General features: G+C 52.2%; 56 protein-coding genes and 2 tRNA genes (1 of these 58 cut by a window edge). 19 read left to right on the forward strand and 39 right to left on the reverse strand.

From position 1 onward, the window contains the following. Positions 1-128 precede the first annotated feature (128 nt). The 7 genes from AC8GFP_RS12820 to AC8GFP_RS12850 form a co-directional block, all read right to left on the reverse strand. Positions 129-2,195, reverse strand: a complete 2,067-nt coding sequence (locus AC8GFP_RS12820) for an AAA family ATPase (protein WP_506613799.1) — start codon at positions 2,193-2,195, stop codon at positions 129-131. Positions 2,196-2,275: 80 nt separating this feature from the next. Further along, entirely contained in the window at positions 2,276-2,758 is a 483-nt protein-coding gene (locus AC8GFP_RS12825) for a molybdenum cofactor biosynthesis protein MoaE (RefSeq protein WP_506613801.1), read from the reverse strand. Positions 2,759-2,760: 2 nt separating this feature from the next. Continuing rightward, positions 2,761-3,012 (reverse strand): molybdopterin converting factor subunit 1, encoded by a 252-nt coding sequence (gene moaD / locus AC8GFP_RS12830; protein WP_506613802.1) that lies wholly within the window; start codon positions 3,010-3,012, stop codon positions 2,761-2,763. Continuing rightward, entirely contained in the window at positions 3,009-4,247 is a 1,239-nt protein-coding gene (locus AC8GFP_RS12835) for a molybdopterin molybdotransferase MoeA (RefSeq protein ID WP_506613804.1), read from the reverse strand. The genes moaD and AC8GFP_RS12835 overlap by 4 nt, the downstream gene beginning before the upstream one ends. Further along, a complete protein-coding gene (gene thrC / locus AC8GFP_RS12840) occupies positions 4,244-5,677 on the reverse strand; it encodes a threonine synthase (protein WP_506613806.1) in 1,434 nt (477 codons plus the stop codon). Before thrC ends, AC8GFP_RS12835 begins: the two co-directional genes overlap by 4 nt. Further along, positions 5,677-6,987, reverse strand: coding sequence for a homoserine dehydrogenase (locus tag AC8GFP_RS12845; protein ID WP_506613808.1), 1,311 nt, complete (start codon positions 6,985-6,987; stop codon positions 5,677-5,679). Before AC8GFP_RS12845 ends, thrC begins: the two co-directional genes overlap by 1 nt. Then, the gene (locus AC8GFP_RS12850) at positions 6,984-8,210 is read right to left on the reverse strand and encodes a pyridoxal phosphate-dependent aminotransferase (protein ID WP_506613810.1); all 1,227 of its coding nucleotides are present in this window, start codon (positions 8,208-8,210) and stop codon (positions 6,984-6,986) included. Before AC8GFP_RS12850 ends, AC8GFP_RS12845 begins: the two co-directional genes overlap by 4 nt. An 87-nt stretch (positions 8,211-8,297) precedes the next feature. Between AC8GFP_RS12850 and AC8GFP_RS12855 the strand changes: the two genes are divergently transcribed. From AC8GFP_RS12855 to AC8GFP_RS12865, 3 genes are all read left to right on the forward strand, one after another. Next, positions 8,298-8,675, forward strand: a complete 378-nt coding sequence (locus tag AC8GFP_RS12855; RefSeq protein ID WP_506613812.1) for an Mth938-like domain-containing protein — start codon at positions 8,298-8,300, stop codon at positions 8,673-8,675. A gap of 125 nt (positions 8,676-8,800) precedes the next feature. Beyond that, on the forward strand, positions 8,801-9,289 hold the full coding sequence (locus AC8GFP_RS12860; protein ID WP_506613814.1) for a peroxiredoxin: 489 nt from the start codon (positions 8,801-8,803) through the stop codon (positions 9,287-9,289). Positions 9,290-9,294: 5 nt separating this feature from the next. Continuing rightward, positions 9,295-10,947: a PhoH family protein gene (locus AC8GFP_RS12865; protein WP_506613816.1), complete on the forward strand. Its 1,653-nt coding sequence runs from the start codon at positions 9,295-9,297 to the stop codon at positions 10,945-10,947. Between the two features lie 4 nt (positions 10,948-10,951). Here AC8GFP_RS12865 and dnaB read toward each other — a convergent pair whose 3' ends face one another. From dnaB to ppsA, 6 genes are all read right to left on the reverse strand, one after another. Then, positions 10,952-12,355, reverse strand: coding sequence for a replicative DNA helicase (gene dnaB, locus AC8GFP_RS12870; RefSeq protein ID WP_506613818.1), 1,404 nt, complete (start codon positions 12,353-12,355; stop codon positions 10,952-10,954). 180 nt (positions 12,356-12,535) lie between these two features. Next, positions 12,536-12,988, reverse strand: coding sequence for a 50S ribosomal protein L9 (rplI, locus tag AC8GFP_RS12875; protein WP_506613820.1), 453 nt, complete (start codon positions 12,986-12,988; stop codon positions 12,536-12,538). 11 nt (positions 12,989-12,999) lie between these two features. Continuing rightward, complete coding sequence (gene rpsR / locus AC8GFP_RS12880) at positions 13,000-13,281, reverse strand: 30S ribosomal protein S18 (RefSeq protein ID WP_506613822.1); 282 nt, start codon at positions 13,279-13,281, stop codon at positions 13,000-13,002. 11 nt (positions 13,282-13,292) lie between these two features. Continuing rightward, positions 13,293-13,583: a primosomal replication protein N gene (gene priB / locus AC8GFP_RS12885; RefSeq protein WP_506613824.1), complete on the reverse strand. Its 291-nt coding sequence runs from the start codon at positions 13,581-13,583 to the stop codon at positions 13,293-13,295. A 24-nt stretch (positions 13,584-13,607) separates the two neighbouring features. Next, on the reverse strand, positions 13,608-13,973 hold the full coding sequence (gene rpsF, locus AC8GFP_RS12890) for a 30S ribosomal protein S6 (protein WP_506613826.1): 366 nt from the start codon (positions 13,971-13,973) through the stop codon (positions 13,608-13,610). Between the two features lie 92 nt (positions 13,974-14,065). Next, positions 14,066-16,459, reverse strand: coding sequence for a phosphoenolpyruvate synthase (gene ppsA / locus AC8GFP_RS12895; protein ID WP_506613828.1), 2,394 nt, complete (start codon positions 16,457-16,459; stop codon positions 14,066-14,068). Between the two features lie 183 nt (positions 16,460-16,642). On the opposite strand from ppsA, the gene ppsR reads away from it, so the two are divergent. Next, positions 16,643-17,464 (forward strand): posphoenolpyruvate synthetase regulatory kinase/phosphorylase PpsR, encoded by an 822-nt coding sequence (gene ppsR / locus AC8GFP_RS12900; protein ID WP_506613830.1) that lies wholly within the window; start codon positions 16,643-16,645, stop codon positions 17,462-17,464. 14 nt (positions 17,465-17,478) lie between these two features. On the opposite strand, the gene AC8GFP_RS12905 is transcribed toward ppsR, so the two are convergent. Beyond that, the gene (locus AC8GFP_RS12905; protein ID WP_506613832.1) at positions 17,479-17,886 is read right to left on the reverse strand and encodes a GlcG/HbpS family heme-binding protein; all 408 of its coding nucleotides are present in this window, start codon (positions 17,884-17,886) and stop codon (positions 17,479-17,481) included. 108 nt (positions 17,887-17,994) lie between these two features. On the opposite strand from AC8GFP_RS12905, the gene AC8GFP_RS12910 reads away from it, so the two are divergent. Continuing rightward, complete coding sequence (locus tag AC8GFP_RS12910; protein ID WP_506613834.1) at positions 17,995-18,687, forward strand: Bax inhibitor-1 family protein; 693 nt, start codon at positions 17,995-17,997, stop codon at positions 18,685-18,687. Between the two features lie 118 nt (positions 18,688-18,805). Here AC8GFP_RS12910 and rlmD read toward each other — a convergent pair whose 3' ends face one another. The 4 genes from rlmD to surE are packed head-to-tail and all read right to left on the reverse strand — an operon-like array spanning position 18,806 to position 22,656. Then, positions 18,806-20,194, reverse strand: a complete 1,389-nt coding sequence (rlmD, locus tag AC8GFP_RS12915) for a 23S rRNA (uracil(1939)-C(5))-methyltransferase RlmD (RefSeq protein WP_506613836.1) — start codon at positions 20,192-20,194, stop codon at positions 18,806-18,808. A gap of 24 nt (positions 20,195-20,218) precedes the next feature. Further along, positions 20,219-21,094, reverse strand: coding sequence for a peptidoglycan DD-metalloendopeptidase family protein (locus tag AC8GFP_RS12920; RefSeq protein ID WP_506613838.1), 876 nt, complete (start codon positions 21,092-21,094; stop codon positions 20,219-20,221). After that, positions 21,095-21,895, reverse strand: a complete 801-nt coding sequence (locus tag AC8GFP_RS12925; RefSeq protein WP_506613840.1) for a protein-L-isoaspartate(D-aspartate) O-methyltransferase — start codon at positions 21,893-21,895, stop codon at positions 21,095-21,097. Further along, positions 21,892-22,656 (reverse strand): 5'/3'-nucleotidase SurE, encoded by a 765-nt coding sequence (surE, locus tag AC8GFP_RS12930; protein WP_506613842.1) that lies wholly within the window; start codon positions 22,654-22,656, stop codon positions 21,892-21,894. Before surE ends, AC8GFP_RS12925 begins: the two co-directional genes overlap by 4 nt. A gap of 111 nt (positions 22,657-22,767) precedes the next feature. Between surE and AC8GFP_RS12935 the strand changes: the two genes are divergently transcribed. Both AC8GFP_RS12935 and AC8GFP_RS12940 read left to right on the forward strand, forming a co-directional pair. Next, positions 22,768-23,748 (forward strand): NADPH:quinone oxidoreductase family protein, encoded by a 981-nt coding sequence (locus AC8GFP_RS12935; protein ID WP_506613844.1) that lies wholly within the window; start codon positions 22,768-22,770, stop codon positions 23,746-23,748. 103 nt (positions 23,749-23,851) lie between these two features. Beyond that, positions 23,852-24,445 carry a hypothetical protein gene (locus AC8GFP_RS12940; protein ID WP_506613846.1) on the forward strand — a complete coding sequence of 198 codons (594 nt, stop codon included), beginning with the start codon at positions 23,852-23,854 and terminating at the stop codon, positions 24,443-24,445. Positions 24,446-24,510: 65 nt separating this feature from the next. On the opposite strand, the gene AC8GFP_RS12945 is transcribed toward AC8GFP_RS12940, so the two are convergent. From AC8GFP_RS12945 to dnaE, 8 genes are all read right to left on the reverse strand, one after another. Continuing rightward, entirely contained in the window at positions 24,511-25,056 is a 546-nt protein-coding gene (locus AC8GFP_RS12945; protein ID WP_506613848.1) for a YggT family protein, read from the reverse strand. Positions 25,057-25,058: 2 nt separating this feature from the next. Continuing rightward, positions 25,059-26,213, reverse strand: coding sequence for an aminotransferase class V-fold PLP-dependent enzyme (locus AC8GFP_RS12950; protein WP_506613850.1), 1,155 nt, complete (start codon positions 26,211-26,213; stop codon positions 25,059-25,061). Between the two features lie 33 nt (positions 26,214-26,246). Then, positions 26,247-26,322: transfer RNA gene (locus tag AC8GFP_RS12955), tRNA-His, on the reverse strand. A gap of 45 nt (positions 26,323-26,367) precedes the next feature. Further along, positions 26,368-28,281 (reverse strand): SurA N-terminal domain-containing protein, encoded by a 1,914-nt coding sequence (locus AC8GFP_RS12960; RefSeq protein ID WP_506613852.1) that lies wholly within the window; start codon positions 28,279-28,281, stop codon positions 26,368-26,370. 52 nt (positions 28,282-28,333) lie between these two features. Continuing rightward, positions 28,334-28,409 (reverse strand) — tRNA-Val (locus AC8GFP_RS12965). A 15-nt stretch (positions 28,410-28,424) separates the two neighbouring features. Continuing rightward, positions 28,425-28,697, reverse strand: coding sequence for an HU family DNA-binding protein (locus tag AC8GFP_RS12970; RefSeq protein WP_506614002.1), 273 nt, complete (start codon positions 28,695-28,697; stop codon positions 28,425-28,427). Between the two features lie 200 nt (positions 28,698-28,897). Next, positions 28,898-29,464, reverse strand: coding sequence for a CDP-diacylglycerol--glycerol-3-phosphate 3-phosphatidyltransferase (pgsA, locus tag AC8GFP_RS12975; protein WP_506613853.1), 567 nt, complete (start codon positions 29,462-29,464; stop codon positions 28,898-28,900). A 4-nt stretch (positions 29,465-29,468) separates the two neighbouring features. Then, positions 29,469-32,942 (reverse strand): DNA polymerase III subunit alpha, encoded by a 3,474-nt coding sequence (dnaE, locus tag AC8GFP_RS12980; protein WP_506613855.1) that lies wholly within the window; start codon positions 32,940-32,942, stop codon positions 29,469-29,471. Positions 32,943-33,032: 90 nt separating this feature from the next. Between dnaE and trxA the strand changes: the two genes are divergently transcribed. The 5 genes from trxA (at position 33,033) to AC8GFP_RS13005 (ending at position 38,228) form a co-directional block, all read left to right on the forward strand. Beyond that, positions 33,033-33,368: a thioredoxin TrxA gene (gene trxA, locus AC8GFP_RS12985; protein ID WP_506613857.1), complete on the forward strand. Its 336-nt coding sequence runs from the start codon at positions 33,033-33,035 to the stop codon at positions 33,366-33,368. A gap of 139 nt (positions 33,369-33,507) precedes the next feature. Further along, a complete protein-coding gene (gene rho, locus AC8GFP_RS12990; RefSeq protein ID WP_506613859.1) occupies positions 33,508-34,770 on the forward strand; it encodes a transcription termination factor Rho in 1,263 nt (420 codons plus the stop codon). An 83-nt stretch (positions 34,771-34,853) separates the two neighbouring features. Then, positions 34,854-35,111, forward strand: a complete 258-nt coding sequence (locus AC8GFP_RS12995) for a type B 50S ribosomal protein L31 (protein ID WP_506613861.1) — start codon at positions 34,854-34,856, stop codon at positions 35,109-35,111. 81 nt (positions 35,112-35,192) lie between these two features. Continuing rightward, positions 35,193-36,878: a hypothetical protein gene (locus AC8GFP_RS13000; RefSeq protein WP_506613863.1), complete on the forward strand. Its 1,686-nt coding sequence runs from the start codon at positions 35,193-35,195 to the stop codon at positions 36,876-36,878. Positions 36,879-36,881: 3 nt separating this feature from the next. Further along, positions 36,882-38,228 (forward strand): MATE family efflux transporter, encoded by a 1,347-nt coding sequence (locus AC8GFP_RS13005; RefSeq protein WP_506613865.1) that lies wholly within the window; start codon positions 36,882-36,884, stop codon positions 38,226-38,228. 5 nt (positions 38,229-38,233) lie between these two features. On the opposite strand, the gene phoR is transcribed toward AC8GFP_RS13005, so the two are convergent. The 7 genes from phoR to pstS form a co-directional block, all read right to left on the reverse strand. Next, the gene (phoR, locus tag AC8GFP_RS13010) at positions 38,234-39,586 is read right to left on the reverse strand and encodes a phosphate regulon sensor histidine kinase PhoR (RefSeq protein WP_506613867.1); all 1,353 of its coding nucleotides are present in this window, start codon (positions 39,584-39,586) and stop codon (positions 38,234-38,236) included. Next, a complete protein-coding gene (gene phoB, locus AC8GFP_RS13015) occupies positions 39,583-40,287 on the reverse strand; it encodes a phosphate regulon transcriptional regulator PhoB (protein ID WP_506613869.1) in 705 nt (234 codons plus the stop codon). Before phoB ends, phoR begins: the two co-directional genes overlap by 4 nt. 6 nt (positions 40,288-40,293) lie before the next feature. Further along, positions 40,294-40,995, reverse strand: coding sequence for a phosphate signaling complex protein PhoU (gene phoU / locus AC8GFP_RS13020; protein WP_506613871.1), 702 nt, complete (start codon positions 40,993-40,995; stop codon positions 40,294-40,296). Between the two features lie 26 nt (positions 40,996-41,021). Then, positions 41,022-41,792: a phosphate ABC transporter ATP-binding protein PstB gene (gene pstB / locus AC8GFP_RS13025; protein ID WP_506613873.1), complete on the reverse strand. Its 771-nt coding sequence runs from the start codon at positions 41,790-41,792 to the stop codon at positions 41,022-41,024. A gap of 48 nt (positions 41,793-41,840) precedes the next feature. After that, entirely contained in the window at positions 41,841-42,689 is an 849-nt protein-coding gene (gene pstA / locus AC8GFP_RS13030) for a phosphate ABC transporter permease PstA (protein ID WP_506613875.1), read from the reverse strand. 13 nt (positions 42,690-42,702) lie between these two features. Continuing rightward, entirely contained in the window at positions 42,703-43,668 is a 966-nt protein-coding gene (pstC, locus tag AC8GFP_RS13035; RefSeq protein WP_506613877.1) for a phosphate ABC transporter permease subunit PstC, read from the reverse strand. A 117-nt stretch (positions 43,669-43,785) separates the two neighbouring features. Further along, complete coding sequence (pstS, locus tag AC8GFP_RS13040; RefSeq protein ID WP_506613879.1) at positions 43,786-44,805, reverse strand: phosphate ABC transporter substrate-binding protein PstS; 1,020 nt, start codon at positions 44,803-44,805, stop codon at positions 43,786-43,788. A 242-nt stretch (positions 44,806-45,047) separates the two neighbouring features. Here pstS and AC8GFP_RS13045 point away from each other — a divergent pair, with 242 nt between their 5' ends. Then, positions 45,048-46,550 (forward strand): Ppx/GppA phosphatase family protein, encoded by a 1,503-nt coding sequence (locus AC8GFP_RS13045; RefSeq protein ID WP_506613881.1) that lies wholly within the window; start codon positions 45,048-45,050, stop codon positions 46,548-46,550. On the opposite strand, the gene AC8GFP_RS13050 is transcribed toward AC8GFP_RS13045, so the two are convergent. From AC8GFP_RS13050 to AC8GFP_RS13065, 4 genes are all read right to left on the reverse strand, one after another. Continuing rightward, the gene (locus AC8GFP_RS13050; RefSeq protein WP_506614004.1) at positions 46,547-47,659 is read right to left on the reverse strand and encodes a branched-chain amino acid ABC transporter substrate-binding protein; all 1,113 of its coding nucleotides are present in this window, start codon (positions 47,657-47,659) and stop codon (positions 46,547-46,549) included. The genes AC8GFP_RS13045 and AC8GFP_RS13050 overlap by 4 nt on opposite strands. A gap of 100 nt (positions 47,660-47,759) precedes the next feature. Next, positions 47,760-48,077, reverse strand: a complete 318-nt coding sequence (locus AC8GFP_RS13055) for a hypothetical protein (RefSeq protein WP_506613883.1) — start codon at positions 48,075-48,077, stop codon at positions 47,760-47,762. Between the two features lie 3 nt (positions 48,078-48,080). Beyond that, positions 48,081-48,518: a DNA polymerase III subunit chi gene (locus AC8GFP_RS13060; RefSeq protein ID WP_506613885.1), complete on the reverse strand. Its 438-nt coding sequence runs from the start codon at positions 48,516-48,518 to the stop codon at positions 48,081-48,083. Positions 48,519-48,536: 18 nt separating this feature from the next. Further along, positions 48,537-50,024, reverse strand: coding sequence for a leucyl aminopeptidase (locus AC8GFP_RS13065; protein WP_506613887.1), 1,488 nt, complete (start codon positions 50,022-50,024; stop codon positions 48,537-48,539). 24 nt (positions 50,025-50,048) lie between these two features. Here AC8GFP_RS13065 and lptF point away from each other — a divergent pair, with 24 nt between their 5' ends. The 4 genes from lptF (at position 50,049) to AC8GFP_RS13085 (ending at position 53,614) form a co-directional block, all read left to right on the forward strand. After that, on the forward strand, positions 50,049-51,155 hold the full coding sequence (gene lptF, locus AC8GFP_RS13070) for an LPS export ABC transporter permease LptF (protein ID WP_506613889.1): 1,107 nt from the start codon (positions 50,049-50,051) through the stop codon (positions 51,153-51,155). Next, the gene (gene lptG / locus AC8GFP_RS13075; RefSeq protein WP_506613891.1) at positions 51,152-52,264 is read left to right on the forward strand and encodes an LPS export ABC transporter permease LptG; all 1,113 of its coding nucleotides are present in this window, start codon (positions 51,152-51,154) and stop codon (positions 52,262-52,264) included. Before lptF ends, lptG begins: the two co-directional genes overlap by 4 nt. Before the next feature lie 2 nt (positions 52,265-52,266). After that, complete coding sequence (locus AC8GFP_RS13080; protein WP_506613893.1) at positions 52,267-52,632, forward strand: sirohydrochlorin chelatase; 366 nt, start codon at positions 52,267-52,269, stop codon at positions 52,630-52,632. Positions 52,633-52,693: 61 nt separating this feature from the next. After that, the gene (locus AC8GFP_RS13085; RefSeq protein WP_506613895.1) at positions 52,694-53,614 is read left to right on the forward strand and encodes a CysB family HTH-type transcriptional regulator; all 921 of its coding nucleotides are present in this window, start codon (positions 52,694-52,696) and stop codon (positions 53,612-53,614) included. Between the two features lie 34 nt (positions 53,615-53,648). Here the strand turns inward: AC8GFP_RS13085 and AC8GFP_RS13090 are convergent, their stop codons facing one another. Then, positions 53,649-53,819: a HigA family addiction module antitoxin gene (locus AC8GFP_RS13090; protein WP_506613897.1), complete on the reverse strand. Its 171-nt coding sequence runs from the start codon at positions 53,817-53,819 to the stop codon at positions 53,649-53,651. A gap of 103 nt (positions 53,820-53,922) precedes the next feature. Here AC8GFP_RS13090 and AC8GFP_RS13095 point away from each other — a divergent pair, with 103 nt between their 5' ends. After that, complete coding sequence (locus tag AC8GFP_RS13095) at positions 53,923-54,162, forward strand: FitA-like ribbon-helix-helix domain-containing protein (RefSeq protein WP_506613899.1); 240 nt, start codon at positions 53,923-53,925, stop codon at positions 54,160-54,162. Further along, positions 54,159-54,584 (forward strand): type II toxin-antitoxin system VapC family toxin, encoded by a 426-nt coding sequence (locus AC8GFP_RS13100; protein ID WP_506613901.1) that lies wholly within the window; start codon positions 54,159-54,161, stop codon positions 54,582-54,584. The genes AC8GFP_RS13095 and AC8GFP_RS13100 overlap by 4 nt, the downstream gene beginning before the upstream one ends. Positions 54,585-54,663: 79 nt before the next feature. On the opposite strand, the gene hrpA is transcribed toward AC8GFP_RS13100, so the two are convergent. Then, on the reverse strand, positions 54,664-56,614 hold the 3' portion of the coding sequence (gene hrpA / locus AC8GFP_RS13105; protein WP_506614006.1) for an ATP-dependent RNA helicase HrpA. It continues 2,348 nt past the right edge of the window; the window shows 1,951 of its 4,299 coding nt (coding positions 2,349-4,299); the start codon falls outside the window, past its right edge — the gene reads right to left on this strand; its stop codon occupies positions 54,664-54,666.

Here is a 56,614-nt window from a genome sequence, read left to right on the forward strand (position 1 = left end):
CCAAGCGCTCTGTAGCCGCCAATGCCTGTCAGGTATTCCTGAACTACTTGTTGCTTGAATCTCTCGTCATATCTCGCCATGAAAAACACCCCAAAGGTTGGACTGGTGTCCAGCTTTTGGGGTGCAGTTCAAGGGTGGGCTTTTTCAATCTCGTCCATCAAGATGACCGAATACGGTTTGCGCCGGACCAGTTCGGTGAGGTAGCCGCCCTCGTCATAGCCCACGTAACCCGGGGGGGCACCAATGAGTTTGCTGACCGAGTGCTTTTCCATGAACTCGCTCATGTCGATGCGAATCAGGTGGTCTTCGCTGTCAAATAAAAAGCCCGCCAAGGCTTTGCAGAGCTCGGTTTTGCCCACACCGGTGGGCCCCAGGAACAAGAACGATCCTGTGGGCCGTGAAGGGTCGCTCAAGCCCGCGCGTGAACGGCGGATGGCGTTGGACACCGCCACGATGGCTTCGTCTTGCCCCACCACCCGGGCGTGCAATCGCTCTTCCATCAGCAACAGTTTTTCACGCTCGCCTTGCATCAGTTTGGACACGGGAATGCCGGTGGCGCGGGCCACGACTTCGGCGATTTCTTCGGCACCCACTTGGGTGCGCAACAGGCGCGTGCCTTGTTTGGCCGTGTCCCAGTTGTCTTCGCTGGCATTGGCGTCTTTCAGGCGCTTTTCCAACTCGGGCAACTTGCCGTATTGCAACTCGGCCACCTTGTTGAAGTCGCCTTGGCGTTTGAACTCTTCCATTTGAATGCGGCAGCGTTCAATTTCTTCTTTGATTTGCGCCCCGCCTTGGGCCTGGGACTTTTCAGATTTCCAAATGTCTTCCAGATCGGCGTATTCTTTTTGCAGCTTGACGATTTCTTCTTCAATCAAGGCCATTCGTTTGATGGACGCATCGTCTTGCTCTTTGCGCACCGCTTCGCGTTCAATCTTCAATTGAATCAAGCGCCGATCGAGTTTGTCCATCACCTCGGGCTTGGAGTCGATTTCAATTTTGATTTTGGCGGCCGCTTCGTCAATCAAATCGATCGCCTTGTCGGGCAAGAATCGATCGGTGATGTAGCGGTAAGACAGTTCGGCCGCCGCCACGATGGCCGGGTCGGTGATTTCGACGCCGTGGTGCACTTCGTATTTTTCTTGCAAGCCGCGCAAAATAGCGATGGTGGCTTCCACTGACGGCTCATCGACCATGATTTTTTGAAAACGCCGCTCCAGGGCTGCGTCTTTTTCGATGTATTTGCGGTACTCATCCAAGGTGGTGGCGCCCACGCAATGCAACTCGCCACGTGCCAAAGCAGGCTTCAACATGTTGCCAGCATCCATCGAACCCTCTGTCTTACCGGCACCCACCATGGTGTGGATTTCATCGATGAACAAAATGGTTTGCCCTTGGTCTTTGGACAACTCGTTCAACACCGACTTCAACCGCTCTTCAAACTCACCGCGAAATTTCGCACCGGCCAGCAAAGACGCCATGTCCAGGGACAACACACGTTTGCCTTTGAGCGAATCGGGCACTTCACCGGCGACGATGCGTTGCGCCAAGCCTTCCACAATGGCGGTTTTGCCGACACCGGGCTCGCCAATCAAGACCGGGTTGTTTTTGCTACGGCGCTGCAGCACCTGGATGGCGCGGCGAATTTCATCATCTCGGCCAATCACCGGATCGAGCTTGCCGGAGCGGGCTCGCTCGGTCAAATCCATGCAGTATTTTTTCAAGGCTTCGCGCTGGCCTTCGGCATCTGCGGAATTCACTTTGTCGCCGCCGCGCAATGCCTCCACCGCAGAGGACAGGCTTTGGCGGGTCAGGCCGTGTTGTTTGGCTTTTTGCGCCAAGTCTGTTTTCGCGTCACTCAAGGCCAACAAAAACAATTCGCTGGCGATGAACTGGTCGCCGCGCTTCATAGCGTCTTTTTCAGCGGCCTGCATCAAGGAAATGAGGTCGCGCCCCACCTGCACCTGTTCTTGGCCTTGGACCTGGGGCAGCTTGTGCATGGCCTCTTCGGCGTCTTTGAGCAAACCCGCGATGTTCACGCCAGCACGCAACAAAAGCGCACGGGGTCCATCGTCTTGGCGCAACAAGGCCACCAACAAATGGCTGGGTTCGATGTAGGCATGGTCTGCACCCAAGGCCAATGTTTGGGCCTCGGACAGGGCTTCTTGAAACTTAGTGGTTAACTTGTCAACACGCATCTGGACCTCTTCTTGGAGACTACCCACAGCACGTGAGGCAATGCAGTGCGAATTCAAGCCCCGGCTGGCCGGGCCATTGGCTACGTGCTGCTGGCGTTGCTGGCCTGAATGCCCCAACGAGCCAAAGCTTTGTCGTCCGACACCCGGGCATCAACCCAGCGGTGGCCGCCGGGCGTGGCTTCTTTTTTCCAAAATGGCGCTTGGGTTTTCAAGTAGTCCATGAGGAATTCACAGGCTTGAAAACTCTCTCCTCGGTGGGCCGAGGTGACGGCGACCAAGACGATTTGATCAAGGGGTTGCATGAGGCCCACCCGATGGATGACCCGCGCACCCAAGATGTCAAAACGTTCGGCCGCCTCGGCCATCATGCCTTGGATGGACTGCTCGGTCATGCCGGGGTAGTGCTCGAGTTCCAGCGAGGACACCTGGTCGCCCTCGTTGCGGTCCCGCACCGTGCCAATGAAGGAACACACCGCGCCGACTGCGGGCTGACCGGCTCTGAGCTGCGCCACCTCGTGGCTGAGGTCAAAGTCTTGGGTTTGAATCTGAACCGTGAAAGCCATGCTCAACCGCCCGTCACAGGGGGGAAGAAGGCCACTTCAGCGTCCGGCAGCAAGGCGGCATCACCATCGCAGACCTTTTGGTTCATGGCCATGCGAATCGCTTTGCCCAAGCCCAGTGCCTGCGCATAGGGCTCACCACGGGCAATGAGCTCTTCACGCAAGCCGTCCAAGGTGGTGGCCGACGTGTCCACCTGCTCTTGGCTTTGCGCCAACTGTTCGCGCACCGAAGCGAAATAGCGGAGTGTGATTTTCATGACATCCAATGTGAAAAAGGAATGAAATCAACCATATCACCAACCGCAATCGTGCGACCGGGTGGGTTGTCGATCAAGCCATCGCCCCACACGGCCGAGGTGAGCACGCCCGAGCTTTGGTTATCGAACAGGTCGAGACCGCCTTGGGCATTGCGCCGAACCCGCAAAAACTCGCGGCGTTTGTCGGCACGTGGCCAAACGAAATCGGCCCGCATGGCAAACGGCTGAAGTGTTGTTGAACTGACGCCCTGCAAAGCGCTGACGAAGGGGCGTACCAGCAACATGAAAGTGACCAAGCTGGACACCGGATTGCCGGGCAAGCCAATGAAATGCGCGGTGCTGCCGTCGGTGCGGCGCAGTTGACCAAAGGCAAAGGGCTTGCCGGGCTTGATGGCCAAGGCCCACAAATGCAGTTCACCCAAGGCCTGCACCGCAGGTTTGACATGGTCTTCTTCGCCCACCGACACACCGCCGCTGGTGAGGATCAGGTCGTGCTGCTGGGCGGCTTGGGCCAACATGGCTTGGGTGGGTTCGAGTTTGTCGGGCAGGTTGCCCAAATCGGTGACCACGCAACCCAGGCGCTCGAGCAAAGCACGCAGGAAAAAGCGGTTGGAATTGAAGATGGCCCCAGGCGGCAACTGGTGGGGCGCAAGGTCGCCGGGCATGACCAATTCATCGCCAGTGGACAACAGACCCACGCGGGGTCGCACATGCACCGGCAACTGCGCCATGCCAATGCTGGCAGCCAGCCCCAGCGAGGCGGGTGTCAAGCGCAAGCCCTTGGGCAGCACCACCTGGCCCTGCGCGATGTCTTCGCCTTGTTGGCGGATGCATTGGCCTGCTTTGGGTGGGGTTTGGATATGCACCCGGCCATCCTCCAAGGCCACGCAGTCTTCTTGCATGACCACCGCATCGGCACCCTGCGGCACAGGTGCGCCGGTGAAGATGCGTGCTGCATGACCAGCTTGCAATTCAGACGGGGCGCTGCCTGCTGGAATGCGTTGGCCCAACTTCAGCACACCATCAGCGGCAGCCCAGTCTTGGCAATTGAAGGCATAGCCGTCCATCGCAGAATTATCGAAAGACGGCACGTTCAGTTCGGCCACGCAGTCTTGCGCCAACACGCGGCCATCGGCTTGCATGGTGGACACGTGGTCGACGGCACCCAGCGGCTGGGCATGGCCCAGCAGTTGCGCCAAGGCGTCGTCCAAGGGAAGCAGCGAGGGCTTGTTCATGGCGTGGCGCAGTGGGTTTCAATGAAGGTCTTGATCTGGTTCACATCGGTCGACATGACTTCCACGCGCTGCGGCAAACTTTCCAGATGCGCAAACTTCGGTGGCATGTCGGGGCTGCGGCCGAGGGCTTCCAAAATGGTACTTTCAAACTTGATAGGCAACGCGGTTTCCAGCACCACCATGGGGGTGTCAGGCAGTGCCCAGTCACGGGCCACCTTGATGCCATCAGCCGTGTGGGGGTCGAGGATTTGACCCTGCTGCGCGGCGGCGGCGCGGATGGTGTCCAAGCGGTTTTGATGCGTGCTTTTGCCGCTTTGAAAACCGTACTGCTGCGCGGTTTGGTTGAAAAATGGCTCATGCGCCAATGAAAACTGTCCCTTGCCCGCCAAATCGGGGCCGAACAACTGGGCCGTTTTCTTGGCATCTCGGCCGGTCAAATCGAAGATGAAGCGCTCGAAATTGCTGGCTTTTGAAATATCCATCGACGGGCTGGAGGTTTCAAACGTGTGGCTGCTGGTGCGCACTTTGTAAATACCGGTGCGGAAAAATTCGTCCAACACATCGTTCTCGTTGGTGGCGACCACCAAATGGTCGATGGGCAGACCCATCATGCGGGCCACGTGCCCGGCGCAAACATTGCCGAAGTTGCCGCTGGGCACGGTGAAACTGATGCGTTCTTGGTTGGACTTGGCCACCTGAAAGTAAGCGGCAAAGTAATAAACCACCTGCGCCAACAAACGCGCCCAATTGATGGAGTTGACCGTGCCAATTTTGTAGCGGCGCTTGAATTCAAGGTCGTTCGAGACGGCTTTGACCATGTCTTGGCAATCGTCAAACACGCCTTCCACAGCGATGTTGAAAATATTCGGATCTTGCAAGCTGAACATTTGTGCTTGCTGGAACTTGCTCATGCGGCCATGTGGGCTGGTCATGAACACGCGAACACCATTTTTGCCGCGCATCGCATATTCAGCGGCGCTGCCGGTGTCGCCCGAGGTGGCGCCCAAAATATTCAGCTCTGCCGAGCGGCGGTTCAATTCATATTCAAACAAGTTGCCCAACAACTGCATGGCCATGTCTTTGAAAGCCAACGTGGGGCCATTGGACAATTCCAAAATAAACACATTTTTTTCGAACGGCCGCACAGGGGCAATCAGGGGCGAGCCAAAAACGTCAGCGGTGTAGGTCTTTTTGCAAAGCGCCGACAAATCATCTGCCGGCATGTCGTCAATGTACAAACGCAGAATTTCAAATGCCAAGTGCGCATAGCCTTGGGTTTCGAAAACTTGGCGCAAAGCGCCTAACTGCTGGGCATCCAGGGCGGGGTAATGGGTTGGCAAATACAAGCCACCATCGGGGGCCAGACCCTCCAGCAAGATGTCACAAAAGCGTTGCTTGGACGCATGACCCCGGGTCGAGATATACAACATCAGCTCAAATCTTCCTTGCGAATGCGAACCACGGGATGCAACACCGTGGGCAATTGCTGAATTTTCTGAATAGCTGCGTTCATCACCGACTCTTGGGCTAAATGGGTGAGGATGATCAATTCGGTTTGGTCATGGCCTTGGGACGCGGGTTGCTGCAGCATGGCGTCGATGCTGATGCCAAATTCGGCCAGCACACCAGTCACATTGGCCAACACGCCCGCCTGATCGGCCACGCCCAAACGCAGGTAATGGCAGGTTTGAACATCGTCGATGGACAGCACGGGCAGGTCTTGGATGGCTGAAGGCTGGTAGGCCAAGTAAGGCACCCGGCAAGCGGCATCGGCCGTGCTCAAGCGAGCAATGTCGATCAAATCAGCGATGACTGCACTGGCAGTGGGTTCGCCACCAGCGCCTTTGCCGTAGTAAAGGGTCGTGCCCACAGCATCAGCCTTGACCATGACCGCGTTCATCGCACCTTCCACATTGGCGATCAGCGATTCCTTGGACACCAAGCTGGGATGTACTCGGAGTTCAATGCCATGGGCCGTCTTCTTGGCGATGCCCAACAACTTGATGCGGTAGCCCAGTTGTTTGGCAAACTCGATATCCACGGCTTGCAAATGGACGATGCCTTCAATATAGGCCTTGGCAAAAGGCATGGGAATCCCAAAAGCAATAGACGCCAAGATACTGCATTTGTGGGCGGCATCAATACCTTGAATGTCGAATGTAGGGTCGGCTTCGGCATAGCCAAGTGCTTGGGCCTGCTTGAGTGCAGCCTCAAAACTCAAGCTCTTTTCACGCATTTCGGTCAGGATGAAATTGGTGGTGCCGTTGATGATGCCCGCCAACCATTCGATGCGGTTGGCGCTCAAGCCCTCGCGCAAAGATTTGATGATGGGAATGCCACCAGCCACAGCCGCTTCAAAACCGATCATCACACCCTGGCGTTGGGCAGCGGCAAAAATCTCGTTGCCATGCACAGCCAGCAAGGCCTTGTTGGCGGTTACAACGTGTTTGCCTGCGTCAATGGCGCTCAGCACCAACTCGAGGGCGATGCCATAGCCGCCAATCAATTCGATGACGATGTCAATCTCGGGGTTGGCGATGACCAGCTTGGCGTCAGAGACCACTTGGCAATCGCTGCCAACCAACGCATGGGCTTTGGCAGTGTCCAGGTCGGCCACCATGCTGATGACCACGGGGCGGCCCAAGCGGCGCTGGATTTCAGCTTGGTTGCGCTTCAGGACTTCATAAGTGCCGCTGCCAACCGTTCCCAGTCCCAACAGGCCAACTTGAATGGGTTTCATGCGAGTGCATTCTTTCGGTAATGTTCTAGAAATTGAGCGATCCGACCGATGGCCACGCGCAGATCATCTTCATGCGGCAAAAACACAATCCGGAAGTGGTCAGGGCTGGGCCAATTGAAACCCGTGCCTTGCACCAACAACACCTTGGTTTCTTGCAACAAGTCGTTGATGAATTGCTGGTCGTCTTTGATGGGGTACATCTTCGGGTCGAGCTTGGGGAACATGTAGAGCGCTGCTTGGGGCTTGACGCAGGTGACACCTGGGATGGCGGTGATGAGCTCGTAGGCCAAATCACGCTGGCGGCACAAACGGCCACCGGGCTTGACCAAATCATTGATGCTTTGGTAGCCACCCAAAGCAGTTTGAATAGCGCTTTGGCCAGGCACGTTGGCGCACAAGCGCATGGAGGACAGCATGTTCAAGCCCTCGATGTAGTCCTTGGCGGGTTTTTTATCGCCTGACACCACCAACCAGCCGGCACGGTAGCCACAACTGCGGTAGCTTTTAGACAGCGAATTGAAGGTGAGCGTCAGCACATCTTTGGACAAACTGCCAATGGCAGTGTGGTGCACACCGTCATAGAGCACCTTGTCATAGACCTCGTCGGCAAAGATGATCAAGCCATGTTCGCGCGCCAAATTGACGATGCTTTTGAGCAAGGCGTCGGAGTACAGCGCACCCGTGGGGTTGTTGGGGTTGATCACCACGATGCCTTTGGTGTTGGGCGTGATCTTGGACTTGATGTCCTCAATGTTGGGCATCCAGCCATTGGCCTCGTCGCACATGTAGTGCACCGGTGTGCCGCCGGACAAACTAACGGCCGCGGTCCACAAGGGGTAGTCGGGCGCAGGAAGCAGCAACTCGTCGCCGTTGTTGAGCAGTGCATTGGTGGCCATGACAATCAACTCACTGGCGCCATTGCCCAGGTAAATATCGTCAAGCAGCACGCCTTCAATGCCTTGCTGTTGGGTGTAGTGCATCACCGCTTTGCGGGCGGCAAAAATGCCTTTGCTGTCGGAATAAGCGGCCGCACCGGGCAAGTTGCGAATGATGTCTTGTTGAATTTCTTCAGGGGCATCAAAACCAAACACCGCCAAATTGCCGATGTTCAACTTGATGATCTTTTGACCCTCTTCTTCCATTTGGCGTGCTTTGTCCAACACGGGCCCGCGAATGTCGTAGCAAACATTGGCCAACTTGTTCGATTTTTGGATGGTTTTCAAAAGACACTCCGGTGGTACTGACGGCGTAAAACCTATAATTTGACCATACTTCTTGGCACTTTTTGGCTTTCAACCTGGACCCGCGTTATGAAACTACAGCCCGATCGTGCAGACACACTTTCCGTCACCGCCCATGGACCGGGCTGGTTGGCCATCAACGGCGAACGCTTTGAACACAGCCTCCTGATCACCTCGGACGGACAAAATATCAAATGGCCCTGCGAACATTTTTCAGCACTTGCGCCTGCGCACTTTGAAATGCTGCTTGGATTGAGCGCAGAAATCATTCTGTTTGGCTCGGGCTCAAAGCATCAATTCCTTCATCCCTCTTTGTACCAATCGCTGATTGCCAAAGGCGTGGGCATTGAATGCATGGACACTGTGGCCGCTTGTCGAACCTTCAATATTTTGGCGGCGGAGCAGCGACAAGTGGCTGCCGTGTTGCTGACAACGGATCTGCTTTGAATCGTTTTTTCTGGGCGCATCTATCGGCTCAGAAACAGGCCAAAGTTCGTCGGCATTTTTTCGAGATAAAATGCGTTTCACCCGAAGATCTACTTTTGGCTCTCTAGGCATAACGGAATAAAACCATGGCGATTGTTGTCAATAAACACCTCCCCGAATTTGAAGCAAACGCTACCGGTGGGATCAAAGTGACCCATCAAACGCATGTGGGTCAAATCGTCATTCTGTATTTCTACCCCAAAGACAACACCCCAGGTTGCACCACCGAAGCCATGCAGTTTCGCGATAAATTCAAAGACTTCACCAAAGCGGGCGCCGTCATATTTGGTGTGTCCCGTGACAACATGCGCTCACACGACAGCTTCAAAGAAAAATTAGAGCTTCCCTTTGAGCTGATTGCCGACACAGAAGAAAAAATGTGTCACATGTTTGGCGTGGTCAAAAACAAAATCATGTATGGCAAAAAAGTCAAAGGCATCGAACGCAGCACCTTCTTGGTCGGTGCTGATGGCATCTTGAAACAAGAGTGGCGCGGCCTGAAAGTTCCCGGGCACGTCGATGAAGTTCTCAAAGCGGTCAAAGCACTGAAAAAATCCTCCACTGCTTCTGCCTGATTTCAATGCCGCTCCCCCCTGCCCCACGCAAGCGTGCAGACCAGATGCGCTTGGACGGGTCTAGCCCGTCAACCCCATCCAGCGCGGCCTCTGCCCCTGAAACCCCCTCAAACCGGGCCGCTTCTTCCTCCGACAAGCCGCGACGCAACATCAGCAAGGCCGCGCTAACAAGCGCCCGCCGCAGCCAAACCAAGACACCCCCTGCCCCTCAGGATCACGGCTTAGAGACAACCCCCAGATTCACACCGAAAGCAGCCAAAAGAACAAATGGTCCGCGCAAGCTGTTCGTGCTGGACACGAATGTGCTGATGCACGATCCCATGTGTTTGTTCCGCTTCGAAGAACACGATGTGTTTTTGCCCATGGTGGTTCTCGAAGAGCTCGACAACCATAAAAAGGGCATGACCGAAGTGGCGCGAAATGCGCGTCAAACCAGCCGCAGCTTGGATGCCTTGGTCAGTGCCAGCCACGAAAACATCGAACAAGGTTTGTCACTCAGTGGCACTGGCCATGTAGAAGTCGGTGGCAAGCTTTTTTTCCAAACCACGCCCCTCACGGTTGAATTGCCCTCCAGTTTGCCGCAAGGCAAAGCCGACAATCAAATCCTTGGTGTGGTGCAGGCGTTGGGCCTCTTGCATGCGCCTCGCCAAGTGGTGCTGGTGTCCAAAGACATCAACATGCGGGTCAAGGCCCGCGCCTTGGGGTTGCCCGCAGAAGACTACCAAAACGACAAAACGCTTGAAGACGGTGACTTGCTGTATTCGGGTTCAATGGCGTTGGCCCCCGATTTTTGGTCCAAGCAAGCGAAAACGGTCGAGAGCTGGCAAGCCGGTGGACAAACTTTCTACCGCATTGGCGGCCCAGTGGTGGCCAACATGCACATCAACCAGTTTGTCTATTTCGAGTCCCCGGGTGAGCCCAGTTTGTATGCCCGTGTCACCGAAATTCGTGGCAAAACCGCGGTGATGAAAACCTTGAAAGATTTCAGCCACATCAAAAATGCGGTCTGGGGTGTCACTTCGCGCAATCGCGAGCAAAACTTTGCGCTGAACATGCTGATGGACCCGGACATTGACTTCGTCACACTCACGGGCACGGCGGGCACGGGAAAAACCTTGCTGGCCCTGGCCACGGGTTTGCTGCAAGTATTGGACGACCGTCGATACACCGAAATCATTGTCACCCGCGCCACTGTGAGTGTGGGCGAAGACATTGGCTTTTTGCCTGGTACCGAAGAAGAAAAAATGGGTCCATGGATGGGGGCTCTTGATGACAACTTGGAAGTGCTGGGCAAAACCGATACCAGTGCCGGTGAATGGGGCCGCGCTGCCACCAACGAGTTGATCCGCAGCAAGATCAAAATCAAGAGCTTGAACTTCATGCGCGGTCGCACCTTTTTGAACAAGTTTGTCATCATTGACGAAGCGCAAAACTTGACGCCCAAGCAAATGAAAACCTTGATCACCCGCGCTGGACCCGGCACCAAAATTGTTTGCATGGGCAACATCGCACAAATTGACACGCCCTACCTCACTGAAGGCTCATCCGGCCTGACGTTTGCCGTCGATCGCTTCAAGGGCTGGCCCCACGGTGGTCATATCACCCTGGCGCGTGGCGAGCGTTCACGCCTGGCAGACTTCGCCAGCGAAGTGCTCTAGCGTTTCAATAATCCGTATTGCCGCCTGCATAAGACTCAAACTTGGTGATGGGTTTGAGGAAGGTGAGTTTCACAGTACCGGTTGGCCCGTTACGCTGCTTGCCAATGATGATTTCCGCCACGCCAGGCTCTTTCGAATCTTTGTTGTAGTAGTCATCGCGGTAAATGAACATGATCACATCCGCATCTTGCTCAATCGCACCCGACTCGCGCAAATCACTCATCATGGGGCGCTTGTCGGTGCGTTGTTCAACACCACGGTTGAGCTGAGACAAGGCAATCACCGGGCACTGCAGCTCTTTGGCCAGCATCTTCAAGCCCCTGGAGATTTCTCCCAACTCGGTGGCGCGGTTGTCGCCATCACTGCCACTGCTGCCACTCATCAACTGCAAATAATCCACCACCACCAAGCCCAGCTTGCCGCAATTTCGGGCCAAGCGACGTGCACTGGCGCGAAGTTCGCTCGGCGTGAGGCCAGGGGTTTCGTCAATCGACAAAGAAACTGTTCTCAAACGTTCTACAGCTTCAGCCAATCGAGGCCATTCCTCATCCTGCAATTTGCCTGTGCGCAAACGGCCTTGGTCAATGCGGCCAATGGAGCCCACAATGCGAATGGCCAGCTGGGATGCGCCCATCTCCATGGAGAACACCGCCACCGGCAAACCTTCTTTCAAGGCCACGTTTTCGGCGATGTTGATGGCCAAGGCGGTCTTGCCCATGGATGGCCGTGCCGCCAACACAATCAAATCACCGGCCTGCATGCCCGAGGTCATGCGGTCTAAATCGAAAAAGCCGGTAGGCACACCCGTGATGTCATTGGGGTTCTGCGACATTTCTTCAACCCGGTCGAGCAGCTCGACGACCAAATTGCCCATGGACTGAAAGCCTTGGCGCATGCGCGAGCCTTCTTCACCAATATTGAAAATTTTCTGCTCGGCTTCATCCAAGATATTCGGTACAGGTCGACCGTTGGTATTGAGCGCAGAGGTAGCGATTTCATCACTCACACTGACCAATTTACGCAAAATCGCACGTTCGCGAACAATCTCTGCGTAGCGCCGAATGTTCGCAGCGCTGGGGACATATTGCGCCAATGAATTCAAGTAGGCCAGACCGCCAATTTCCTCGGCTTTTCCCTGGCTTTGCAAATTTTCAAAAACGGTGATGACATCCGCAGCACGGTTGGCATTCACCAAGGTACTCACAGCCGTATAAACCAATCGATGTTCATACCTGTAGAAATCGCTATCAGACAAAAGATCGCCAACACGATCCCATGCGCTGTTGTCCAAAAGCAGTCCACCCAAGACGCTGGATTCAGCTTCTAAAGAATGGGGGGGGATGCGCAGTTGCGCGACTTGTCGATCACTCATAGACAAGTCTTCTTCGCTTGAAAAACCAACAGACATCGATCACCTTTTAAAAGACCCATCCTATAGAAATACATGAAATTTGTCATGGGATAAGCCTGTGAATAAGCTATTTATAAGTACCTGACAGACTTGTATAAATCCTCTCAAAAGGCCGATGGCCAAGAAAAAACCGCTCTGTAAGAGCGGTTTTTTCAAAGGGGCGTCAGACTGAACGGATCAGGCTGTTTCGCCGTAGACAGACACTTTGATATCCACCAACACATCGGTGTGCAAAGCCACGCTCACCTCAGAGTCGCCAACGATCTTGATCGGACCATTGGGCATTCTGATTTGAGCCTTGGACACGGTGTAACCCGATTTGCCCAATTCTTCGGCGATGTCAAAGTTGGTGACGGAGCCAAACAAACGGCCATCGACACCAGCCTTTTGGGTGATTTTGACGGTGGTACCGCTCAACTTCTCGCCTTGTGCTTGGGCTGCCACGAGTTTTTCGTGAGCCGCTTTTTCCAAATCAGCACGACGCGCTTCGAATTCTTTGATAGCTGAATCGGTGGCGCGACGCGCTTGACCGGAAGGGATCAAAAAGTTGCGGGCATAGCCGTCTTTGACTTTGACCACTTCGCCCAGGTTGCCAAGGTTGACGACTTTTTCAAGCAGAATGATTTGCATGTTTTCGCTCCTTAGATTTTGTGTTGGTCGGTATAGGGCAACATCGCCAAGAAACGTGCACGCTTGATGGCGGTGTTCAACTGACGCTGGTAAATGGCACGGGTGCCTGTCAATCGCGCAGGAATGATTTTTCCGTTTTCAGCAATGAAGTCGCGCAAAGTGTCGATGTCTTTGTAGTCGATTTCTTCAACGCCAGTGACGGTGAAGCGGCAAAAGCGCTTGCGCTTGAACAGCAAGGACTGGGTGTTGCGCTTGGGGCGCTTGTCTTTATTGAATTTTTTGAACGTGGCCATGAAAAAGGCTCCTAATTGTCAGTGTGAATACTTTGAATGTGGAAGATGACTGATTTTGATTTTTGCGTGGAAGCCAGAAAACCGGTGTATCTGCAAAGTTTTTCCAGTGGCATGTGAATCATCTTTTCGGCCATGGTACCCATGGCAACAGACTTCAGCAGCAAATGGATTTTTCTTTGCGTCCCCGCTTCTTCCAGTGTTGATTCGTGTTCGAGTTGGCAATCAACCACTGGCAAGCCAGCTGGCGTGTACCTCGTTGCGGAAACTTCAGCAATCCGTGCAACGATCTCGAAGCGATTCACATCTCCCAAACGTGATCAGTTCAATCAGGCTTGAAACTCAGCGTGCTGTGTTTTACGAGCTTCTTCTCGTTCCACAGTTTTCATCATGAGTGAAGGGCTTGTTTCTGCTTTTTTCTTCAGCACGGTCAGGTGGCGAAGAACGGCATCGTTGAACTTGAAGGCATGCTCAAGCTCGCCCATGACATCTTGGTTGGCTTCAATGTTCAAGCACAAGTAATGGGCTTTGGCCAATTTGTTGATCATGTAGGTCAACTGGCGACGACCCCAATCTTCAAGGCGGTGGACTTTGCCGCCGCCGTTGGTGATCAGGCTTTTGTAGCGTTCGAGCATGGCTGGAACTTGCTCGCTTTGATCGGGATGGATCAAAAGCACGATTTCATAATGACGCATGAACTCTCCTTGTGGATTGAGCTACCCACAGCGTCATGCGTGGTGTAGCAAGGTGGGAAACCCATCATTGTACTCAACTTCGTCGGGGGCTTTCAGCCAGCAGCCAAGGCCTGCCATGTGGCCACCACGCTGTCGGGGTTGAGTGAAATGGATTCAATACCTGCCTCGACCAACCATTTGGCGAAATCTTGGTGGTCGCTGGGGCCTTGGCCACAAATACCCACGTATTTCGAATGTTTTTGGCAAGCTTGGATGGCCCGCAGCAACATGAATTTCACCGCCGGGTCACGCTCGTCAAAGTCAGCAGCCAGCAAGGGCATGCCGGAGTCCCGGTCCAGCCCCAAGGTCAATTGGGTCAAGTCATTCGAGCCGATGGAGAACCCATCAAAGTAGACCAGGAAGTCCTCGGCCAAGATGGCGTTACTGGGCACCTCGCACATCATGATGAGTTTCAAGTCGTTTTCACCGCGACGCAGGCCGTGCGCGGCCAACAAGTCCACCACGCGTTTGGCTTGCCCCAGGGTGCGCACAAAGGGCACCATGATTTGCACATTGGTCAAGCCCATTTCACCGCGCACCCGCCTCAAGGCTTCGCATTCCATGGCAAAAGCTTCTTCAAATTCTGGGCTCAAATAGCGAGCAGCTCCTCTGAAACCCAGCATCGGGTTTTCTTCTTCAGGCTCATAGCGGCCGCCGCCAATCAACTTGCGGTATTCATTGGATTTGAAATCTGACAGCCGAACAATCACGGGCTTGGGCCAAAAAGCTGCGGCAATGGTGGCCACACCTTCGGTGACTTTGTCGACAAAAAATGCTTTGGGTGACGCGTGTCCTCGGGCCACCGATTCAACCGCTTTTTTCAAGTCGGAATCGATGTGCGGGTAATCCAAGATGGCTTTGGGATGCACCCCAATGTTGTTGTTGATGATGAACTCCAGTCGCGCCAAACCCACGCCCGAATTGGGCAGTTGTGCAAAGTCAAAGGCCAAACTTGGGTTGCCAATGTTCATCATGATCTTGGTGGAAATGCTGGGCATGTCGCCGCGCTGCATCTCAGAGACTTCGGTCTCGAGCAAACCGTCGTAGATGAACCCCGTATCGCCTTCCGAGCAACTGACGGTGACCAAAGTGTTGTTGGCCAAACGACTGGTGGCGTCGCCACACCCCACCACCGCAGGAATGCCCAACTCGCGGGCGATGATGGCTGCGTGGCAGGTTCTGCCGCCTCGGTTGGTGACAATCGCACTGGCTTTTTTCATCACAGGTTCCCAGTTCGGATCGGTCATGTCGGTCACGAGCACATCACCGGCTTGCACCAAATCCATTTCGGCCAAGCTGTTGACCAAACGAACCGGTCCAGTGCCGATTTTTTGACCAATCGCACGGCCTTCCGCCAAAACGGTGCCTTCCCCTTTGAGTTTGTAGCGCAGTTCGGTCTGGCCTTTCATTTGGCTCTTCACAGTTTCAGGCCGAGCTTGCAAGATGTACAACTTGCCGTCCATGCCGTCCTTGCCCCATTCGATGTCCATCGGGCGACCGTAATGCGCTTCGATGATCAGGGCGTAGTGGGCCAATTCGGACACTTCGTCGTCGTTCAATGAATAACGGTTGCGCATCTCGGCAGGGACATCGGTGGTGTGCACCAATTTGCCAGAAGCTTGACGTTGTGCCTCGCTTGCAAAATTCATTTGAATCAATTTGGATCCGAGGCTTCGTCGCACGATGGCTTTGTTGCCAGCCCGAAGCATCGGTTTGTGCACATAGAACTCGTCAGGGTTCACAGCACCTTGCACCACGGTTTCGCCCAAGCCATAGCTGGAGGTGATGAAGACCACATCGTCAAAACCCGACTCGGTATCCATGGTGAACATCACACCGGCGGCTCCCAAATCTGAGCGGACCATGCGCTGAACACCCGCAGAAAGCGCCACATCGGCATGGGCAAAGCCTTTGTGCACACGGTAACTGATGGCGCGGTCGTTGTACAAAGACGCGAACACTTCTTTGATTTTGTGAAGAATGTCATCAATCCCCAAGACGTTCAAAAAACTCTCTTGTTGGCCCGCAAAAGAAGCATCGGGCAAGTCTTCGGCGGTGGCTGAGGAACGCACCGCATAAGAGGCAGCGGTGGCATGGCCATTGAGCACCGCATAAGCCGCTTTGATCTCGGTTTCCAATTGGGCGGGAAAGGGTTGCGCCGTGACCCAAGCACGGATTTTTTCACCGGTGGTTGACAAATCGTGCAAGTTGTCGGTGTCCAAGGCGTCTAATGCGGCTTGGATGCGTTCGTCGAGTTGCTCGTGCTTCAAAAAAATGCGAAAAGCATGGGAAGTGGTGGCAAAGCCGGTGGGGACGCGAACCCCACTGGGGAGTTGAGAGATCATTTCGCCGAGACTGGCGTTTTTTCCGCCAACCGACTCGACGTCGGACATCCTTAAGTTTTCAAACGGTACGACCAGGGCGGTCGAATTGAAAAGCGCTGACATGGCAAGACTCCAAAAGTTAAAACGGGGTCGGGGCAGGCGGTGCTCCTTGGACGGCCTGCCGTGCACTCGCGCAAACGCTGATGTTGTCTTGTTGTTGGAATGGACATCGGTTCGGGGCGGTGCATGTTGTAATAGGGAATCTTCCTATTTTAGGCGCCTAATCTTGCGCACCCTGGACTGCTCATGCCCAATCGCACCGTGTTTTTTGTATCAGATGGAACCGGCATCACGGCGGAGACCTTTGGCAATGCCATCTTGGCGCAGTTTGAAGTGCAGCCCCGGCATGTGCGTTTGCCCTTCATTGACTCGGTTGAGAAAGCCCAACAAGCGGCTTCTCAAATCAACGCCACCGCCGCAGCCGAAGGAGTCAAACCCATTGTGTTCACCACCCTGGCCAAAGACGAGGTATTGCAGGTTTTAGCGGATGGTTGCAATGCACTTTTGATGGACATGTTCAGTACGTTTGTCAAACCACTCGAACTTGAGTTTGGTATCAAATCCAACCACCGCATTGGCCGCTTTTCGGACATCAGCAAGAGCCAGGCCTACCACGACCGCATCGAAGCCATCAACTTCAGTTTGGCGCATGACGATGGCCAAAAAAACTCGGATTTAGACAAATCAGATGTGATTTTGGTGGGGGTGAGCAGGAGCGGTAAAACACCCACGAGTTTGTATTTGGCGATGCAATACGGCCTCAAAGCCTCCAACTATCCGTTGATTCCTGAGGACTTTGAACGCCAACAATTACCGCCAGCGCTCAAACCGCATCTCAGCAAAATATTTGGCTTGACGATCTTGCCAGAACGCTTGAGCGAAATCAGAAATGAACGACGGCCCAATTCAAAATACGCCAGTTTGGAAAATTGCAAACAAGAGGTTCATGACGGTGAAGCAATGATGCGCCGACACGGTATTCGATGGCTGTCGACCACGACCAAAAGTATCGAGGAAATAGCCACCACCATCTTGCAAGAAATCCGCCCTGAAAGATTGACGTACTGAACGGACCTGAGGCTTTAAAGACCCAATGCAGCGATGCCCGCCTTGGCTATTTGCGCATCTTCATTGGACTTGACGCCACTCACACCTACGGCACCTATCACTTGGCCATCTTTGATGATGGGAACACCGCCCTCCAGAAGGCCTTTGAGGTCTGGCGCACTCAGGAAAGAATAGCGACCGGAATTGATGACGTCCTCGTAGATTTTGCTTTCACGCCGACCCAAAGCCGCTGTATGCGCTTTAGCAGGTGCAATATGGGCCGAAACCGGTGCCGCACCATCAAGCCGCTGTAACCACAACAGATGTCCGCCATCATCAACGATGGCAATGGTGACGGCCCAAGCATGCTTGATGGCTTCGGCCTCTGCTGCTGCGGCTATTTTTTTGATGTCCGCCAATTCAAGAAATGATTTTGTTTGCATGCTTGTGGCCTGATTGCATTGTTAAAAAACCAAGCATAACCCTTTTGGCATCAAGCCCTTGAAAAAGTTAGAATTGCTGCTATATCTACCTCTATAGGAGTTATTCACATGAGCGAACAAATTCAGAACTTCAACTATGCCGATACAGGCTCGGTCACCTCTGAGCGCAACAAGGTGCTCAAAAACACCTACTGGTTGCTGGCCTTGACCTTGTTGCCCACTGTTTTGGGTGCATGGGTTGGTATCACCACTGGCTTGAGTTACGCCCTCTCCGGCGGTTTGGGCCTGATTGTTTTCTTGGCCGGTGCTTTCGGGTTCATTTACGCCATTGAAAAAACCAAACACTCCTCCAAGGGGATTGCGGTCTTATTGGCATTCACTTTCTTTATGGGATTGATGCTTTCGCGCATGATTGCCATGGTGCTTGGATTTAAAAACGGCAGCGAGCTGGTGATGACCGCTTTTGGAGGCACAGCCGGTGTGTTTTTCCTCATGGCCAGTTTGGCCACAGTGATCAAGCGCGACCTGAGTGGCATGGCGAAGTGGTTGTTTGTCGGCGCCATCGTGTTGATGGTGGGCAGCATCATCAACATCTTCGTGGGCTCATCTGTTGGCATGATGGTCATCTCCATGCTCGCGATTGGTATTTTCAGTGCTTACATGCTGTTTGACATCAAACAAATCATTGATGGCGGTGAAACCAACTACATCAGTGCCACACTTGCACTCTACATGGACCTGTTCAACGTTTTCCAAAGCATGTTGGCCTTGCTTGGATTGATGGGCGGCGAAAGAGACTAAGCCCTCCGCGCTTCGATCTTCCCAAAAAGGCCTTTCGAGGCCTTTTTTTATGGTCCTATGGGCCGTTTGTATTTTTCAGGCCCTTCTTCCTTTTGCTTGTGAAGGCTGAAAAAGTCTTTTATTTTTTCAAATTGAAAACAGCAATGCTTTCCACATGCGCTGTGTGGGGAAACATGTTCACCATGCCAGCAGCTGAGCATTCGTAGCCCGCTGTGTTCACCAACAAGTCTGCATCCCGGGCCAGGGTGGCAGGGTTGCAACTGACGTAAACAATTCGTGCAGGTGCTTGCCACTGTGCCGATGGATCGGCTTTCAATGCGGCCAAGGCTTTGATCAACGCAAATGCGCCCTCGCGCGGCGGGTCGATCAACCACTTGTCCGCATGGCCAAAGGACGCCAAGTCTTCCGTACCCATCTCAAACAAATTGCGTGACCTGAATTCAACATCACACATCGGCTGAGCATGACTTCCATCCAATGCACATCGTGAATTCAAATCTTTGTTTTTCTGAGCCCAGTCCAGCAAGGACTGACTGCCCTCCACCCCGATCACATGACGGGCCAGGGTGGCCATCGGCAAGGTGAAATTGCCCAAGCCGCAAAACCAATCAATCAATTGCTCTGTGGGTTGAATATCAAGCATTCCCATGGCTTTGGAGACCAACACCTGATTGATGTGCGGATTGACTTGGGTGAAATCGGTGGGGCGAAAATGCATGGACAAGCCAAACTGGGGAAGTCCGTAAAAAAGCGATTCGGCTTCAGCGCCGTCGGCCAAGGCCAAGGGGTGAACCGAGTCGGGACCTTTGGGTTGGAGCCACCATTGCACATGGTGGTCATGGGCAAATTGCTGCAGGCAGTGGGTGTCGGCATCCGACAAAGGCAACAGGTGTCGCAAGATCAATGCAGTGACTGTGTCGCCACAAGCCACTTCAATCTGCGGGCAGCTGTCTTTGGCATCCAAACCACCAATCAAGTCTCGAAGCGGTAACAACAATGCGCTCACATGGGGCGGCAACACTGCGCAGCTTTCCATGTCGGCCACATAGCGGCTCTTGCGCTCATGAAAGCCAATCAAGACCTTGGATTTTTTGATGACATAGCGAACAGATAAACGTGCACGGTACCGGTAACCCCAGTCCGGGCCTTGAATGGGACGCAGGATCTGCAAGGGTTTGACCTTGCCCAAGTGCCATAAGTTGTCTTCCAACACCCTTTGCTTGACGGCAACTTGGGTCAACACATTCAGGTGTTGCATCTTGCAGCCGCCACAGGCACCTGCTTGCAAACCGAAATTGGGGCAATGAGGTTTCACGCGCTGAGAGGATTCATGGTGAATCTGCAGCAAGCTGCCTTGCTCCCAGTTGTTCTTTTTGCGGTGGATGTTGGCGCTGACCACTTCAAACGGCAGTGCGCCTTCCACAAACACCACTTTCCCATCACTTCGGTGCGCAATACCTTGCGCTTCCAAATCCATGGATTCAATGGTTAACGGACTGTTTGACATTTTTAAAGCGCTGAGGCGTAGTGCTTAGCGAGGCGCAAGTAATTTGGCGGGATCGACAGGTTTGCCTAACTTCCTGATCTCAAAGTGCAATTTGACTTGCTCTGAATCCGAGTTGCCCATCTCTGCAATTTTCTGACCGCGCTTGACCTGTTGGTCTTCCTTGACCAGCAAGGTTTGGTTGTGGGCGTAGGCCGTCAAATACGTGTTGTTGTGTTTCAAGATCACCAGGTTGCCATAACCTCGCAAGCCCGAACCGGCATAAACCACTTTGCCATCCGCAGAGGCCAACACAGGTTCACCCAATTTGCCGCCAATGTCGATGCCCTTGTTTTTGGCCTCATCAAAGCCAGCCAACACAGTGCCTTGGGCCGGCCACAAAAATGTCAGTTGTTCCTCTGATCCCTCAGGGGCAATTGTGTTGGTGGCGGGCGGTTGATTTTGCGGATTGGGTTTGGCTTCGACCTGGGAGCCCGCCACATGGCCTGGTGGCGTGACGGGTTTGACCACCACTTCTTCTGATGAAGCAATGGCAGAGGGCGATGCCACACGCAAGACCTGCCCAACTTCAATCAGGTTGGGGTTCTCCAACGCATTCCAACGCATGATGTCGCGCCAATTTTGACCGTGATCTAAGCCAATGCGTATCAATGTGTCGCCTTGCTTGACGGTGTAATACCCCGGCTTGGCAGCTTGATCTGGTGCGGCAGTGGTGGGCGCTGGCACTGGTGTTTGTGCTGGTGAAGTTGCTTTCGTCGTTTGTTTCTTTTTGACGGTGGGATGATCTTCAACAGGGGCGGGCGAACTGCGCCCTGAGCTGACGCAACCCGTCAAGATCAAAGCAAGCATCATGAACAAACCCAAAAAGGTACGGGCGGCCAAGGTGTCGAGAGATTTTTTCATTCAGATCACACCTGATTTGAGAGGAACAAAGTGCACTGGTTCTAACAAGGTTTGATGCAGACCCGATGAACGCTTGTCGATCACCACCAAACTCTGGACGCCTTGCGCACCGGCCAAAGGTGCCACGATGCGTCCGCCTTCGGCCAGCTGATCGATCCAAGCTTGTGGGATGGCGTCCCCACCGGCCGCGGCAATGATGCCTGCAAACGGTGCGCCCGCAGGGCATCCCAGCATGCCGTCTCCCAAGATGAGATGCAAATTCGGAATGCGCATGGGTCGCAAATTTTCCTTGGCGTTTTCATACAGTCCCTTAATGCGTTCAATGCTGTAGACCTCTTGCGAAACCTTGCTGAGCAGCGCTGCTTGGTAGCCGCAACCGGTCCCAATTTCCAATACCCGACCAAGTTTGCCGGTGATTTTCAAGTTGTTTCCTTGGCGCAAGAGTTCAATCATGCGGGCCACCACATTGGGCTTGGAAATCGTTTGACCGAAACCAATGGGCAAGCTGGTGTCCTCATAGGCTTGGTTGGCGAGGGCACTGTCAATGAACTTGTGGCGCTCCACCGAACCGAGCGCATTCAACACCATCTCGTCTTCAACGCCCTGCTCCATCAGTTTGCGAACCATGGCTGCACGAACAGTTTCTGAATCCAGTCCAAAACCTGAAGCAGCTGTGCTTTGTAGAGGTGATTTCGCTTGGGCTTGAAGTGACGCCGTCCATGTTTTGGATGAAATAGGCTGCTTAGACACCGGCGCCACGGACGATTGCAACTTGGCCGGGAAGCTGGGTCGTTCTTTCATGCCTGCGCGTTCCAGTTCGCAATGGATGTCCGCCAAAAAGGAAGCGCTTCATGGTCGGTCAAATCAACCTGCAATGGTGTTAAAGAAACATGGCCTTGAGACGTCACGTAGAAATCAGTGTCGTGGGCATCATCTTTGGCTGCCCCTGCACTGCCAATCCAATACATGGTTTCGCCACGCGGGCTTTGCTGGGTGATGACCTGTTGTGCAGGATGACGCCGACCCAAGCGACACAATTGATTCAAACCCAATTTCTCTTTGGGTAAGTTTGGAATGTTCACGTTGACCAGCCAAGGGGCTTGATTCAATGAGGCGTCTGCCATCAGGGCCAAAACCAAGTCTTTGGCACGCAGAGCGGCATCGTCCAAATGAGTCCAGCCGCGCTCTACCTGGCTAAAAGCAATGGCTGGGATGCCCATCAGGTAGCCTTCCATGGCAGCACCTACAGTTCCCGAGTAAATGGTGTCATCACCCATGTTGGCACCGTTGTTGATGCCAGAGACGATCAAATCGGGTTTGTAATTTAAAAGTCCCGTCAGGGCAATGTGCACGCAATCCGCTGGCGTTCCAGTGACGTACTTGAAACCATTCTCAGCATGCCGAATGTAAATAGGCGACTGCAGGGTCAAAGCGTTGGATTTCGCACTGTTGTTGTGTTCTGGCGCGATGACTTCAACCTGGGCAATATCTTTCAAGGCTTGGTACAAGGCGATAATGCCAGGCGCTTGGTAACCATCGTCATTGGAAATCAAAATTCTCATGCGTATCCTGGGGAAAATGTCATTGTAGGGGCCGCCTGGGTTGATCCGGCGCAGCCGTTTCAGTATTGAGAAGAATTTAGCTATCCACTTTTAATTTTTGAGGAAGAAACCATGAAAGCTTGGCTTTGCGAGAACCCGGTTGGTGTACAAGCATTGAAATGGACCGAACTGCCCACACCCACCCCAGGGGCAGATGAAGTTCTGATTCGAATTCAAGCGGCCAGTTTGAATTTTCCCGATTTGTTGATCGTTCAAAACAAATACCAGATGAAGCCAGCCCTGCCCTTTGTGCCGGGCTCGGAATACGCTGGCGTGATTGAAGCCGTCGGCAGCGATGTGAAGCATTTGAAAGTAGGCCAAACCGTGGCGTGCTTGTCTGGCACGGGCGGCTTCGCCACCCACACCTTGGCGCCTGCCAAGCTGTGCTTGCCCCTCACGCCAAGCTTCAACGCCGTTGATGCTGCGGCTTTCATCATGATCTATGCCACCTCCTTCCATGCCCTGGTGGACCGTGCTGAACTCCAGGCGGGTGAAACCGTGTTGATTTTGGGCGCGGCAGGTGGCGTTGGCTCCTCGGCGATTCAAATCGCCAAGGCTATGGGTGCCAAAGTGATTGCTGCGGCATCCACCGACGAGAAATGCGCGCTCTGCCGTCAATTGGGTGCAGATGAGGTCATCAATTACACCAACGGAGACTTCCGTGAACAAATCAAAGCCTTGACACAGGGCAAAGGACCCGATGTGATTTACGACCCAGTGGGGGGTGAATTCTCCGAGCCGGCTTTCAGATCCATCGCCTGGCGTGGACGTTATTTGGTGGTGGGCTTTGCGGCGGGTCCCATCCCTGCCCTGCCCTGGAATTTGGCCTTGCTCAAAGGAGCGTCCATCGTTGGCGTTTTCTGGGGAGATTTTGCGAAGCGAGAGCCTCAGAAGAATGCCGAAATGATGGTCACCTTGACCGATTGGTATGAGCACAAAAAGATCAAACCCTTTATCGACAGCACCATGCCCATGGATCAGTTGATGCAAGCCTATGAACGCATGAATTCCAGGGCGGTGCAAGGCAAATTGGTCATGGTCAACCCTGAGTAATTGCAGGTCTCAAGTTCAGTGGCAAAATCTAAAAGTTTCGTTCATGCGTTGGTTGTACAAATGCATGGTTTGAATGGTGTTTGACTTCACGTAAAGGTACTTCATGGCTCAAATTCTGCAATCCCTCCTCAAGACCGTCATCGCTGGCGTGGTCTTATTGATCATTATTTTGCTGGTTGAAACATCCATATCAGGCACCAGCATTCCTTTTAGCCATGCCTGGGGCACATTTGTGATGCGCTGGCTGCACGTGGCGTCTGGTGTCATGTGGATTGGTTTGCTTTGGTATTTCAACTTCGTGCAAATCCCATCCATGCCCAATATTCCCGATGAGCAAAAACCTGCCATCAGCAAAGTGATCGCCCCAACGGCATTGTTCTGGTTCCGTTACGCCGCTTTGGCCACGGTCATCACTGGATTGTTGGTGGCTTGGATGCAAGGTTATTTGATGATGGCCCTCACCCTTCAGCCTGGCGTTGTGGCCATTGGCTTGGGCATGTGGATAGCCTTGATCATGGCCTTCAATGTATGGTTCATCATTTGGCCAAACCAAAAGAAAGCCTTAGGAATCGTCACTGTTGAAGCCCCTGAAAAAGCCAAGGCAGCGCGTGTGGCCATGCTCACCTCGCGGGTGAACACCATGCTGTCCATCTCCATGCTTTACATGATGGTGGCCCAGCAAAATGCAGGTCTTTGACTGATTTAGATTTTCATAACTTGACACAAACCTCTCAGCTCAAGATAAAGGGCTGAGAGGTTTTTTTAAAACTTGTAACTGTGAATCACCATGCTTAGCACTTGTAGGATCAACAAGGCCACCAATGGTGAAAGATCGATGCCACCTATAAGCGGCATGAAGTTTCTGATTGGTCTTAGCAGAGGATCAGACAGTTGATGCAGGAAGTACTGAACATGCGATTGCGGTTGAATCCAACTGAGCACGGCTTGGATGATGAGCATCACTGTCAGCAAGGTAATGATCAAACTCAACGTGTCAAAGATAAACAAATAAGACACATGCGACAAGTCGATTTGGCGTGTCATTACCCACGACTTGACCAAACTCAGTAGCAGCAAAATGGCCAAGGCTGGCAGCAAAGAAGATAAATCAATCCGAGATAAACGTGGCAAAAAACTTCGCAGCGGCAGTACGGCCCAATCAGTCACAGCGAAAAGAAATTGACCCAAGCCTGCACTGTTCGAACTGATATTGATTCGAAATAGAAAGGCATAAAACCTCAAGAGAAAACTTGCAACCACCAAATGCGATATCGACTGTAGAAGAAACAGACCGATTTGCAAAAGCATGCTCAAGCTGCCAAGGGTATTTTTTCAACAAACCCAAGCTGATCTAGAGCGGCACTCAAGTGGCCAACGCTTCGGTCAATGTGATGAAGCTTTTCCAAACCAAACAAGCCGATCCTGAAGGTCATGAAGTTTTTATGCTCGTCACATTGCAAAGGAACGCCAGCAGCTGTTTGTAATCCCAAAGCAAGGAATTTTTGGCTGTTTTGAAGTTGGGGGTCCGAGGTATGGCTGACCACCACCCCTGGAGATTTGAATCCAGAAGCGGCGACGCTGACAAAACCACGGCTTTCAAGCAAGGCCCTGACCCGGTGACCAAGTTCGATCTGCTCTTGACGAACTTTTTCAAACCCGTAAGCCTGAGTTTCTTGCATGACCTCGCTCAAACGCGTTAAGGCATCAGTTGGCATGGTCGTGTGGTAGGAATGCGAGCCATTTTCATAGCTCTCCATGATTTGCAACCACTTCTTCAAATCGCACGCGAAGCTGCTGCTTTGAGTCGCGTCAATGGCATGTCTGGCACGTTCACTCAACATGACCATGGCACAACAAGGTGAGCCACTCCATCCTTTTTGAGGCGCGCTGATCAAGACATCGACGCCTGTTGTACGCATGTCAACCCACATGGCACCAGATGCAATGCAATCCAAGACAAACAAGCCGCCAACCGAGTGAACAGCGTCTGCAACTTGCTTCAAATAATCATCAGGCAAGATCATGCCGCACGAGGTTTCGACATGCGGGGCGAAAACAACAGCGGGTTTTTCTGTCTTGATGGTGGCAACCACCTGATCAATAGGGCAAGGGGCCCAAGAGGCGTCAACAGCATCCGTCAGCGGGCGCGCTTTCAGGACAATCGTTTCTGAAGGAATGTGCCCCATGTCAAAAATTTGGCTCCAGCGGTAACTGAACCAGCCGTTACGCAGCACCAGCACTTTTTTCTGATTGGCAAACTGCCGGGCAACAGATTCCATGCCAAAAGTGCCACTGCCTGGCACCAAAACAGATGAATGGGCTTGATAAACAGACTTGAGGATTTTGGAGATGTCGCACATCACGCCTTGGAAGCGTTTGGACATGTGATTCAAAGCGCGATCGGTGTAGACAACCGAGAATTCCAGCAAGCCATCCGGATCAATTTGAGGAATAAGTCCAGGCATTGTTTTACTCCGACATGCAATCAGATGGAAATATGGGGTGGCTGATGGGGCTCGAACCCACGACAACAGGAATCACAATCCTGGACTCTACCAACTGAGCTACAGCCACCGCGGAGATAAATTATAACGATCAATTCAACGGGCTGATAACCCCTTATTTGGCCGCGTCATTGAGAAGTGGATCGGGTACTTTGACAGAAACCTTCAGACGATCTTTAAGCAAATTGAAGTAAGCAAGATTTTCAGCAGTTGCCCAAGCCTGCGTAAAGCGATCCAAGGACTCGGGGGACTGCGAAGCAGTTGGAGCTGGCACGACTTTGTTGATCTTGACAATGCCGAATCCCTTCGCACCCAGACTGACTCCTTGCACCGAGGGCAATTTTTTGTCATCAGCACGCATTGCGAGATCAACCAAGTTGGCAGGCAATTGCTGCGTCTGCTCCCTGCTAATGGTGACGGGAACTTGCCAAGAACCTGTCTCAGGCTTGTCGCGCCATTGCGATAATTTGGATTGACCGTCCTTGACAGCCAACGCCAAAGATTTCTCTCGAAGCAAGGCCTGAACAACCAGTTGCTTGACGTTGTCTAGGCTTAATTGTGTTGATGGACGATATTCTGTGATGCGAGCTGAAACCAATTGATTGGGTGCCGTTTCGACAGCCTCGGTATTGCGCTTGCGACTGATGCTTTCTTGGGAAAAAATAGATTTCAACAAGTTTGGATCCGCCCAAATAACTTTTCCACCACCATTCACCTCGCGGGTGATTCCTTTGGCATTTTGGACAGGCAACTTCAGCTTTTGCACAACAGCGTCAAAACCATCCGATTGTTCGTAGACAAGGTTTGAAAATTGTTCTGCCAATTCAGCATATTTTTTTCTAGCCTGCTCCTTCTTCAACTCGGCTTCAAGTTGAGGGCGTAATTGTTGAAAATTACCAGCCGATGCAGTTTTGATGTCAGTGAGCTTGATGATGTGAAATCCAAAATCAGATTCAACAACATCACTGATCTCGCCGGGTTTGAGCTTGAAAGCGGCATCTTCAAATGGTTTGACCATGGCGCCTTTGGCAAAATAATCAAGGTCTCCACCATTGGGTGCAGAACCCGCATCCTGAGAGAATTTTTTGGCGAGCTCTGAAAAATCTTCTGGCTTTTGACGCAATTGGGTTAAGAGCTCACTTGCTTTGGCTTTGGCTTTTGTTAGATCGGCCTCGCTTGACCCTTTGGGCGCATTGATCAAGATATGACTCGCGCGTCGTTCCTCCTTGCCAGCCAATGCAGCTTGATTCTGGTCAAAGTACGACTTCAACTCTGACTCGTTCACAACCATGGTTTGTTCTATGAATGCAAGATCGAGAACGACGTATTCAATGTCCGCAGTTTCAATCGACTTGTATTCATCAGCGTGCTTGTTGAAATAAGCCTTAAGCTCGTCATCGGAAGGTTTGGCTTGATCCAAGTAATCCGAGGCAGAAAAAATGGCAACCTGCACCTCCCGCTGTTGCTTAAAGGCTTGCATGGCAACATCAACTTGCGAAGGAAACGTGAGAGTGCTTTGCGTTACGCCGTTGACAACTTGACGTACAGACAGATCACCACGCATACGGGCTTCAAACAACTCGGGCGACATGCCCTGTGCAGCAAGCAACTGTTTGTATTTCTCTATATCCAATGTGCCATCAGGCTTCTTCAGTGCCGCCAAAGCCTCCATGTCTGAAATCGTTTTAACGACACGTTGATCAGAAATATTCAGTTTGAGATTTCGTGCTGACGCCTCAAGCACTTTTGTTTGAACCAGTCTTTCCAAAACGCCATACTTCAATGCTGGCGTATCAAACATGCTCGTATCGACGCCGGGCATGGAAGCACGCATGCGATCAATTTCAATTTTGTGAGCCTGATCCCACTCTTCCTTGGAAATATCAAGACCGTCAACTGTGGCTACTGTTTCACCTTTGTTCTGAAAACTGGTGTAACCCTCTAGGCCAAACAAAACGAAGGAAGGAAAAATCAAAATGATCAGCAGAATCTGCATGATCTTTTTATGCGTTCGGATGAAATCAAACATGGCGTGGCTCTTTGAAAAAGTAAAGGCGAACCAGAGTTCGCCTTAGAGTGGGTGGTGGGTGCTGACGGGCTCGAACCGCCGACCTACGCCTTGTAAGGGCGCCGCTCTACCAACTGAGCTAAGCACCCCACCGCATCCGCAGCTTAGTTCAATGCATCTTTCAATGCTTTACCTGGGCGAAATTTAGGCACTTTGGCAGCTTTGATCTTGATCGCTGCGCCAGTGGCTGGATTGCGACCGTTGCGAGCGGCACGCTTGGTCACTTCGAAAGTTCCAAAGCCAACCAAAGAAACGGAATCGCCCTTTTTCAAAGTGGCTTTAACGGCATCAATGGTGGATTCCAAAGCACGTGTTGCTGCAGCCTTGGAAATATCTGCGTGGGCGGCAATATGTTCAATCAGTTCAGTTTTATTCACAAAGGTCCCCTTGACATCAGGTGTGATTTTTTTGATGGATACGTTCAAAATGGGTTTGCATTTTGAACGAAGAAAAGGATGAAGAAGGGCTTGGAACAAAAGAAAAAAACTTGTTACAAGCTATTGAGCATCCTGAATTCTCATTCTAGCGCGGGCTGATTCTAGTCGGTTTTTCAATACTGAACCGATCTGTGAAGGCATCACTTGGCGTTTTCTTTGATATAAGGCAAAGCTTTGCGCAGGTAGTAAATCATGGACCAAACAGTCAAAATGGCTGCAAGCCAAATCAAAATGCGCCCCCACTGGCCGGTATGGATTCCCCAACCCAAGTTCGAATCCAGCAATAAAAATGGAATAGCGACCATCTGAACCGTGGTTTTGACTTTACCCAGCATGTGCACAGTCACGCTTTTGTAAGCGCCGATTTGCGCCATCCATTCACGCAATGAAGAAATAGCAATTTCACGTCCAATGATCAGCAGCGCCACGATCACATCGACGCGACCCAAGTCAACCAAAACAAGCAAACTGGCGCAGACCAAAATCTTGTCTGCCACAGGGTCTAAAAAAGCACCAAATGCAGAGGTTTGATTGAGCTTTCGTGCCAAGTAACCATCGGCCCAATCTGTCAGTGCAAAAATGATGAACATCAGGGTTGCGATCAAGTTACGCAATGGCATTTCTACAGGCCACTGATAAACCCAAACCAGCAAGGGGATCGCGAGAATTCGCGTCCAAGTCATGAGGGTAGGTATATTGAAGAACATGAATCTAATCGTAAACGATTGACATGTCATTAACGCTCGGATGAGATGCGATCATTTGCAAAGCAGCATCAGTCGGAAAAAAGCAAGCTTTTTGGCCAAGTTGCAGTTCGACGATTGATCCGCCTACGTGCAGATTCAAACGCATCCCAAGTCCAGCGGATGAATCAGGCACAGAACCGCTCATGGGTCTGGGTGGATATTGAGTGAGCAGTGTTGCAATGTCAGGTAAAGCCGCACCAAGCGATAAGCGGACGTACTTTCCAAATTGACAACGGGCCTGGGTCAAATCCATGGCGTCAATCAAGGTCAATCGCAGGCTTGAATTGCGCCGATCAACTTGCACTTTGACGCGAGCCACAAGCAGTAAGTCTTCCTTGATGAGATTTTTATACTTTGTAAACACAGCATCATCAGCGCTGACCTCCAAGCATGCACTCATGTCATCAAGCAGAAAAATAGTCAATCGCCCCTTGGCTGTGTTGATAGTGCGTTCATCAAGCACAATGCCAGTCACCCATTGCGGTTCTTTGCTTTCGCTCAAGTCTGAGAGTTTTGTTTTGAGAAATTGACGCAGCTCTGCTTGAGCTTCTTCAAATAGATGTCCAGACAAGTGAAATCCAACCGCTGCTTTTTCATGGGTCAGTTTTTCTCGCACGCCCCATTGCGAAGCCATTTCTAAAGCGGGCTCGTTCTTACTCGAACCATGGCTGTCTTCAACGTCAAACAACCCGACCTGATGCACATGATCAGTTTGCGTCTGCGCATATTCAAAAGCCAGGCCAACCGAAGCCAAGAACTGTGCGCGATTGTCACCTAGGCCATCAAATGCCCCCGACTTAACCAAGGCCTCGACGGCCCGTTTGTTGATGCGAGATCTGTCTACACGCGCACAAAAATCAAACAAGCTGTTGAATGGACCACCCTCAGCCCGCGCTTCACAAATGGCTTCGATGGCTGACTGTCCTGTGCCCTTGATGGCTCCGAGTCCATAACGTATTCGATATTTAGACAATGGGACAAAGGCATACACACCAGCATTGATGTCGGGACGGTCAAATTGAATCCCCATGGACTGAGCGTCATCAAACAAAATCTTCAACTTGTCCGTGTCATCCATTTCAACAGTCATGTTGGCACTAAAAAATTCAGATGTGAAATGGACTTTGATCCAAGCTGTTTGGTAAGCCAGCAGCGAATAAGCAGCCGCATGCGATTTGTTGAAACCGTATCCAGCAAACTCTTCCATCAAATCGAAAATGGCATCAGCCTGTTCGGTTGAAATGTTGTTCTTTGATGCGCCCTCGCGAAAAATGGAACGATGCAATGCCATTTCATCGGCTTTTTTCTTGCCCATGGCACGTCGCAATAAATCTGCGCCGCCCAACGAGTAGCCGCCCAGCACCTGCGCAGTCTGCATCACCTGCTCTTGGTAGACCATGATGCCGTAGGTTTCAGCCAAAATAGGTTCAGCCAATGGATGCGGGTATTCCACCTTCTCTCGACCATGCTTGCGAGCCACAAAACTGGGAATCAAACTCATGGGTCCGGGTCTGAACAATGCGTTCAACACAATCAAATCTTCTAAGCGTGTGGGCTTGGCATCTCGCAACATGGCTTGCATGCCTCGACTTTCAAACTGAAACACGGCTTCTGTTTTGCCATCGGCAAACAGTTGGTAGGTGCGCGCATCATTCAGAGGAATATCGTCGTAAGAGAAATCAGATTGGGCCGGATGGTTTTCAGCAATCAAATTTTTGGCCATCTCCAAAATGGTCAAGGTCGCCAAACCCAAGAAGTCAAACTTCACCAAACCAATGGATTCCACGTCATCTTTGTCAAACTGGCTGACGGCGGCTGGGCTACCGGGCTGTTGATACAAGGGACAAAAATCAGTTAATTTGCCAGGTGCGATCAAAACGCCCCCTGCATGCATGCCTACATTGCGCGTCAGTCCTTCGAGTTTTTGGGCCAAATTCAACAAAATTTTGACCTCATCCTCTTGCGCCATGCGCTGTGCCAATTGCGGCTCTTGTTCCAGCGCAATGGCAATCGTCATGTGCTGTCCCGGTTTGTTGGGAATGAGCTTGGACAGCCCTTCACAAAAGGGGTAGCTCATGTCAAGGGTACGACCCACATCCCGAATGGCGGCACGCGCAGCCATGGTGCCAAAAGTCACAATTTGGCTGACCGCTTCGCGACCATATTGGTTCTTTACATATTCAATCACCCTGTCCCGATTGGTCTGGCAAAAGTCGATGTCAAAGTCGGGCATCGAGACCCGTTCAGGGTTGAGAAAACGCTCAAAAAGCAGGTTGTACTGCAAAGGATCCAAGTCGGTGATTTTCAATGCGTAGGCAACCAAAGAGCCCGCGCCGGAACCTCGACCGGGCCCCACCGGACAACCATGGCTTTTTGCCCAATTGATGAAATCACTGACGATCAAAAAATAGCCAGGAAAGCCCATTTTTAAAATGGTTTCAATTTCAAAATTCAAGCGCTCTTCATAGACAGATCGCTTGGCTTCCCGCAGAGAGGGATCGGGAAACAAATGCAAAAGACGACTCTCCAGACCTTGAAAAGAGACTGATCGGAAATAGTCATCTGTTGGAACCGGCGATCCATTCACCAAAGGTGTCGGGAATGCGGGTAACTGAGGCTTGCCAAGCGTCAAGCTCAGATTGCAACGCATGGCTACTGCATTCGCATTGGCAACCGCAGAGGGCAAATCTGCGAATAGTTCGACCATCTCTTGGGCACTAGGGAAAAACTGCTTGCGAGTGAATCGTTTAGGGCGTTTAGGATTGCCTAAAATTTCACCTTGTGCGATGCATACACGGGCTTCATGCGATTCAAAGTCATCCTCTTTGATGAACTGAATTGGATGCGTCGCTATCAATGGCAAACCCATCTTTTGCACCAAATCAACGGCAGCACTGATGTAGCGCTCGTCATCTGGCCTGCCCGCTCTTTGCAACTCAATGAAAAAGCGATCGGGGAAAAGTTGGCTCATTTTTGCAGCCAAAGTTTGTGCTCGTTCAATGTTGCCAGCGATCAACAACGGGCCAAGCGGTCCTGCTTGTGCACCCGACAAGGCGACCAAACCTTCGGACATGTCACCTTCAAGCCAGCGCCAATCAAGAGCGTTGTGCGTGCGGACAGCGTCTTGGGTCCACAGCTTGGTGAGCAATTCACACAGGTTCAAATAGCCCTTGTGGTTTTGAACCAATAGCAACAATTTGGCTGGTTCGGCATTCAAGTCTTCATCCGCCAAACGAACGGATATTTCAGCCCCAATCAAGGGCTTGATACCCGCTAGTCGGCACGCAGAGTAAAACTTGACAGTCCCAAACAGGTTGTTCAAATCGGTGATTGCCAGCGCCACTTGCCCATCTGCCTTGGCTGTGTTGATGGCATCGTCAATGCGACAGGTGCCATCAGCAACAGAGAATTCAGTGTGGAGACGCAGATGGACAAACATGCAGGCATTCTATGAAAGAAGCAGCGACCACCTTGACAGCCAGGGCCTGAGCAAATTGCCTTTAGAATCGAATAAAACCTAGGAATACTTATGGCAAACAACCTCATCCAACACCTGTCTGACGCATCTTTTGAATCGACTGTCATGAACGCCAAACAACCTGTATTGGTTGATTTTTGGGCGGAATGGTGCGGCCCTTGCAAGATGATTGCCCCTGTACTCGATGAAGCTGCCACAACTTACTCGGGCAAATTGCAAATCACCAAAATGAACGTAGACGAGAACCGTGACATTCCAGCCAAGTTTGGCATTCGCGGCATTCCCACTTTGATGCTTTTCAAAGACGGGCAACTTGCTGCCACCAAAGTGGGTTCATTGAGCAAGGCCCAATTGACTGAATTCATCGATCAACAACTGGCTTCTTAAACCTGTTTTTTCCTGTCATAATTCACATTTAGTGCAACCAAGCTGAATTTGGCTTTGTTGCTAAGCACCTGCGAGGCTTGCAGGCTGCCAGCACGATCCTCCCCCCTCTTCTGACTCAACTCCCCACTGGAGTACCCCTATGCATCTGAACGAACTCAAAGCACTTCATGTGTCTGAGGTTTTAAAGCAAGCCGAAGAACTCGAAATAGAAAACACTGGGCGCTTGCGCAAGCAAGAGTTGATGTTTGCCATCATCAAAAAGCGTGCGCGTGCAGGGGAACAAGTATTTGCAGACGGTGTCCTTGAAATTTTGCCTGATGGCTTTGGCTTTTTGCGAAGCCCCGATACCAGTTACACCGCAAGCACAGATGACATCTACATCAGCCCCAGCCAAGTGCGTAGATTCAATCTGCACACGGGGGACATGATCGAAGGTGAAGTGCGTATTCCCAAGGATGGCGAGCGCTACTTTGCCTTGACTAAACTCGATCAAGTCAATGGTGACCTACCAGAGAACAACAAACACAAGGTGATGTTTGAAAACTTGACCCCGCTGTTTCCGCGTGAGCACATGAAGCTCGAGCAGGACATCAAAGGTGAAGAAAATATAACCGGCCGCATCATCGACATCATTGCGCCCATTGGCAAAGGCCAACGAGCGCTGCTTGTCGCCCCGCCCAAGAGCGGCAAAACGGTGATGATGCAACACATCGCTCACGCTATTGCAGCCAACTACCCCGCAAGCCACATGATGGTTCTGTTGGTCGATGAGCGACCTGAGGAAGTGACCGAAATGCAGCGCTCAGTGAAAGCAGAGGTGATTGCCTCCACTTTCGATGAGCCAGCAGCGCGCCACGTGCATGTTGCAGAAATGGTGATCGAACGCGCCAAACGATTGGTTGAACTGAAAAAAGACGTGATCATTCTGCTCGATTCCATCACTCGCTTGGCTCGGGCCTATAACAATGTAGTACCCAGCTCTGGCAAAGTTCTGACTGGGGGTGTTGACGCCAACGCACTGCAACGGCCCAAGCGGTTTTTTGGTGCCGCCCGCAAAGTCGAAGAAGGCGGCTCACTCACCATCATTGCAACAGCCTTGATTGACACAGGCAGTCGCATGGATGAGGTGATTTTTGAAGAATTCAAAGGCACCGGCAATTGTGAAATTCACCTTGATCGTCGCCTTTACGAGAAAAGAGTTTTTCCAGCCATTCAATTGAACCGCAGTGGCACACGCCGAGAAGAACTTCTGCTAGCCCCAGAAATCCTCCAAAAGACCCGTATATTGAGACAATTTATTTACAACCTCGATGAAATTGAATCCATGGAATTGATGTTGAAGAACATGAAGGCCACCAAAACCAACGTCGATTTCTTCGATTTGATGCGTCGTGGTGGTTGAGTCTCCCATTAAGGCATAATATTTGGTTGCGAAAAGTGCAGGAGATTGGCTCTTGTGGCTGTCGAATTGAAAAAGGAATCAAAATGAAAGATGGCATTCACCCTGAGTACCGAGAAGTCTGTTTCCAAGACTTGTCCAATGGTTTTAAATTTGTCACACGCACTTGTGCCAATACCAAAGAAACCATCAAAATGGATGACGGTCGAGAGTTGCCCTTGTACAAGTTGGACACCTCTAGCGAATCCCATCCCTTCTACACAGGCACTCAAAAATCTGTTGACACCATGGGTGGACGTGTGGAGCGCTTCCGTAATAAATATGGAAAATCCACCGCCAAGTGATTGGTGTTCGGCAAAAAGAAGCAGCTTCAAGGCTGCTTTTTTTTTGTCATCCCATGAACCGCTTATGTCAAACTCAGCCTTGTGAATACCCCCTCTCCTGCTTTGATTTCTCAGCAAGCGGTTAGACGTCTACCGCGATTGGCGCTCATCAGCATCTGCTTGTTGTACGTTTTGGCTGGGATGACCGGCCACGATCCTTGGAAACGGATTGATGTCGCTTCGTTTGGCTATATGTGGTCCTTGGCCCAAGAGCAGTCCAGTTATTTCAATTTGCAACTTGCAGGTGTCACGCCTGAATTCAAAGCTTACCTACCTTACTGGTTGGGTGCTTGGAGCATTCAAGCCACCCAGGGTTGGCTAGCGCCCGAAGTGGCTGTGCGTCTGCCCTTTAGCTTGATGTCATTGGCCAGCATGACATTCCTCTGGTACGCCATCTATCATTTGGCCAGAAATCCGAGGGCACAACCCGTTGCTTTTGCATTTGGGGGTGAAGCGCAACCCAAAGACTATGCAAGATCGTTGGCAGATGCTGGTTTATTGGCCTACATGGCCTGTTTGGGTTTGGCATTACCTAGCCATGAAACAACTCCGATGGCCATGCAGCTATTTGGCACTGCCATTTTTTTTGCGGGTGCAAGTGCCATGGCTTACTTCCCCCAAAGAGCGTTGGTGGTTTGGTTTGGCGGGTTGTTGGTGATGACCATGAGCGGGGCACCAAGCATGGCCTTGATTTTGGGCATGGGCTCTTGTTTCCTCTGGTTTAAACATCCTCAAGCACAACTGCAACAAGTGGGGCTGATGCTTTTGACATTGTTCAGTCTGTTGGGGTTGGTAGTCTCTTTGGATTTATGGACTTGGCAAATTTTGCCCACGGCAGAGCTGACACAGCACTGGCGAGAGAAAGCGGAACTTTTAATGTGGTTTCTCTGGCCAGCTTGGCCTTTGGCCGCTTGGACCTTGTGGCGATGGCGTGGTCACTGGCGAACACAGTTGTGGAGTCAACACCTGATCCTCCCCTTGTTCGTGTTTATCGTCACCCTGATGGGCAGTTTGACCACGCGTGCCCCCGAAAAAACATTGTTGTTGGCTCTCCCAAGTTTGGCCGCATTGGCAGCGTTTGCCTTGCCCACCTTGAGTCGAAGTGTGGCGGCCCTGATCGATTGGTTCACCTTGCTCTTTTTCACTGGTTGCGCTTTGATGATTTGGGGCGTTTGGATTTCATTGCAAACCGGTGTGCCAGCACAACCCGCCCTCAATGTTGCGCGACTGGTGCCTGGGTACGTTCACAACTTTGATGTCCTGAGTTTCAGTGTTGCCGTGCTTGTATCCGCAGTCTGGTTGAAATTGGTGCAGTGGCGCATTGGCAGGCACCCGACTGTCATTTGGAAAAGCTTGGTGCTGCCAGCCAGTGGAGCCACACTGTGTTGGGTATTGTTGATGACCCTGTGGTTACCAATTTTGGATCGTGCGTTGAGTTACAGACCATGGTCAACCCAATTGGTTGCCTTGATGAACTATCCGAGCTGTGTTTATGCGGATGGACTTGAACGCAATCAATTAGCAGGGCTGAGCTACCACGGACAATTTGTTTTCATTGAATTTCACAGCAAGTTAGACGGTCAACCATGTGATTGGTTGATGACAAGAAAAAGCTCACAACTTTTATCAATGTCCAATGAAATTCAAGGCTGGCAAATGGTGCACAGGAGCAAACGACCCGCAGATAGAAATGAAGAAATACTGATCTTCAAAAGAGTTGGTCCATGATGTATGAGTGAACAAAGACTCATCATCAAACACGCGCTAACCGTATTGGTTGGTCAACTCGCTGTTGTGAGCTTTGGCGTTGCGGACACCATCATTGCAGGTCGGTATGACCCAGAGGCATTGGCAATTCTTTCTATCAGTGCAGCCATCTACATCACTGTCTACGTTGGCTTGCTAGGAATTTTGCAAGCTCTGATTCCCATGTTTGCAGAGTTACATGGCGCCAAGGAACATTTCAAAATTGGTCGAGTCTTTCGTCAAGGGCTCTACTTGTGGGCTGGATTGACTGTCACAGGCGTTGTTCTGCTCTTGTCTCCCAGTTATCTTTTGGAATGGACGAAGGTACCAGTTCATTTGCAAGATCAATCGACAAATTACCTGGCCATCTTGGCATTGGCATTGCCACCTGCACTTTTTTTCAGACTGTTTAGTTCGCTCAATCAAAGCTTAGGCAAACCCAAGCTGGTCACCCTCATCCAAATCTTGGCTTTGTTGCTGAAAATTCCATTGTCAATTGCGCTCACATTTGGCATGTTTGATTGGCCTGCTTTAGGTCTGATTGGCTGTGCAATAGCCACTGTCATCGTCAACTACAGCATGATGGTTATCGCCCTGTTGTTACTGAAGTTCAACAGTATTTACCAACCATTCAATGTTTGGATGAAACCCGAACCCCCAGACGCTCAAACATTGAAAAAAATGTGCCGCATGGGCCTCCCCAATGGTTTCAGCGTCACAGTAGAAGTCACTTCATTCACATTGATGGCTTTGTTTATTTCCCGATTTGGCACCACAGCGGCCGCGAGTCACCAAATTGCCAGCAGCATGGCTGCGCTTTTGTACATGATGCCATTGTCATTTTCCATTGCCATCAGCGCACGTGTGAGCTATTGGAAAGGTGCCCAGCAGCTTGACATGATGAAGCAGTCGTTGTTCATCGGTTTTCGCATCACCATGGCGCTAGCGCTTAGCATGGCTTGCTTGCTATGGCTTTTCCATGGATCGATTGCCAGTTTGTATGCCAAAGACACTGATGTTGCGAACATGGCAGGTCGATTGCTCATCTTCATTGGCTTTTACCACTTGTTTGATGCATTACAAACCTTGTGCTTTTTTATCTTGCGAAGCTTCAAGGTAACGATTGCACCTGCATTCATCTACAGTATTTTGCTGTGGGGTATTGGATTAGCGGGTGGTTTCCAGCTGGCGTTTAACGGTCTTGGGCCATTCAGCGCCATGCCCAATGCCGAGGCTTTTTGGCTCATGAGCATCCTTGGATTGATTTTGGTATCGATATGCTTGTTGATGCTGATTCGTTACCATTTCAAGCAATTGACCAAAGCCCAATAGCGTACTTAACTTGTTTTTTCAGGCTCTTTCAATCGACTGCTTGGAAAAAGCAGTGTGAATTGAGAGCCTTGGTTCAAATCACTCTCAACTTGCAAATGTCCACCATGGCGTTGCATCACATGCTTGACAATGGCCAAGCCCAAGCCCGTACCACCAGTGTCCCTGGATCGGCTTCGATCAATTCGGTAAAAACGTTCGGACAACCTTGGCAAGTGCTCAGCACTGATCCCTGGACCTGTGTCTTTGACAATAAAGGCTGCACCCTCTTCTTGTTTTGACCATGAGACATTGACACTTCCTCCACCCGGGGTGTATCTCAATGCATTGCTGATGAGATTGGTGAATGCACTGGTTAATTCTTGAATAGATCCGGAAATTTCAACATCTGCCAACGAATCAGAAATATGAAAAGACATGACGTGTGGTGGTGAGCCATCAACTTGCAAAGTTTTCATCAAACCATCGGCATCTTCTTCGCATTGCTTGAGAATTGATTTCAAAGAAGTCCACTCTTGAAAACTTGGATAGGGACTGCCCTCAAGCTTAGACAAAGTCAGCAAATCTTCAACCAAGGATTTCATTCGAAGAGCTTGCTTGGCCATCAGTTGCAAATAATTCTCTTGCTCTTGTGGTGTTAGTTGAAGCGTTTGCAGTGTTTCAACAAAACCCAAAAGCACGGTGAGAGGAGTGCGGATCTCATGAGAAACATTGGCCACAAAATCACGCCGCATCACCTCAGCTTGCTCAATCAATGTGACATCCCTTGAAAGCAATAACATGCGACCGTCGCCATAGGGGAATATTTGAACGCCCAACCTGTGTGGCCGGTCAACGCGATGCAGTCGACCTTCAATGATGACTTCGTGGTCAAAGCTTTTCGAGTACACATAACTACTGAATGTTGGGTTTCGCAGTAAATTACCAATCAACTGATGCGCATCGATTTGCGGGTCAATACCAAGGTGCTTGGCAGCAGTTTGATTGCTCCATTGAATTCGCGAATCGGAGTCAAGCAGCAAGACGCCATTGGGTGATGCTTGTATAGCCGCCAAAAACTGACGCAGGCTTTCTTCACTGGCGATGCGGGCAGATTCTTTCTGTTTGAAAATTTTGCGTACCCGCAGACTCGCCTCTTCCCAAAAGCCGGACTTGAAAGGATCAAAAGCATGATCATCTGACTTCAACCATTTCAAAAAACGCGAAGCATTCAAAATATCCGACAGGACCGTCCCGATAGACATCAGCAGCATGCAAATAAGTGCACCTTGCATCGAAAGATGGGCTGGAAAAATAAAATAGCCAACTGATCCTGCGCATACAAGCAGCAAGAATAAAGCGACCAGTCGCTCAAAGATCATGGTTGCTGAGACTGAACTTTATGGGTAAATCGATAGCCTGCACCACGGACAGTCTCAACCATGGCGCCAGCCTCGCCAAGGGCTTCGCGCAACCTCTTGACATGGACATCCACCGTTCGTTCTTCGATGAAAACATGATCACCCCATACTTTGTCGAGCAGTTGTGCTCTGGAATGAACGCGCTCAGCATGGTGCATGAAAAAATTCAGCAACTTAAATTCCGTGGGGCCTAGTTTGAGTGCAAGGCCATTGAATGAAACGCGATGGGTAGCACCATCCAAGTGCAATTGCCCAATGGTGACGCTGTCTTCAGCTTGTTCTGGGGCGCGACGACGCAATACAGAGCGAATCCGTGCAAGCAATTCTTGGGTTGAAAAAGGTTTGGTAATGTAGTCGTCAGCACCCGCGTCCAAGCCTGAAACTTTGTCATGCTCTTCGCTTTTGGCTGTGAGCATCAAAATAGGAACAGATTTGGTGCGAGGATCACTTCGCCATTTTCGAGCCCATACCACGCCGTGCTGCCCTGGCAGCATCCAATCAAGCAAGATGACATCAGGCAAGACAGCATCAATTTCGCGCTGTGCACTTTCGCCATCTTCAGCCCAAATGGGGGATAGGCCATTGTGTTTTAAATTCACAGAAATCAACTCGGCAATAGCGGCCTCGTCTTCAACAATCAACACTCGGGGCATGTGACGCATGTTTTTTTATTGAAGTTTAGATTCAATTTGCTCCAAACTTGCATGCCGAACATCTTCACCCTTGACGATGTAGATGATGAGCTCAGCAATGTTTTTGGCATGGTCTCCGATGCGCTCTAGCGCTTTGGCGACAAACAACAAATCTAGGCTAGGAGTGATCGTGCGGGGATCTTCCATCATGTAAGTGATGAGTTTGCGTACAAAGCCGTCGAACTCCTTGTCGATCAAATCATCCTCTTTCATGATGGTCAGTGCAGTGCTTGTGTCAAGGCGAGCGAATGCATCGAGAGATTTGCGAATCAAGCCGCTGGCCAGTTCCGCACTTTTGCGCAATTCAGATGATGGCAAGGACTTGTAGATACCGCTTGATGCGATTGACTTGACCATGCGGGCAATCTTATTGGCCTCATCCCCAGCACGCTCCAAATTGGCTGTTGCCTTGGACAGGGCAATCAGCAGACGCAAATCATTGGCGGTAGGCTGCCTTCTGGCGATGATGGTTGAAATTTCTCTGTCAATTTCAACCTCCATGGCATTCACTCGTTTTTCTGTGGCAATGACTTGATCCGCAACATCAACCACAAAAAGAGACAGTGCATAAATAGCTTGCTGAATCTGCGACTCAACCAAACCACCCATCTCCATCAACCGGGACGAAACGTTGTTGAGTTCTAAGTCAAACTGTGACGACAGGTGTTTATCAGGCATAGAAATCCTTCAATAAAAAATTCAAATCAACCAAATCGACCAGTGATGTAGTCCTCAGTTTCTTTTCGCTGAGGCTTGAAAAAGATTTGCTCTGTGACGCCGAATTCCACCATATCACCCAAGTACATGTAGGCGGTGAAATCAGATACCCGCGCAGCTTGCTGCATATTGTGGGTCACGATAGCCACGGTGTATTCTTTTTTCAGCTCGTTGATCAATTCTTCAACCTTGGACGTTGAAATCGGGTCTAAGGCTGAAGTGGGCTCATCTAACAAAATCACTTTGGGCCGAACGGCAACCGTTCTGGCAATGCAAAGACGTTGCTGCTGTCCACCCGACAGCGAAAGTCCGCTTTGACCGAGCTTGTCTTTGACTTCATTCCAGATCGCGGCCTTTTGCAAGGCTGACTCGACGCGGTCGTCCATCTCACTGCGCGAAAGGTTTTCGTACAAGCGAATGCCAAAAGCAATGTTGTCATAAATCGACATGGGAAATGGCGTTGGTTTTTGAAAAACCATGCCAATTTGAGCGCGAAGCAAGTTCAAATCTTGTGATTTTTCCAAGATGTTTCGACCGTAAAAAAGAATTTCACCTTCCGCATGCTGCCCTGGGTACAAGCTGTACATGCGGTTGAATGTTCTGAGCAGGGTGGACTTGCCGCATCCAGAGGGGCCGATGAAAGCAGTCACAGCATTCTCTTGAATATTGAGATTGATCTTTTTCAATCCTTGAAATTTTCCGTAATAGAAATCAAGGTTTTTTACTTCAATGGCATTTTTGGGTGTGGTTTCAACCATAAATTTCCTGCGTGATGTAACTGTCGAATGAGGTGAGCATGAACAAAATCAAGTGGTTTGTTTGCTGCGGAAAAAGATTCGCGCCATGATGTTCAGCACCAACACGGCCATGGTGACGATCAACGCACCGCCCCAAGCCAAGCGGATCCAATTGTCATAAGGACTCATGGCGAATTGGAAAATGACCACAGGCAAGTTGGCCATGGGCGAGCTCATGTCTGAATTGAAGAATTGATTGTTGAGCGCTGTGAACAACAGCGGCGCCGTTTCACCGCTGATGCGGGCAACCGCCAGCAACAAGCCTGTGATGACGCCATTTTTGGCAGCACGCAAGGTGACTGATAACGAGACTTTCCAACGTGGTGCACCCAGTGCAAAAGCTGCCTCTCGAAGACTTCCGGGCACCAATCGCAGCATGTTTTCAGTGGTGCGCATCACCACAGGAATAGCGATGAGTGTCAGGGCTAAACTGCCCGCATAGCCAGAGAAGGTGCCCAAGGTTGCAACAGCGATGGCATAGACAAACAAGCCAATCACAATGGATGGCGCAGACAACATGATGTCTGTCACGAATCTGGTGATATTGGCCGTGACACTGGTGTCGCCGTACTCGGCCATGTAAATGCCTGCCAAGATACCAACGGGTGTGGCCACCAGCACGGTGAGGCCAACAATCATCAAACTCCCCACGATGGCATTGCGCAATCCGCCGCCCTCGGTGCCCGGCGCTGGCGTGTCTTTGGTGAACATGTTCCAGTCCAAAGAGGCAAAGCCATTGGAAAACAGCACAAACAAAATCCAGAACAAGACGGCCAAACCGATGGCCATGGCCAGCATGGAGGTGAGCAATCCCCAAAAATTAACCAGCTGCCGACGACGATAAATGCCCAAGTCCATGTTGTTTTCCACTTTAGAAGCCCTTTGCTTTTTCAGCTCTGTTGATCATGATCTTGGCAGCTGCCAACACCACGAAGGTGATGATGAATAGCATGAAGCCCAAGGCGAACAATGAAGTGATGTGGAAATCAGCAGCTTCTCCAAATTCATTCGCAAGGGTTGATGCGATGGAAGTTCCGGGGGAGAAAAGCGATGTTGGCATCCGGTTGGCATTGCCAATCACGAAGGTCACGGCCATGGTTTCTCCAAGCGCTCTGCCAAGACCCAGCATCACGCCGCCAATGACACCTTTCTGTGTGTAAGGCAGAACGATTTTGCGAACCACCTCCCAAGTCGTGCATCCCAAGCCATATGCCGATTCGCGCAAGATGGAGGGTGTGATTTCAAACACATCGCGCATCACGGCGGCAACGAATGGCAGCACCATGAAAGCCAACACAATACCGGCAGCCAAGATACCCATGCCGTTGACTGCACCACTGAACAGCGAGCCGATGATGGGCATGCCAGCCATCAGGTCACGAAGTGGCATCTGAATGTAGTCGGCAAATATGGGGGCAAAAACAAACAAGCCAAACATGCCGTAAATGATGGATGGAACAGCAGCCAGCAATTCAATGGCTGTACCCAAGGGGCGACGCAGCCAAACAGGGCAAGTTTCAGTCAGGAAAACCGCAATGCCAAAGGCCAGTGGCACTGCAAAAAGCATGGCAATACCAGCACTGGCCAATGTGCCAACAATGGCGATGGCAGCGCCAAATTCTTCATTGATGATGTCCCATTCGACATACCAAATAAATTTAAATCCAAACTTTTGGAAAGTTGGCCACGCATTGATGAACAACGAGACGATGATCCCAGCCAATGCCAACAACACCAAGAGAGAAAAGCCTTGGGTTAAGCGATGAAAGATGGCATCTTGAAAACGCTGACGTCTACCCACTGCATGGAGATTAGATTTGCTGATGGTTGTCGTCATGTTGTGCGCTTCTATTGGGTATGTCGATTGCATGCCTGGATCTTTCAAAAGAACAGCTCAATCAAACCAATCGGTTGGCGGTCATTCAACCACCAACCGATCTTCTGATGAATCAATTTACTTTTTGATTTGAGTCCAAACTTTGCTGCGGATCTGATCCGTCAAAGCATCTGGCAATGGGACATAGTCAAGCTCTGCCGCCATTTTTTTGCCATTCTTGAAAGACCAGTCGAAAAACTTCAAAGCTGCCTCAGATGCCGATTTGTTATCAGGCGTCTTGTACATCACGATGAATGATGCGGTAGAGATCGGCCAGCTGGTATCGCCTTTGGCGTTGACCATGGAGACGCCCATGCCAGGGACGCTGAACCAATCGGCACCTGCAGCCGCAGCGGCAAAAGTCAAGTCGTCAGGGCTGACGTACTTGCCATTGGCGTTTTGCAATTGCATGAAATTCATTTTGTTCTTTTTCACGTAAGCGTATTCCACGTAGCCCACAGAGCCTTTGATGCGGTTGACGTTCGCAGCCACACCTTCGTTGCCCTTGCCACCCACCGAAGACGGTGCTGGCCACTTCACAGCAGCGCCTTTGCCCACAGAGTCGGCCCAGTCTTTGCTGATGGAAGACAGGTAATCGGTGAAGTTGAAGGTGGTGCCCGAGCCATCAGCGCGGTGCACAATGGTGATGGATTCGTCGGGAAGGTTCTTACCTGGGTTCAAGGCGGTGAATTTGGGATCGTTCCATTTGGTGATTTTGCCCATGTACATTTCAGCCAGGATGGAACCTGTGATGCGCAACTCACCAGGCTTGAAACCTGCCAAGTTGACCACTGGAACAGTACCGCCAATGATGGCTGGGAACTGGACCATGCCGTCTTTGTCCAAATCTGGGCCAGTAACTGGCGCGTCTGTGGCACCAAAAGTCACGGTTTTGGCGCGAATTTGCTTGAGGCCGCCGGATGAACCAATGGATTGGTAATTCATGCCAACGCCAGTGGTCTCTTTGTAAGCCTCAGCCCACTTGGCATAAATAGGAAATGGGAAAGTGGCACCTGCGCCAGTGATGTCTTGGGCCTGAACGGCGCCTGCCAGAAGCACTGCACCTAGACCCAACATCGCACTTTGAACAAATTTCATGGATACTCCTTGAGAGGGAAGAAACAAGCCGCTGTGTGCGGCAAAACGACTGACAACTTCTTCACTCTATTCTGGGAATATGACATTTTGATGTCTGCCATGTCCGCCCTCAAGGAATTATTCATCTTTTGGTCATATAAGCGTCATATGATAATGCGATCTTGACCCTGCGATCTCCCAAAAATAATACAAATCAATGCACATTTGAACTTTGCGTTGCATCTCCAACCCCCCGATCCCTCATGAAAAACGAAACTTTGCTTGCAGCCATTGACCTGGGCTCCAATAGCTTTCGTCTGGAAATTTGTCGCTACAGCCACGGCCTGATTCAACGCATCGAATACCTGAAAGAGGCCGTCAGGCAAGGCAACGGTTTGGACGATGACCGCAACTTGAGCCCGGCGGCCATGGAGCGAGGCTGGGACTGCTTGTCCCGGTTTGCAGAAAGACTGGCCGGGTTCAAAGCCAGCCAAGTCCGGGTTGTGGCCACCCAAACACTGCGCGAAGCCCGCAACCGCAAAGTGTTTTTGGACAAAGGGCACAAAATTTTGGGTTTCCCCATCGAGGTGGTGTCTGGCCGAGAAGAGGCCCGGTTGATCTACCAAGGTGTTTCACACCTGCTGCCTCATTCTTCTGAAAACCGTCTCATCATTGACATTGGGGGGCGTTCGACCGAGTGCATTTTGGGTCAAGGCAAGCAAGCGAAAGTGCTGGAATCCTACCGTTTGGGCAGCGTGGCATCGAGCATGAAGTACTTCGCCACTGGTGACCTCACTGCACAAGCATTCCACAAGGCTGAAGTGGCTGCCAAAGCCATCCTGGATGAAGCCGTGGCGGTTTTCCCAAAAAAATCTTGGGATGTGGCTTATGGCTCGTCTGGCACTGTTGGGGCGGTTGCAGAAGCATTGCAAGCAGCTGGATGGCCCTCAGATGTGATCACGCGCAAGGGTATTCATTGGCTCAAAGACCATCTGGTTCAAATTGGACATGTGGACAAGCTCAGACTGGATGGTTTGCGTGAAGACCGCAAAGCCGTGATTGGCGGCGGCCTGAGTGTGTTGAGTGCCGTCATGGATTTGTTTGACATCGAGACCCTGAAGGTCACACCTGGGGCGCTGCGTCACGGCCTTTTATACGATTTGATACAACGAGAAGATGAAGACAAAGACATTCGTGCGATCACCGTTGAAGGCATTCAAAAAACCTTTCATGCTGATATCCAGCAAGCACAACGTGTGAGCCGTGTGGCATGTGCTTTCCTCAAGCAACTGCAACCCGTGGATCATGATGAACAAGCTTGGACCAGGTATTTGAAGAAATTACATTGGGCAGCGCAACTGCATGAAATTGGCACCCAAATTTCCCACACCGATGCCCATAAACACGGTGCTTACATTTTAGAAAACACCGACACACCGGGTTTCGTGATGCAAGAGTTGCACCGCTTGAGCCTGTTGGTATTGGGTCACAAAGGGAAGTTGCGCAAGCTTGAGATTGACTTTGAAGACGTGTTCTTTGTCTATCAGTTGCTCAGCCTTCGGCTGGCTGTGATTTTGTGTCACGCCAGACGAGAGCCCCAGTTCGAAGGCATGCATCTGAGTTTGTCGAGCCAGGTGCCACGCTGCTTTGAATTGAAATTGGAACCGCTATGGTCACAGCGGTTCCCGCAGTCAAGTCATTTGTTGCAGCAGGAAGTTTTATCTTGGCAAAAAACCAGCTGGACGCTGCAACTCCTGACCCATTAACGAACGATCTTGATGGAATCGCGCTTACCGGCTTTGAAGGTGAACAACGTCAGTGCGCCGTTTTTGATATCCCCTTTTCCATCAAAAGCAATATCGCCCGTCACACCTTTGTAGCCGCTGGTTTTGGCCAAAACCGGCAGGTATTTGGCTGGATCGGATGAATTGGCTTTCACCATCGCGTCTGCCATCACATTCACAGCGTCATACACATAAGGGGCATACAGCTGGACATCGGTGTCAAAGCGTTTCTTGAACTTGGCCTTGAACGCATTGGCAGATTTTTCTTCAATGCCCCCAGCTTCAGCGCAAAAAACCTGGTTATCAGCCATGCTGTCGCCTGCAAGCTTCATCAATTCACCCGTGCAAATACCGTCACCGCCCATGAATTTGGCATTCAAACCCAAGGACTTCATTTGTTTGAGCATGGGACCGGCCACAGCATCCATCCCGCCAAAGAACACCACATCCGGTTTTTTTCCTTTGAGGGTGGTCAAGATGGCAGTGAAGTCGGTGGCTTTGTCGGTGGTGAATTCGCGGCCAATTTGAGTACCGCCTGCGGCCGTGGCAGCCTTGGCAAATTCATCGGCCACCCCTTGACCATAGGCGGTGCGGTCGTCAATGACCGCAAAAGTTTTGGCTTTCAAGCCCTTGATGGCATAGCGCCCCAGTGTGCCCCCCAGATGCACGTCGTCAGCCACCACGCGGAAGGTGGTTTTATAGCCTTGACGGGTCAGTTTGGGGTTGGTGGATGAGGGCGAAATTTGAGGAATGCCAGCATCGCTGTAGATTTTGGAGGCAGGAATGGAAGTGCCCGAGTTCAAGTGCCCAACCACGCCGTTGACATTTTGATCCACCAATTTTTGGGCAGCTGCTGTGCCTTGTTTGGGATCAGCGGCATCGTCTTCGGCCAACAAGACAAACTTCACTTTTTTGCCACCGATGGACAAACCCTTGGCATTGAGTTCCTCAATCGCCAAGCGTGCGCCGTTTTCATTGTCCTTGCCCAAGTGAGCGATAGCGCCGCTCACGGGCCCTACGTGACCAATCTTGATCACATCTTGTGCCATTGCTTGAAGGCATGAAGCAGTCAATACCGCAGCCAAAGTCATTTGAAGTTTCACAGTCAGCTCCCGAGGTTGAGTTAATCCAAAAGAATCATTATTGAATAATACACCTTGCCCTGGCTAAGGGATAAACGTTTTCCAAAATTCACTTGGGTGGCGAGTTTTGATCGGGTGGGCCTTGCGCCTGCAAGTGCTCGTTCAGCACCTCATCCACCGCGGTGCGCATCATCTCTGGCAGGATGAGGGCCAATTGCGCATGAACTCGTGCAATCACCTTGTCGGCTAGCAAGGCTTGTTCAGATGCCAAGGGTGCTGTCTGAGGCATGGTTTTCAAAGGTGGCACTTTGGGCGCTTGTGGCGCTTTTGGTGCCCAAGGAAACACAGCCGGGCGCAAGCTGCCATTCACCTGCACCACTTCTGTCAGCATGGGCACAGGCGACTTGGGAATGTGTGGCTTGTTCATGGGTCAGGCTTTCAAAGCCAAATCATGGCGCACCAGAGGGTAGCCACGGTCAGCGTAATGCTTCCAACGCAGACGGGCCATGGCGCGGTCTTGCTCATCATGGGTCACCACTTCAATGACTTTTTCAAAGGTTTCAAATCCACTGAGCAACGTTGAGCCCAGGTTCAACAACACCTGGTGGTGCGGCAAACCAGCAGGCACTTGGTCACCCTGGACCAGCACCACAGGGGTATGTTGCAAGGTGATGGCATCCGCACTGGCCAAACAATGCGGCACAAAGGCGGTGGCCGAGAAGGTCCACAGGGCCGCATCCAAGTCGACCATCAAGTCGTCTGTGCCCATGACCACCACTTGGGCGGAATTGCTGCAAGCCTTGCGCAACAAGCGACAGGCGTAACTCAGTTTGTCGGGCGCGTTGAAATGAAAAGCCACCTCGGTCATGCGCTTGTCAGCCCTGCATCAACGGCGCTTGGTGGCCGGTTTGGCGCTGCGTTTGGTCGACTTGGTGGCCGTCGGTGTTTGTGCCATGAGGTAGGCCAGCAAGGAGGGTACGGGCCGACCGGTGGCGCCCTTGGCAGCGCCACTTTTCCAAGCCGAGCCCGCGATGTCCAAGTGCGCCCAAGGGTAGTCTTTGGTGAATCGCTGCAAGAATTTGGCCGCCGTGACAGAGCCAGCAGAACGATCGGCCACGTTGGCCACATCGGCGAAGTTGGACTTCAGCCCTTCCGCGTATTCATCATCCAAGGGCATGCGCCAGCACAAATCGAGGCTTTGTTCCCCAGCGGCCAACAGCTGTGCGGCCAAGGATTCGTCGGTGGCGTACAAGCCGCTGCGCAAATGACCCAGCGCAATGACGCAAGCACCCGTGAGGGTGGCAATATCGATGACAGCACGAGGCTTGAAGCGTTTGGCATAGGTGAGCGCATCACACAAGACCAAGCGGCCTTCGGCGTCGGTGTTCAAAATCTCGATGGTTTGACCACTCATGCTGGTGACCACGTCCCCGGGCTTCAGGGCTTTGCCGCCCGGCATGTTTTCGCAAGCGGGAATCAGGCCGACGACGTTCAAAGCTGGCTTCAAGTGCGCCAAGGCTTCAAAGGTGCCCAACACGCTGGCCGCACCGCACATGTCGAATTTCATTTCATCCATGCCGGGGCCTGGTTTCAATGAAATGCCACCAGTGTCAAAGGTGATGCCCTTGCCCACCAGCACCACCGGCGCTTGGGTGGCGGCTGCGCCCTTGTAATGCAAGATGATGAAGCGCAGGGGCTGTGCCGACGCTTGGGCCACAGCGGCGAAAGAGCCCATGCCCAAACGCTCCACTTCTTTCAGACCGAGCACTTGGCAGCTGATACGCGCATGCTTGGCCAATCCCTTGGCCGCTTGGGCGAGATGATCTGGTGTCGCGTGGTTGGCGGGTCGGTTACCCCATTCGCGGGCGAGTGCCACACCGGCCATTTGGGCTTGGGCGACGGCGAAATCAGGTTTGGCTTGGGTTGCATTGGGGACACCCAGCACCACTTTAACGATGGTTTGCGCTTTGGCACTGGGCTTGGTAGCGGTGTAGACGTAGCTGGCGTCAGCAGCAGCTTGGGCTGCCACCACCAGGTGCTCGGCTTGATCAGCAGACAAGCACAGCGTGACGCTGGCGGCTTTGGATTTCTTCAAAGCGGTGATGGCGGCTGTGACACCTGCGCGTACATCGGCGGCACGGCCTTCACCAACGCCAACAAGCACCAAACGCAAAGCTTTGAGGCCCGGGGGTTTCCACCACAACAGGCATTGACCGGCGGCAGAGGAGAAATCGCCTGACTTTTCCGCTTGTGCCAGCATGTTGGCAATCAGGCCCGTTTGGACTTGCGAAGATTTCGAGACCAAGACCACCAAAGCATCGGTTTTGGCCGATGCCGCCTGCGCCCAAGAGAGGGTCTGAAGTTCCAAGTTCATAATCTGCCTTTTCAATTGCTTTGTATGTTATTCCATTCCTCCATCCGCAACGAGTTGTCCCGCTATTTCTGGGCAACCTTGGTGGTCTTGACGACCATCGTGTTGACGGTGTGGCTGATTCGCACTTTTGGTGATGCCTCATTTGGGCGTATCAGTTTGGAAGACGTGAGCTTGGTGCTGGGCTACACCATGCTGAGCAACCTGCATTCCTTGCTGACGCTCAGCCTGTATGTGGCCACGGTGTCCACCTTGTCGCGCATGTACGCCGACAGTGAAATGGTGATCTGGCAGGCCAGTGGCCAAAGCACCTTCAAACTTCTGCGCCCGACCCTTTTGTTTGCCCTGCCCTGGTTGTTGGCGATCATTGTCTTGACGTTGTTTGCTTGGCCATGGTCCAACCAGCAAATCTTTGAAGTGCGCGAGCGGTTTGAACAACGTGGTGACTTGGAGCGCATACAACCCGGCTTGTTCCAGGAGTCGGCCGATGGCAAACGCATTTTTTTCATCGACAAATCCAGCGCTTCTCAAGGCCAAGGCAACCAGATATTCATTGTTGCCAACGAGAACAACACGCAAACCATTGTGAGCTCGCAAACCGGACTGCTGGAAAACCGCATGGGCAACCGTTATTTGGTTCTCAGCAACGGTCAGCGGATAGAAATCAATGCCGAAAAAAATGAATTCCAGGTCGTGGAGTTCGATACCTATTCTTCCTTGGTTGATATCAAACCGATGCAAACAAGCTTGCAAGATGCCCAGGCCAAGCAACCACAAGAATTGATCGCCAACCTCACGCCTGCCAGCAAAGGCGAGTTGACCTGGCGCATCGGCATGATCGTTGCTGCTGTCAATCTCTTGTTGTTGGCCATTGGCATCCCCTTTATCAACCCACGCAGTGGTCGCTCGGGTTCGTTGATGTTGACCTTGGTCAGCTTTTTCACCTATTACAACTTCGTCAACATGAGCCGCAACTGGGTGGTGGTGGGCAAACTCGGCATGACCGATATGCTGTTGGCATTGCACTTGCCGGTGTTTGTGTTGGCCTGTTTGATTTTGCTTTGGCGTGCCCAGCAAGGCATGATGTTCAAGCGCAGCCGCCGAATGCCTGGCCTGCAAGGACAACCCACATGAAAACCTTGCGCCGAATGATGTACCAGGAAATTCTGTCGAAGGTGATTTTTGTCACCTTGGGATTTGTTGGTTTGTTCTTTTTCTTCGACTTGGTAGAAGAACTCAAGCGCATTGGCCAAGGTCCCGGCGGCGCCTACAACATGCGACACGCCCTGATGTACGTGACGCTGCAAGTGCCCAACCATGTTTATGAGTTGATGCCCATCACTGTGCTGATTGGCACCATCTTTGTCATGGCACGCTTGGCACAAAGCTCGGAATTCACGATTTTGCGCACCAGCGGTCTGGGGCCATTCAAGGCCCTGCGTCTGCTGCTTGAAATGGGTTTGCTCTTCGTGGTGGTCACCTTTTTAGTCGGCGACTATTTGTCACCCATGGCCAGTCGGCAAGGTCAGTTGCTCAAAGCCAAGTACTTGGGCGTGACCATCAGCTTGGGGACATCAGGCGCTTGGCTGAAAGAGTCCCAAGGCGACAGATCCAATGTGGTGAATGTGGCCGCACTCAGCAACGACGGACAGTTGGCCGGTGTGCGGGTATTTCAATTTGATGCCGCCGGCCGCTTGAGCGGCATGCTCATGGCCGCGCAAGGCTCGTTTTCGCCAGATGGGCAATATTGGCAGTTGCGATCGGTTCAAACAGACACCTTCAAACCGCTTGACACCTCGAACCAAAACATCGAGCGCTCGGTGCTGGACAGCTACAACTGGCCCAACAGCCTGACCGAGGACATGGTGTCGGTGGCCTTGCTCAAGCCCGAGCGCATGGCCACCATCGACTTGTTCAATTACATCCAGCACCTGAACAACAACGGCCAAGCCTCACAGCGCTATGAAATCGACTTTTGGAAGAAAGTGTTCTACCCCATGAGTTGCTTGGTGATGGTGATTTTGTCCTTGCCTTTTGGCTACTTGCACCTGCGAAACACCAACATGAACAGCATGGTGTTTTTGGGCGTGATCATTGGCTTGAGTTTCATTTTGCTCAACAATTTGTTTGGCTTTGTGGGCAACCTCAACGCTTGGTCGCCTTGGCTGGCGGCTGCCACCCCCGGCATTGTTTACATGACGGCATCCTTGCTGGCTTTTGGCTGGCTGGTTCTGAGGCATTGACGATGAAATCGATTGTTTTGTTTGCGCATGGGTCACGCGACCCACTTTGGCACCGCCCCATGCAAGCCGTGGCCGAGCGTGTGGCCGCCCTGCAACCAGATGTGGCCGTGGCCTGCGCCTACTTGGAGCTGAGCACCCCCTCCTTGAGCGACGCGGTGGCCGCGTTGGTGCGCCAGGGTTGCACCCAGGTGCGGGTGGTGCCCATGTTTTTTGGCGTGGGCAAGCATGTGCGCGAAGACCTGCCGGTGATGCTGCAAGCCTTGCGCGATGCCCACCCCAATGTGGCGTTCGAGCCCCTGCCCGCGGTAGGAGAACACCCGGATTTATTGGATCTGCTGGCCCAGATCGCCATCGCCAACCCCAGCTAGGCGCGGGGGGCTTACCCCTAGCAAAAGGCATAATGAACGCCTTTCTTATGCCATTAATGCCATGAACCTGCACCAATTTCGCTTTGTCCAAGAGGCGGTCCGCCGCAACCTCAACCTGACCGAAGTGGCCAAAGTACTGCACACTTCGCAGCCTGGCGTGTCCAAAGCCATTCTGGAGTTGGAAGGCGAGTTGGGCATCGAGATTTTTGGCCGCCACGGCAAGCGCTTGAAGCGTGTCACCGAGCCCGGCGAGCATGTCTTGAAAAGCATTGACATCATCTTGCGCGAGGTGAGCAACTTGAAGCGCATTGGTGAGCAGTACAGCGCCCAAGACTCGGGTACCTTGTCGATTGCCACCACCCACACCCAAGCCCGCTATGTGTTGCCCCTGCCCGTGGCACAACTGCGCAGCGCCTACCCGAATGTGAACATCAGCCTGCACCAAGGTGCGCCCGATCAAGTGGCCCGCATGGTGTTGGATGAAACCGCTGAAATTGGCATTGCCACCGAGAGCCTGTCGGACTACCCCGAGTTGATCACCCTGCCCTGCTACGAATGGCAGCACGTGCTGGTGCTGCCCGCCGACCACCCGCTGGTGAACGTGCCGGACCTGCAACTGAGCGACTTGGCGAACGAACCCATCATCACCTACCACCCCTCGTTCACCGGCCGCACCCGCATCGACAAAGCTTTTGCCGCGCTGCACCTGTCGCCGCGCATTGCCTTGGAAGCGATTGACTCGGACGTGATCAAAACCTATGTGCGACTGGGTTTGGGTGTGGGCATCGTGGCCGAGATGGCGGTGCGTGACATCACCGACACCGACCTGGTGGTGCGCCCTGCCGGTCATTTGTTTGGCCACAACTTGGCGCGTATTGCCTTCAAACGCCACGCGTATTTGCGCCAGTTTGTGTATGAGTTTGCGCAGTTGCTCAACCCCGAGTTGAATGCCGAGAGGATTGCGGCGTCGGTAGCGCATTGAGTTCCGTCTAAAGACTGATTCACGAACCCGCCAACTACCTCACCTGCTTTAAATCATCTTTTATTTCGATTTGTGCCAGCTTCAAGTCATAGGTGGCTTGCAGGTTGAGCCAATATTGCGGGGTTTGACCAAAGGCGCGATCAAGTCGCAAAGCCAATTCAGCAGTCACGGGTCGATCACCTTTGAGCACATGAGACACGCGCATGGCGCAATATCAAATTTTGAATTTATTATTTAGCCAACCATGACATGAGTGATTGCACTTAATGTAATATGCAATCATTGAGATCAATTTCCTGGAGATGCCCATGTCGTCCATCACCGTACGCAACATTCCTGAAGAAACACATCGTGCATTGCGGGTTCGGGCCGCGATGGCCGGAAGGAGTACCGAGGCCGAAGTACGCGCTATTCTTGAAAGCGCGGCCCGGCCAGACGACCGCGTCAAACTGGGTTCATTGCTGGCCGAAATTGGGCAGCTGGCTGGTGGCGTAGATCTGATGATTGAACGCGACAAAACACCCACTGAACCGCTGAGCTTCGAATGATTCTGCTTGACACCAACGTCATCTCTGAGCCTATCAAGCTTGGAGGCGATGCGAAGGTTTTAGCTTGGCTGGACGCCCAGTTGATCGAAACACTGTATTTGTCCACGATCAGTTTGGCTGAATTGCGTTTTGGTATTGCAAGCATGCCAGCAGGAAAGCGAAAAGACACCCTGCACACTAGCCTAGAGCAACGCATCTTGCCCTTGTTTGTGGGCCGAATCTTGGCCTTTGATGAAGCAACGACCGAAGCTTATGCAGCGCTGCGAGCCTTGGCAAGGGCACAAGGCCAAGCGATTACAGCTGCAGATGGCTATATTGCGGCAACCGCGATTCAACATGGCTTGATGGTCGCTACACGTGACACTGGCCCCTTTGAGGCAGCAGGCCTGACCGTCATCAACCCTTGGGTTTTGCCTCAATGATTCAACTGCCCCCAAACCTTTTAGCTTCGACTCACATGCCTTTCAGGCAGATGTGAGTCTGCGCTGAAAAGCCAGGGGCTCATTGCGAAAGCTGAGCCCAAGCTTTTTCAAGCCTCTTGATACTCACCGGCTGCGGGGTTCGCAGTTCTTGCGCAAAAAAGCTCACGCGCAGTTCTTCCAATAACCATCGGAATTCCAGCATCCGCGCGTCGGTTTGGCCTTTGCGATCGGCCACCAAGCGCCAATACTTTTGCTCCAGCGGTTTCAGCTCAGCCAAGCGCAGGGCGTCACGGGCAGGGTCGGCTCGGTACTTATCCAGCCGCAAGGTGATGGCTTTCAGGTAGCGGCCGTAGTGCTGCAACTGCGGCCACGGGGTGGCGGCCATGAAGTGTTTGGGCATCAGGCGTTGCAGTTGTTGGGCGCAGTCGGCGGTGGCGTCGGGCGCATTTTTCGTGTCCTTGATCTTGCGGGCGGCCGCGCCAAACTCCAACAAAATACCGCCAGCCAGCCGTGCCACTTCGTTGGCAATCAGGGTCAAGCGCCCTCTGCCCTCGTCCACGCGGCGCTTGAAGCTGGCCTCGTCGTTGGGCAGCGGCTCGAGCAAAAACGCGCGTTCCAGCGCCACATCCAAAATCTGCTGCTTCAGTTCTTCCGAGGTGCCGCCGCCCGCGCCCTCGGGCGTCTTGCCCACCAGCATGTAGGCCACGGTCATTTTTTGCAGGTCGGGGATGTTTTTTTCCAGGTACTTGAGGGCGTCTTTGATTTGCAGCGCAAACAGGCGGCGCAGACCAGCGCGGTGCTTGGTGGCGGCGAGGTCGGGCTCGTCAAACACCTCGATGCTGACGGCGTCGCCCAGGTCCACCAAGGCGGGGAAGCCGATGAGGGATTGGCCGCCTTTGCTGATTTCCATCAGCTCGGGGAGTTCGCCGAAGGACCAGGTGGTGTGGCGGGTTTTCGCCGAATGGTTGAAATTGGGGTCAGAGCCTGCTTTAGATGCTTGATTGAAATTGGGGTCAGAGCCCGAGTTTTGCTTCGCAAAATCGGGGTCTGACCCCAATTTCGAAAAGCCCGTCTTATGCGGCTGAGCAAAATCGGGGTCTGACCCCAATTTCGAAAAGCCCGTCTTCTGCGGCTGTGCCAAATCGGGATCTGACCCCAATTTCTCATCGGCGAGCGATTTCACCTTCAGGCCAGCCAGGGCTTGGAAGGCACCGCGGGCCTGGGCGCCGAGTTCGGCTTTCAGGGCGCCGAGGTTGCGGCCTTGCCCCAGTTGGCGGCCGTGTTCGTCCACCACTTTGAAGTTCATGAAAAAGTGGGCGCTCAGCATGTCAAGTTTGAAGTCGGTGCGTTTGATGTCCAAGCTGGTTTCATCGCGGGTTTTTTTCAGCAGCACATCGGTCAAACCGCCTGCGCCAAACACCTCGGGCGCAGACAGTGCTTGCGCCAGTCGGGCGGCGCTCTCGGGCAGGGGCACAAAGCGGCTGCGGGGGCGTTGCGGCAGGCTTTTCAACAGCGCCTGAATCTTGTCTTTCAACATCCCGGGCACCAGCCACTCGGCGCGGTCCTCGCTCACTTGGTTCAGCACAAACAAAGGCACGGTCACGGTCAGTCCGTCTTTGCTGTCGCCGGGCGCATGCAAATACTGGGCGGCGCAGTCCACGCCACCCAAGCGCACCATTTTTGGAAAGGCTTGCGCGGTGATGCCCACGGCTTCGTGGCGCATCAGGGCTTCGCGGGTCATGAGTAGCGGCTCGGTCTGGTCGCCCGCTGCGCTGCGACGGCGGCTTTCATCGCGGTGCCAGCGCTCCAGGGTTTTGCAACTGCACACGTCCTCGGGCAAATGCTGCTCGTAAAACGCTTGGATCATGGCCTCGTCCACCAGCACGTCTTGGCGGCGCGATTTGTGTTCCAGCTCCATCACTTGGGCCATGAGTTTTTTGTTGGCGGCCATGAAGGCCAGCGGTGTTTGCCACTGCGCTTCCACCAGCGCTTCGCGAATGAAAATTTGCCGCGCCAACACCGGGTCGGCT

Origin of the sequence: Limnohabitans simekii (SeqCode) (assembly GCF_965234735.1) — a bacterium.
Taxonomy (GTDB): Bacteria; Pseudomonadota; Gammaproteobacteria; order Burkholderiales; family Burkholderiaceae_C; genus Limnohabitans; species Limnohabitans simekii.

Excerpts from the sequence above, each read along its gene's own strand:
- thrC (WP_506613806.1), bottom strand. The coding sequence starts at position 5,677 with ATGTTGTATATCTCGACCCGGGGTCATGCGTCCAAGCAACGCTTTTGT.
- AC8GFP_RS12855 (WP_506613812.1), top strand. The coding sequence starts at position 8,298 with ATGAAACTACAGCCCGATCGTGCAGACACACTTTCCGTCACCGCCCAT.
- trxA (WP_506613857.1), top strand. The coding sequence starts at position 33,033 with ATGGCAAACAACCTCATCCAACACCTGTCTGACGCATCTTTTGAATCG.
- dnaE (WP_506613855.1), bottom strand. The coding sequence starts at position 32,942 with ATGTTTGTCCATCTGCGTCTCCACACTGAATTCTCTGTTGCTGATGGC.
- AC8GFP_RS12940 (WP_506613846.1), top strand. The coding sequence starts at position 23,852 with ATGGCTCAAATTCTGCAATCCCTCCTCAAGACCGTCATCGCTGGCGTG.
- ppsR (WP_506613830.1), top strand. The coding sequence starts at position 16,643 with ATGCCCAATCGCACCGTGTTTTTTGTATCAGATGGAACCGGCATCACG.
- AC8GFP_RS13085 (WP_506613895.1), top strand. The coding sequence starts at position 52,694 with ATGAACCTGCACCAATTTCGCTTTGTCCAAGAGGCGGTCCGCCGCAAC.
- dnaB (WP_506613818.1), bottom strand. The coding sequence starts at position 12,355 with ATGTCTGTTGGTTTTTCAAGCGAAGAAGACTTGTCTATGAGTGATCGA.
- rpsR (WP_506613822.1), bottom strand. The coding sequence starts at position 13,281 with ATGGCCACGTTCAAAAAATTCAATAAAGACAAGCGCCCCAAGCGCAAC.
- AC8GFP_RS13065 (WP_506613887.1), bottom strand. The coding sequence starts at position 50,024 with ATGAACTTGGAACTTCAGACCCTCTCTTGGGCGCAGGCGGCATCGGCC.
- AC8GFP_RS12960 (WP_506613852.1), bottom strand. The coding sequence starts at position 28,281 with ATGTTTGATTTCATCCGAACGCATAAAAAGATCATGCAGATTCTGCTG.
- AC8GFP_RS13100 (WP_506613901.1), top strand. The coding sequence starts at position 54,159 with ATGATTCTGCTTGACACCAACGTCATCTCTGAGCCTATCAAGCTTGGA.
- AC8GFP_RS12820 (WP_506613799.1), bottom strand. The coding sequence starts at position 2,195 with ATGCGTGTTGACAAGTTAACCACTAAGTTTCAAGAAGCCCTGTCCGAG.
- AC8GFP_RS12925 (WP_506613840.1), bottom strand. The coding sequence starts at position 21,895 with ATGAAAGAACGACCCAGCTTCCCGGCCAAGTTGCAATCGTCCGTGGCG.
- rlmD (WP_506613836.1), bottom strand. The coding sequence starts at position 20,194 with ATGTCAAACAGTCCGTTAACCATTGAATCCATGGATTTGGAAGCGCAA.
- ppsA (WP_506613828.1), bottom strand. The coding sequence starts at position 16,459 with ATGTCAGCGCTTTTCAATTCGACCGCCCTGGTCGTACCGTTTGAAAAC.
- AC8GFP_RS12865 (WP_506613816.1), top strand. The coding sequence starts at position 9,295 with ATGCCGCTCCCCCCTGCCCCACGCAAGCGTGCAGACCAGATGCGCTTG.
- AC8GFP_RS13090 (WP_506613897.1), bottom strand. The coding sequence starts at position 53,819 with ATGCGCGTGTCTCATGTGCTCAAAGGTGATCGACCCGTGACTGCTGAA.
- AC8GFP_RS13095 (WP_506613899.1), top strand. The coding sequence starts at position 53,923 with ATGTCGTCCATCACCGTACGCAACATTCCTGAAGAAACACATCGTGCA.
- lptG (WP_506613891.1), top strand. The coding sequence starts at position 51,152 with ATGAAAACCTTGCGCCGAATGATGTACCAGGAAATTCTGTCGAAGGTG.
- AC8GFP_RS13055 (WP_506613883.1), bottom strand. The coding sequence starts at position 48,077 with ATGAACAAGCCACACATTCCCAAGTCGCCTGTGCCCATGCTGACAGAA.
- pstB (WP_506613873.1), bottom strand. The coding sequence starts at position 41,792 with ATGGTTGAAACCACACCCAAAAATGCCATTGAAGTAAAAAACCTTGAT.
- AC8GFP_RS12935 (WP_506613844.1), top strand. The coding sequence starts at position 22,768 with ATGAAAGCTTGGCTTTGCGAGAACCCGGTTGGTGTACAAGCATTGAAA.
- AC8GFP_RS12920 (WP_506613838.1), bottom strand. The coding sequence starts at position 21,094 with ATGAAAAAATCTCTCGACACCTTGGCCGCCCGTACCTTTTTGGGTTTG.
- surE (WP_506613842.1), bottom strand. The coding sequence starts at position 22,656 with ATGAGAATTTTGATTTCCAATGACGATGGTTACCAAGCGCCTGGCATT.
- lptF (WP_506613889.1), top strand. The coding sequence starts at position 50,049 with ATGTTATTCCATTCCTCCATCCGCAACGAGTTGTCCCGCTATTTCTGG.
- phoU (WP_506613871.1), bottom strand. The coding sequence starts at position 40,995 with ATGCCTGATAAACACCTGTCGTCACAGTTTGACTTAGAACTCAACAAC.
- AC8GFP_RS12860 (WP_506613814.1), top strand. The coding sequence starts at position 8,801 with ATGGCGATTGTTGTCAATAAACACCTCCCCGAATTTGAAGCAAACGCT.
- pstS (WP_506613879.1), bottom strand. The coding sequence starts at position 44,805 with ATGAAATTTGTTCAAAGTGCGATGTTGGGTCTAGGTGCAGTGCTTCTG.
- moaD (WP_506613802.1), bottom strand. The coding sequence starts at position 3,012 with ATGAAAATCACACTCCGCTATTTCGCTTCGGTGCGCGAACAGTTGGCG.
- rplI (WP_506613820.1), bottom strand. The coding sequence starts at position 12,988 with ATGCAAATCATTCTGCTTGAAAAAGTCGTCAACCTTGGCAACCTGGGC.
- pstC (WP_506613877.1), bottom strand. The coding sequence starts at position 43,668 with ATGACGACAACCATCAGCAAATCTAATCTCCATGCAGTGGGTAGACGT.
- AC8GFP_RS12950 (WP_506613850.1), bottom strand. The coding sequence starts at position 26,213 with ATGCCTGGACTTATTCCTCAAATTGATCCGGATGGCTTGCTGGAATTC.
- AC8GFP_RS12845 (WP_506613808.1), bottom strand. The coding sequence starts at position 6,987 with ATGAAACCCATTCAAGTTGGCCTGTTGGGACTGGGAACGGTTGGCAGC.
- rpsF (WP_506613826.1), bottom strand. The coding sequence starts at position 13,973 with ATGCGTCATTATGAAATCGTGCTTTTGATCCATCCCGATCAAAGCGAG.
- AC8GFP_RS12945 (WP_506613848.1), bottom strand. The coding sequence starts at position 25,056 with ATGCTTTTGCAAATCGGTCTGTTTCTTCTACAGTCGATATCGCATTTG.
- AC8GFP_RS12835 (WP_506613804.1), bottom strand. The coding sequence starts at position 4,247 with ATGAACAAGCCCTCGCTGCTTCCCTTGGACGACGCCTTGGCGCAACTG.
- rho (WP_506613859.1), top strand. The coding sequence starts at position 33,508 with ATGCATCTGAACGAACTCAAAGCACTTCATGTGTCTGAGGTTTTAAAG.
- AC8GFP_RS12910 (WP_506613834.1), top strand. The coding sequence starts at position 17,995 with ATGAGCGAACAAATTCAGAACTTCAACTATGCCGATACAGGCTCGGTC.
- AC8GFP_RS13080 (WP_506613893.1), top strand. The coding sequence starts at position 52,267 with ATGAAATCGATTGTTTTGTTTGCGCATGGGTCACGCGACCCACTTTGG.
- phoB (WP_506613869.1), bottom strand. The coding sequence starts at position 40,287 with ATGCGTCACATGCCCCGAGTGTTGATTGTTGAAGACGAGGCCGCTATT.
- AC8GFP_RS13060 (WP_506613885.1), bottom strand. The coding sequence starts at position 48,518 with ATGACCGAGGTGGCTTTTCATTTCAACGCGCCCGACAAACTGAGTTAC.
- pstA (WP_506613875.1), bottom strand. The coding sequence starts at position 42,689 with ATGGACTTGGGCATTTATCGTCGTCGGCAGCTGGTTAATTTTTGGGGA.
- AC8GFP_RS12905 (WP_506613832.1), bottom strand. The coding sequence starts at position 17,886 with ATGCAAACAAAATCATTTCTTGAATTGGCGGACATCAAAAAAATAGCC.
- AC8GFP_RS12825 (WP_506613801.1), bottom strand. The coding sequence starts at position 2,758 with ATGGCTTTCACGGTTCAGATTCAAACCCAAGACTTTGACCTCAGCCAC.
- AC8GFP_RS12995 (WP_506613861.1), top strand. The coding sequence starts at position 34,854 with ATGAAAGATGGCATTCACCCTGAGTACCGAGAAGTCTGTTTCCAAGAC.
- phoR (WP_506613867.1), bottom strand. The coding sequence starts at position 39,586 with ATGATCTTTGAGCGACTGGTCGCTTTATTCTTGCTGCTTGTATGCGCA.
- AC8GFP_RS13005 (WP_506613865.1), top strand. The coding sequence starts at position 36,882 with ATGAGTGAACAAAGACTCATCATCAAACACGCGCTAACCGTATTGGTT.
- AC8GFP_RS13050 (WP_506614004.1), bottom strand. The coding sequence starts at position 47,659 with ATGACTTTGGCTGCGGTATTGACTGCTTCATGCCTTCAAGCAATGGCA.
- pgsA (WP_506613853.1), bottom strand. The coding sequence starts at position 29,464 with ATGTTCTTCAATATACCTACCCTCATGACTTGGACGCGAATTCTCGCG.
- AC8GFP_RS13045 (WP_506613881.1), top strand. The coding sequence starts at position 45,048 with ATGAAAAACGAAACTTTGCTTGCAGCCATTGACCTGGGCTCCAATAGC.